Annotated in this window: 53 protein-coding genes, 10 tRNA genes and 1 rRNA gene (2 of these 64 running past the window's edge); 44 read left to right on the forward strand and 20 right to left on the reverse strand. The window is 46.5% G+C overall.

The features are described from left to right. The 12 genes from AB432_RS01650 to rocF form a co-directional block, all read left to right on the forward strand. Positions 1 to 2136: ribosomal RNA gene (locus AB432_RS01650) — 23S ribosomal RNA — on the forward strand; it begins 793 nt to the left of the window's first position. Between the two features lie 52 nt (positions 2137 to 2188). Next, positions 2189 to 2264 (forward strand) — tRNA-Asn (locus AB432_RS01655). A gap of 6 nt (positions 2265 to 2270) precedes the next feature. Next, a tRNA-Thr gene (locus AB432_RS01660) sits at positions 2271 to 2346 on the forward strand. A gap of 19 nt (positions 2347 to 2365) precedes the next feature. After that, positions 2366 to 2439 (forward strand) — tRNA-Glu (locus AB432_RS01665). An 86-nt stretch (positions 2440 to 2525) separates the two neighbouring features. Beyond that, positions 2526 to 2601 (forward strand) — tRNA-Val (locus tag AB432_RS01670). A gap of 9 nt (positions 2602 to 2610) precedes the next feature. Further along, positions 2611 to 2695: transfer RNA gene (locus AB432_RS01675), tRNA-Tyr, on the forward strand. Positions 2696 to 2716: 21 nt separating this feature from the next. Beyond that, a tRNA-Gln gene (locus AB432_RS01680) sits at positions 2717 to 2791 on the forward strand. Positions 2792 to 2797: 6 nt separating this feature from the next. After that, positions 2798 to 2873, forward strand: a tRNA-Lys gene (locus tag AB432_RS01685). Positions 2874 to 2894: 21 nt separating this feature from the next. Further along, positions 2895 to 2971, forward strand: a tRNA-Arg gene (locus AB432_RS01690). A 5-nt stretch (positions 2972 to 2976) separates the two neighbouring features. Next, a tRNA-Pro gene (locus tag AB432_RS01695) sits at positions 2977 to 3053 on the forward strand. Between the two features lie 9 nt (positions 3054 to 3062). Next, positions 3063 to 3136: transfer RNA gene (locus AB432_RS01700), tRNA-Gly, on the forward strand. Between the two features lie 170 nt (positions 3137 to 3306). Then, entirely contained in the window at positions 3307 to 4203 is an 897-nt protein-coding gene (gene rocF / locus AB432_RS01705) for an arginase (protein ID WP_012684013.1), read from the forward strand. 93 nt (positions 4204 to 4296) lie between these two features. Here rocF and AB432_RS01710 read toward each other — a convergent pair whose 3' ends face one another. After that, on the reverse strand, positions 4297 to 4455 hold the full coding sequence (locus tag AB432_RS01710; protein ID WP_007725277.1) for an aspartyl-phosphate phosphatase Spo0E family protein: 159 nt from the start codon (positions 4453 to 4455) through the stop codon (positions 4297 to 4299). Between the two features lie 170 nt (positions 4456 to 4625). On the opposite strand from AB432_RS01710, the gene sigW reads away from it, so the two are divergent. From sigW to AB432_RS01755, 9 genes are all read left to right on the forward strand, one after another. Next, positions 4626 to 5189: an RNA polymerase sigma factor SigW gene (gene sigW, locus AB432_RS01715; RefSeq protein ID WP_016742677.1), complete on the forward strand. Its 564-nt coding sequence runs from the start codon at positions 4626 to 4628 to the stop codon at positions 5187 to 5189. A 17-nt stretch (positions 5190 to 5206) separates the two neighbouring features. Continuing rightward, positions 5207 to 5830, forward strand: coding sequence for a zf-HC2 domain-containing protein (locus AB432_RS01720; protein ID WP_007725281.1), 624 nt, complete (start codon positions 5207 to 5209; stop codon positions 5828 to 5830). A 105-nt stretch (positions 5831 to 5935) separates the two neighbouring features. After that, positions 5936 to 6760 carry a diadenylate cyclase CdaA gene (cdaA, locus tag AB432_RS01725; RefSeq protein ID WP_007725283.1) on the forward strand — a complete coding sequence of 275 codons (825 nt, stop codon included), beginning with the start codon at positions 5936 to 5938 and terminating at the stop codon, positions 6758 to 6760. Next, positions 6753 to 8000, forward strand: coding sequence for a CdaR family protein (locus tag AB432_RS01730; protein ID WP_048036023.1), 1248 nt, complete (start codon positions 6753 to 6755; stop codon positions 7998 to 8000). Before cdaA ends, AB432_RS01730 begins: the two co-directional genes overlap by 8 nt. A 43-nt stretch (positions 8001 to 8043) precedes the next feature. Beyond that, positions 8044 to 9390, forward strand: a complete 1347-nt coding sequence (gene glmM, locus AB432_RS01735; protein WP_048036024.1) for a phosphoglucosamine mutase — start codon at positions 8044 to 8046, stop codon at positions 9388 to 9390. Between the two features lie 481 nt (positions 9391 to 9871). Then, positions 9872 to 11704 (forward strand): glutamine--fructose-6-phosphate transaminase (isomerizing), encoded by a 1833-nt coding sequence (glmS, locus tag AB432_RS01740; protein WP_048036025.1) that lies wholly within the window; start codon positions 9872 to 9874, stop codon positions 11702 to 11704. A 263-nt stretch (positions 11705 to 11967) separates the two neighbouring features. Further along, positions 11968 to 12762, forward strand: coding sequence for a PDDEXK family nuclease (locus AB432_RS01745; RefSeq protein ID WP_048036026.1), 795 nt, complete (start codon positions 11968 to 11970; stop codon positions 12760 to 12762). Between the two features lie 162 nt (positions 12763 to 12924). Next, positions 12925 to 13149, forward strand: a complete 225-nt coding sequence (locus tag AB432_RS01750; RefSeq protein WP_201265928.1) for a hypothetical protein — start codon at positions 12925 to 12927, stop codon at positions 13147 to 13149. Then, positions 13140 to 13817 (forward strand): hypothetical protein, encoded by a 678-nt coding sequence (locus tag AB432_RS01755; RefSeq protein WP_048036027.1) that lies wholly within the window; start codon positions 13140 to 13142, stop codon positions 13815 to 13817. Before AB432_RS01750 ends, AB432_RS01755 begins: the two co-directional genes overlap by 10 nt. A 169-nt stretch (positions 13818 to 13986) precedes the next feature. Here AB432_RS01755 and AB432_RS01760 read toward each other — a convergent pair whose 3' ends face one another. After that, a complete protein-coding gene (locus AB432_RS01760) occupies positions 13987 to 15159 on the reverse strand; it encodes an MFS transporter (RefSeq protein WP_048036028.1) in 1173 nt (390 codons plus the stop codon). 167 nt (positions 15160 to 15326) lie between these two features. Here AB432_RS01760 and AB432_RS01765 point away from each other — a divergent pair, with 167 nt between their 5' ends. The 3 genes from AB432_RS01765 (at position 15327) to AB432_RS01775 (ending at position 19110) form a co-directional block, all read left to right on the forward strand. Further along, a complete protein-coding gene (locus AB432_RS01765) occupies positions 15327 to 15917 on the forward strand; it encodes a TetR/AcrR family transcriptional regulator (RefSeq protein WP_048036029.1) in 591 nt (196 codons plus the stop codon). 1018 nt (positions 15918 to 16935) lie between these two features. Then, positions 16936 to 17616, forward strand: coding sequence for a hypothetical protein (locus AB432_RS01770; RefSeq protein ID WP_053079665.1), 681 nt, complete (start codon positions 16936 to 16938; stop codon positions 17614 to 17616). A 213-nt stretch (positions 17617 to 17829) separates the two neighbouring features. Beyond that, positions 17830 to 19110: an MFS transporter gene (locus tag AB432_RS01775; protein ID WP_048036031.1), complete on the forward strand. Its 1281-nt coding sequence runs from the start codon at positions 17830 to 17832 to the stop codon at positions 19108 to 19110. Between the two features lie 303 nt (positions 19111 to 19413). On the opposite strand, the gene glpQ is transcribed toward AB432_RS01775, so the two are convergent. The 5 genes from glpQ to glpT form a co-directional block, all read right to left on the reverse strand. After that, positions 19414 to 20520 carry a glycerophosphodiester phosphodiesterase gene (glpQ, locus tag AB432_RS01780; protein ID WP_048036032.1) on the reverse strand — a complete coding sequence of 369 codons (1107 nt, stop codon included), beginning with the start codon at positions 20518 to 20520 and terminating at the stop codon, positions 19414 to 19416. A gap of 287 nt (positions 20521 to 20807) precedes the next feature. Further along, entirely contained in the window at positions 20808 to 21104 is a 297-nt protein-coding gene (locus AB432_RS01785) for a putative quinol monooxygenase (RefSeq protein WP_048036033.1), read from the reverse strand. A gap of 30 nt (positions 21105 to 21134) precedes the next feature. After that, a complete protein-coding gene (locus AB432_RS01790; RefSeq protein ID WP_082196065.1) occupies positions 21135 to 21776 on the reverse strand; it encodes a nitroreductase family protein in 642 nt (213 codons plus the stop codon). A 27-nt stretch (positions 21777 to 21803) separates the two neighbouring features. Continuing rightward, positions 21804 to 22223, reverse strand: coding sequence for a MarR family winged helix-turn-helix transcriptional regulator (locus AB432_RS01795; RefSeq protein ID WP_048036034.1), 420 nt, complete (start codon positions 22221 to 22223; stop codon positions 21804 to 21806). A 500-nt stretch (positions 22224 to 22723) separates the two neighbouring features. Continuing rightward, complete coding sequence (gene glpT / locus AB432_RS01800; RefSeq protein WP_048036035.1) at positions 22724 to 24088, reverse strand: glycerol-3-phosphate transporter; 1365 nt, start codon at positions 24086 to 24088, stop codon at positions 22724 to 22726. Positions 24089 to 24500: 412 nt separating this feature from the next. Between glpT and AB432_RS01805 the strand changes: the two genes are divergently transcribed. Continuing rightward, positions 24501 to 26021, forward strand: coding sequence for a chitinase (locus tag AB432_RS01805; protein ID WP_048036036.1), 1521 nt, complete (start codon positions 24501 to 24503; stop codon positions 26019 to 26021). A 174-nt stretch (positions 26022 to 26195) separates the two neighbouring features. On the opposite strand, the gene AB432_RS01810 is transcribed toward AB432_RS01805, so the two are convergent. After that, complete coding sequence (locus AB432_RS01810; RefSeq protein WP_048036037.1) at positions 26196 to 26537, reverse strand: winged helix-turn-helix transcriptional regulator; 342 nt, start codon at positions 26535 to 26537, stop codon at positions 26196 to 26198. A gap of 105 nt (positions 26538 to 26642) precedes the next feature. On the opposite strand from AB432_RS01810, the gene AB432_RS01815 reads away from it, so the two are divergent. From AB432_RS01815 to AB432_RS01825, 3 genes are all read left to right on the forward strand, one after another. Further along, complete coding sequence (locus AB432_RS01815; RefSeq protein WP_048036038.1) at positions 26643 to 27035, forward strand: RidA family protein; 393 nt, start codon at positions 26643 to 26645, stop codon at positions 27033 to 27035. A 78-nt stretch (positions 27036 to 27113) separates the two neighbouring features. After that, positions 27114 to 27416, forward strand: coding sequence for an ArsR/SmtB family transcription factor (locus AB432_RS01820; RefSeq protein ID WP_048036094.1), 303 nt, complete (start codon positions 27114 to 27116; stop codon positions 27414 to 27416). A 95-nt stretch (positions 27417 to 27511) separates the two neighbouring features. After that, positions 27512 to 28717, forward strand: coding sequence for an MFS transporter (locus AB432_RS01825; RefSeq protein WP_201265908.1), 1206 nt, complete (start codon positions 27512 to 27514; stop codon positions 28715 to 28717). 126 nt (positions 28718 to 28843) lie between these two features. Here the strand turns inward: AB432_RS01825 and AB432_RS01830 are convergent, their stop codons facing one another. Both AB432_RS01830 and AB432_RS01835 read right to left on the reverse strand, forming a co-directional pair. Beyond that, a complete protein-coding gene (locus tag AB432_RS01830; protein WP_048036039.1) occupies positions 28844 to 29905 on the reverse strand; it encodes an SDR family oxidoreductase in 1062 nt (353 codons plus the stop codon). Positions 29906 to 30161: 256 nt separating this feature from the next. Then, positions 30162 to 30950, reverse strand: coding sequence for a hypothetical protein (locus AB432_RS01835; RefSeq protein ID WP_048036040.1), 789 nt, complete (start codon positions 30948 to 30950; stop codon positions 30162 to 30164). Between the two features lie 304 nt (positions 30951 to 31254). Between AB432_RS01835 and AB432_RS01840 the strand changes: the two genes are divergently transcribed. Then, positions 31255 to 33225, forward strand: coding sequence for a methyl-accepting chemotaxis protein (locus tag AB432_RS01840; RefSeq protein ID WP_048036041.1), 1971 nt, complete (start codon positions 31255 to 31257; stop codon positions 33223 to 33225). A gap of 73 nt (positions 33226 to 33298) precedes the next feature. On the opposite strand, the gene AB432_RS01845 is transcribed toward AB432_RS01840, so the two are convergent. Further along, positions 33299 to 33880, reverse strand: coding sequence for a TetR/AcrR family transcriptional regulator (locus AB432_RS01845; protein WP_048036042.1), 582 nt, complete (start codon positions 33878 to 33880; stop codon positions 33299 to 33301). A gap of 247 nt (positions 33881 to 34127) precedes the next feature. Between AB432_RS01845 and AB432_RS01850 the strand changes: the two genes are divergently transcribed. From AB432_RS01850 to AB432_RS01870, 5 genes are all read left to right on the forward strand, one after another. Further along, positions 34128 to 35345 carry an MFS transporter gene (locus AB432_RS01850; protein ID WP_048036043.1) on the forward strand — a complete coding sequence of 406 codons (1218 nt, stop codon included), beginning with the start codon at positions 34128 to 34130 and terminating at the stop codon, positions 35343 to 35345. Between the two features lie 53 nt (positions 35346 to 35398). After that, positions 35399 to 36469, forward strand: a complete 1071-nt coding sequence (locus AB432_RS01855) for an LLM class flavin-dependent oxidoreductase (RefSeq protein ID WP_048036044.1) — start codon at positions 35399 to 35401, stop codon at positions 36467 to 36469. A gap of 13 nt (positions 36470 to 36482) precedes the next feature. Beyond that, positions 36483 to 37424 (forward strand): alpha/beta hydrolase, encoded by a 942-nt coding sequence (locus tag AB432_RS01860; RefSeq protein WP_048036045.1) that lies wholly within the window; start codon positions 36483 to 36485, stop codon positions 37422 to 37424. 322 nt (positions 37425 to 37746) lie between these two features. Beyond that, positions 37747 to 39126, forward strand: coding sequence for an amino acid permease (locus tag AB432_RS01865; RefSeq protein ID WP_048036046.1), 1380 nt, complete (start codon positions 37747 to 37749; stop codon positions 39124 to 39126). A 187-nt stretch (positions 39127 to 39313) separates the two neighbouring features. Further along, positions 39314 to 39838: a DUF420 domain-containing protein gene (locus AB432_RS01870; protein ID WP_048036047.1), complete on the forward strand. Its 525-nt coding sequence runs from the start codon at positions 39314 to 39316 to the stop codon at positions 39836 to 39838. Between the two features lie 56 nt (positions 39839 to 39894). Here AB432_RS01870 and AB432_RS01875 read toward each other — a convergent pair whose 3' ends face one another. From AB432_RS01875 to mphJ, 3 genes are all read right to left on the reverse strand, one after another. After that, entirely contained in the window at positions 39895 to 40404 is a 510-nt protein-coding gene (locus AB432_RS01875; protein WP_048036048.1) for a PepSY-associated TM helix domain-containing protein, read from the reverse strand. A 117-nt stretch (positions 40405 to 40521) separates the two neighbouring features. Further along, positions 40522 to 40839, reverse strand: coding sequence for a hypothetical protein (locus AB432_RS01880; RefSeq protein WP_048036049.1), 318 nt, complete (start codon positions 40837 to 40839; stop codon positions 40522 to 40524). 141 nt (positions 40840 to 40980) lie between these two features. Beyond that, positions 40981 to 41907 (reverse strand): macrolide 2'-phosphotransferase MphJ, encoded by a 927-nt coding sequence (mphJ, locus tag AB432_RS01885; RefSeq protein ID WP_048036050.1) that lies wholly within the window; start codon positions 41905 to 41907, stop codon positions 40981 to 40983. 225 nt (positions 41908 to 42132) lie between these two features. Here mphJ and AB432_RS01890 point away from each other — a divergent pair, with 225 nt between their 5' ends. Both AB432_RS01890 and AB432_RS01895 read left to right on the forward strand, forming a co-directional pair. Then, positions 42133 to 42894: an exodeoxyribonuclease III gene (locus AB432_RS01890; protein WP_048036096.1), complete on the forward strand. Its 762-nt coding sequence runs from the start codon at positions 42133 to 42135 to the stop codon at positions 42892 to 42894. Between the two features lie 198 nt (positions 42895 to 43092). Next, positions 43093 to 44412, forward strand: coding sequence for a hemolysin family protein (locus AB432_RS01895; protein WP_082196066.1), 1320 nt, complete (start codon positions 43093 to 43095; stop codon positions 44410 to 44412). 68 nt (positions 44413 to 44480) lie between these two features. Here AB432_RS01895 and AB432_RS01900 read toward each other — a convergent pair whose 3' ends face one another. Both AB432_RS01900 and AB432_RS01905 read right to left on the reverse strand, forming a co-directional pair. Beyond that, positions 44481 to 45032, reverse strand: a complete 552-nt coding sequence (locus tag AB432_RS01900) for a dihydrofolate reductase family protein (RefSeq protein WP_048036052.1) — start codon at positions 45030 to 45032, stop codon at positions 44481 to 44483. A gap of 181 nt (positions 45033 to 45213) precedes the next feature. Next, a complete protein-coding gene (locus AB432_RS01905) occupies positions 45214 to 46224 on the reverse strand; it encodes an alpha/beta fold hydrolase (protein WP_048036053.1) in 1011 nt (336 codons plus the stop codon). Between the two features lie 92 nt (positions 46225 to 46316). On the opposite strand from AB432_RS01905, the gene AB432_RS01910 reads away from it, so the two are divergent. The 3 genes from AB432_RS01910 to AB432_RS01920 all read left to right on the forward strand — a co-directional run bounded on the left by AB432_RS01910 (position 46317) and on the right by AB432_RS01920 (position 48434). Beyond that, positions 46317 to 47120: a MerR family transcriptional regulator gene (locus AB432_RS01910; RefSeq protein WP_048036097.1), complete on the forward strand. Its 804-nt coding sequence runs from the start codon at positions 46317 to 46319 to the stop codon at positions 47118 to 47120. 128 nt (positions 47121 to 47248) lie between these two features. Then, on the forward strand, positions 47249 to 48028 hold the full coding sequence (locus AB432_RS01915; protein ID WP_048036054.1) for a cyclase family protein: 780 nt from the start codon (positions 47249 to 47251) through the stop codon (positions 48026 to 48028). Between the two features lie 10 nt (positions 48029 to 48038). Then, positions 48039 to 48434, forward strand: coding sequence for a hypothetical protein (locus tag AB432_RS01920; RefSeq protein ID WP_235617591.1), 396 nt, complete (start codon positions 48039 to 48041; stop codon positions 48432 to 48434). Here AB432_RS01920 and AB432_RS01925 read toward each other — a convergent pair. From AB432_RS01925 to AB432_RS01935, 3 genes are all read right to left on the reverse strand, one after another. Beyond that, entirely contained in the window at positions 48431 to 48730 is a 300-nt protein-coding gene (locus AB432_RS01925; RefSeq protein WP_048036055.1) for an Ada metal-binding domain-containing protein, read from the reverse strand. The genes AB432_RS01920 and AB432_RS01925 overlap by 4 nt on opposite strands. Before the next feature lie 84 nt (positions 48731 to 48814). Next, positions 48815 to 49933 carry a deoxyribonuclease IV gene (locus tag AB432_RS01930; protein WP_048036056.1) on the reverse strand — a complete coding sequence of 373 codons (1119 nt, stop codon included), beginning with the start codon at positions 49931 to 49933 and terminating at the stop codon, positions 48815 to 48817. A gap of 19 nt (positions 49934 to 49952) precedes the next feature. Continuing rightward, a complete protein-coding gene (locus AB432_RS01935) occupies positions 49953 to 50885 on the reverse strand; it encodes a DNA-3-methyladenine glycosylase family protein (protein WP_048036057.1) in 933 nt (310 codons plus the stop codon). A 169-nt stretch (positions 50886 to 51054) separates the two neighbouring features. Between AB432_RS01935 and AB432_RS01940 the strand changes: the two genes are divergently transcribed. The 3 genes from AB432_RS01940 (at position 51055) to AB432_RS01950 (ending at position 53631) form a co-directional block, all read left to right on the forward strand. Continuing rightward, entirely contained in the window at positions 51055 to 51624 is a 570-nt protein-coding gene (locus tag AB432_RS01940; RefSeq protein WP_048036058.1) for a bifunctional transcriptional activator/DNA repair enzyme AdaA, read from the forward strand. Positions 51625 to 51982: 358 nt separating this feature from the next. After that, positions 51983 to 53089 (forward strand): threonine aldolase family protein, encoded by a 1107-nt coding sequence (locus AB432_RS01945; protein ID WP_048036059.1) that lies wholly within the window; start codon positions 51983 to 51985, stop codon positions 53087 to 53089. A gap of 59 nt (positions 53090 to 53148) precedes the next feature. Beyond that, on the forward strand, positions 53149 to 53631 hold the full coding sequence (locus AB432_RS01950; RefSeq protein WP_048036060.1) for a GNAT family N-acetyltransferase: 483 nt from the start codon (positions 53149 to 53151) through the stop codon (positions 53629 to 53631). A gap of 80 nt (positions 53632 to 53711) precedes the next feature. Here AB432_RS01950 and AB432_RS01955 read toward each other — a convergent pair whose 3' ends face one another. Next, on the reverse strand, positions 53712 to 54794 hold the full coding sequence (locus AB432_RS01955) for a helix-turn-helix transcriptional regulator (protein WP_048036061.1): 1083 nt from the start codon (positions 54792 to 54794) through the stop codon (positions 53712 to 53714). 134 nt (positions 54795 to 54928) lie between these two features. Between AB432_RS01955 and AB432_RS01960 the strand changes: the two genes are divergently transcribed. Then, the gene (locus AB432_RS01960) at positions 54929 to 56326 is read left to right on the forward strand and encodes an MFS transporter (protein WP_048036062.1); all 1398 of its coding nucleotides are present in this window, start codon (positions 54929 to 54931) and stop codon (positions 56324 to 56326) included. Further along, positions 56323 to 56794, forward strand: the 5' portion of a protein-coding gene (locus AB432_RS01965; protein WP_048036063.1) for a saccharopine dehydrogenase family protein. 617 nt of this gene lie beyond the right edge of the window; only the first 472 of its 1089 coding nucleotides appear in the window; the start codon lies at positions 56323 to 56325; its stop codon lies off the right edge, out of view. Before AB432_RS01960 ends, AB432_RS01965 begins: the two co-directional genes overlap by 4 nt.

Consider the following 56794-nt stretch of genomic DNA (forward strand, 5'->3'; position numbering starts at 1 on the left):
AAAAGTGCGGGGATGAGGTGTGGCTAGCGGTGAAATTCCAATCGAACTCGGAGATAGCTGGTTCTCCCCGAAATAGCTTTAGGGCTAGCCTCGGAATTTAGAGTCTTGGAGGTAGAGCACTGATTGGGCTAGGGGCCCTCATCGGGTTACCGAACTCAGTCAAACTCCGAATGCCAATGACTTATGTCCGGGAGTCAGACGGTGAGTGCTAAGATCCATCGTCAAAAGGGAAACAGCCCAGACCATCAGCTAAGGTCCCCAAGTATACGTTAAGTGGGAAACGATGTGGAGTTGCCCAGACAACCAGGATGTTGGCTTAGAAGCAGCCACCATTTAAAGAGTGCGTAATAGCTCACTGGTCGAGTGACTCTGCGCGGAAAATGTAACGGGGCTAAACGTATCACCGAAGCTATGGCAGTCCTTACGGACTGGGTAGGGGAGCGTTCCAAGCAGCAGTGAAGCCGTACTGGAAAGAGCGGTGGAGCGCTTGGAAGTGAGAATGCCGGTGTAAGTAGCGAAAAGACAAGTGAGAATCTTGTCCACCGAAAGCCTAAGGTTTCCTGGGGAAGGCTCGTCCTCCCAGGGTTAGTCGGGACCTAAGCTGAGGCCGAAAGGCGTAGGCGATGGACAACAGGTTGATATTCCTGTACCACCTCTGTTCCGCTTGAGCAATGGCGTGACGCAGGAGGATAGGGTGAGCGGCCTACTGGATGGCCGTCCAAGCAGTAAGTGTGGTGTGTAGGCAAATCCGCACACCGTTAAGCATGAGCTGTGATGGCGAGGGAAATTTAAGTACCGAAGTCCCTGATTTCACACTGCCAAGAAAAGCGTCTAGCGAGGAACAAGGTGCCCGTACCGCAAACCGACACAGGTAGGCGAGGAGAGAATCCTAAGGTGCGCGGGATAACTCTTGCTAAGGAACTCGGCAAAATGGCCCCGTAACTTCGGGAGAAGGGGCGCCTCGGTAGGGTTAATAGCCCGAGGGGGCCGCAGTGAAAAGGCCCAAGCGACTGTTTAGCAAAAACACAGGTCTCTGCGAAGCCGCAAGGCGAAGTATAGGGGCTGACGCCTGCCCGGTGCTGGAAGGTTAAGGGGATGAGTTAGCGCAAGCGAAGCTTTGAACCGAAGCCCCAGTAAACGGCGGCCGTAACTATAACGGTCCTAAGGTAGCGAAATTCCTTGTCGGGTAAGTTCCGACCCGCACGAAAGGCGTAACGACTTGGGCGCTGTCTCGGCAAGAGACCCGGTGAAATCATAATACCTGTGAAGATGCAGGTTACCCGCGACAAGACGGAAAGACCCCATGGAGCTTTACTGTAGCCTGGTATTGGAACTTTGTGCATCATGTACAGGATAGGTGGGAAGCTGAGAAGCAGGGGCGCCAGCCTCTGTGGAGCTGTCGGTGGGATACCACCCTTGATGTACGGAGTTTCTAACTCGTCGCCCTTATCGGGCGAGAGGACCATGCCAGGTGGGCAGTTTGACTGGGGCGGTCGCCTCCTAAAAGGTAACGGAGGCGCCCAAAGGTTCCCTCAGAATGGTCGGAAATCATTCGTAGAGTGTAAAGGCAGAAGGGAGCTTGACTGCGAGACCTACAAGTCGAGCAGGGACGAAAGTCGGGCTTAGTGATCCGGTGGTTCCGCATGGAAGGGCCATCGCTCAACGGATAAAAGCTACCCTGGGGATAACAGGCTTATCTCCCCCAAGAGTCCACATCGACGGGGAGGTTTGGCACCTCGATGTCGGCTCATCGCATCCTGGGGCTGAAGTAGGTCCCAAGGGTTGGGCTGTTCGCCCATTAAAGCGGTACGCGAGCTGGGTTCAGAACGTCGTGAGACAGTTCGGTCCCTATCTGTCGCGGGCGTAGGAAGTTTGAGGAGAGCTGTCCTTAGTACGAGAGGACCGGGATGGACGCACCGCTGGTGCACCAGTTGTCACGCCAGTGGCACAGCTGGGTAGCTATGTGCGGACGGGATAAGCGCTGAAAGCATCTAAGCGTGAAGCCCCCTCCAAGATGAGACTTCCCACAGCGCAAGCTGGTAAGACCCCTCATAGACGATGAGGTTGATAGGTTCGGTGTGGAAGCGCGGTAACGCGTGGAGCTGACGAATACTAATCGGTCGAGGACTTATCCACACACTCTTAGCAATCATGCGTATTCAGTTTTGAAGGAACAACCCTTCAACGTTCCTCGGTAGCTCAGTTGGTAGAGCAATCGGCTGTTAACCGATCGGTCGGCGGTTCGAGTCCGTCCCGAGGAGCCATATTATGCTCCTGTAGCTCAGTCGGTAGAGCGTTTCCATGGTAAGGAAGAGGTCGCAGGTTCGATTCCTGTCGGGAGCACCAGAAGTATTCTTATGATCTTGGCCCGTTGGTGAAGCGGTTTAACACAGCAGCCTTTCACGCTGTCATACAGGGGTTCGAATCCCCTACGGGTCACTTAAAAACACCTTAACAGTGGTTAAGGTACCTGCAGAGTTATCAGAGTATGCTCCTAAGCATACTCGTCACTTTGTCAGGGATTTGGAGGCTTAGCTCAGCTGGGAGAGCATCTGCCTTACAAGCAGAGGGTCGGCGGTTCGATCCCGTCAGCCTCCACCATAAAAAAATGGGGAGATAGTGAAGTGGCTAAACACGGCAGACTGTAAATCTGCTCCCTCCGGGTTCGGCGGTTCGAATCCGTCTCTCCCCACCATTTTTTTATTTTGCGGGTTGTTGGGGTATAGCCAAGCGGTAAGGCAACGGACTTTGACTCCGTCATTCCTAGGTTCAAATCCTAGTACCCCAGCCATTTTGCGAGCCATTAGCTCAGTTGGTAGAGCATCTGACTTTTAATCAGAGGGTCGAAGGTTCGAGTCCTTCATGGCTCACCAGTTTTTTAAAAATCAAAATATGTGCCCTTAGCTCAGCTGGATAGAGCGTTTGACTACGAATCAAAAGGTCGGGAGTTCGAATCTCTCAGGGCACGCCACTTATCGGGAAGTAGCTCAGCTTGGTAGAGTACTTGGCTTGGGACCAAGGGGTCGCAGGTTCGAATCCTGTCTTCCCGACCATTTTTATATGCGGGTGTAGTTCAATGGTAGAACTCCAGCCTTCCAAGCTGGTCGCGTGGGTTCGATTCCCATCACCCGCTCCATATGCTTTTTAGAAACGAGAAACCGACATGGTTGCTCGTTTTTTTGTGTTTTTGATAAAGCATGTCCGACAGGTTATTTATGCAAAATCATGTCGAGTTGAGTCATTTTACTTTCCGGGGCTACAATATAGGAGTAGAGAATGATGAACGAAGGAAAGGGTGGCACTTTTATGAACAAAAACATGAGCATTGTTGGTGTACCGATGGATCTAGGTGCAGACCGCCGTGGAGTTGATATGGGACCTAGCGCTATCCGTTATGCAGGTGTTGTAGCCCGCCTGGAAAAGATGGGTTTCAACATTGAAGACCGAGGAGATATTTTTGTAACGCGTCCTCATCACTTCACCGAGACGGAAAACCATAAATACCTGGATGAAGTCGTGGAAGCCAATGAGAAGCTTGCCAATGTTGTAAGCGATATCATGACTGCTGGTCGATTCCCGCTTGTATTGGGTGGCGATCACAGCATTGCCCTGGGAACCATAGCAGGTGTGGCTAAGCACGTAAAAAACCTGGGTGTGATCTGGTTTGATGCTCACGGTGATTTGAATACGGGTGCCACTTCTCCATCGGGAAATATTCACGGTATGCCTTTGGCAGCGAGCTTGGGGTATGGACATGAGCGTCTGACGAACATTGGGGGATATACACCAAAGGTGAAGGCAGAAAACGTGGTCATCATCGGTGCGCGTGATCTGGACCAAGGTGAGCGTGAATTGATCAAGCGTATTGGCATGAAGGTTTTCACCATGCATGAAATTGATAAATTGGGTATGGCTCGTGTGATGGATGAAGCAATTGCGCATGTGTCCAAAAATACAGATGGCGTGCATTTGAGCCTCGACTTGGATGGACTTGATCCACACGATGCTCCAGGAGTAGGGACGCCCGTAATAGGTGGTATCTCCTATCGCGAAGGGCATGTCTCATTGGAAATGCTGGCAGATGCAGATATTCTTTGCTCTGCTGAATTCGTAGAGGTCAACCCGATTCTTGACCGAGAAAACATGACAGCTCGCGTTGCAGTCGCTTTGATGAGTTCTGTTTTTGGTGATAAATTACTGTAAACTAAATAAAGAAGATCATGAAAAAAGAGAGGCTTTTGGCCCTCTTTTTTTGTTTTACCGCATCTTTACATTGATGGGGGAAAGCTGTACATTCTAAGGATGGAGTCGAAGTTTATTTAATAGCTGGTCCAGTTGTACGCTTAGCGTAACTAATTCTGGAGTAATGCAGGCTTGTTTTTTGTACTGATCGTTCAGTTCTTTTCGCAGCATTTCAATCTCGAGGAGAACGTCTTTTTTTGACAATCGTTGCACTCTCCTTTCCACCCGTGAGATAAATGAGCTATCATTACTTATATATAGAGGAAAGCCATACGCTTATTCCTCTATTTCCCAACAAATTATCCGCACAAACACAAGATTAAAAATGAAACCATATGCAGTATCATCCGTATATAGGATTACGGTATTGTGGGGAGGATCGCATGGATTTTGTAGAGAAACGGTTGACTCAGCGGGCAAAACGTGGAGACCGTGAAGCTTTTGCGGAGTTAATCGAGATTTATAAAGACAAGATATTTCAGCTCGCATATCGTATGGTGGGAAACCGTCAGGATGCAGAGGACATCGCGCAAGAAACATTTTTGCGTGTCTATGCCAATTTGCATTCATACGATGACAGCTATAAGTTCTCCACGTGGATCTACAGGATCGCGACCAATCTATGTATCGACCGTGGCCGGAAAAAACGACCTGACTTTTCATTGGATGAAGAAACCGAACCAGGGCAAGGCCTGGACTGGTATTCACGCCTGTCTTCTAACGAGCGAACACCGGAGGACAAAGTCGTAACGCAGGAGCTGCAGGAGACGGTGCAAGATGCTTTGTCTCACTTACAGCCCAAATATCGCTCGATTATGATCTTGCGTTATATCGAGGATTTGTCGTTGCAGGAGATCAGCGATATCGTAAAGCTTCCCATAACGACAATCAAGACGCGTATTCACCGAGGAAGGGAAGCATTACGCAGCAAGTTGCGATTGATGTGAGAAAGGAGAAAATCACGATGGAATGCCGGGATATGATCTGCCTCATTCACGAATATCTAGATGGGGACACTGATGAATTAGCCAATCTGCAATTGCAAACACATATAAAGTCTTGTGTGAGTTGTCGTCAGCATATGCATGAGTTGCAGAGAGCCATCGCTTTTGTTCAAAGCGCTTCACATATTCATGTCTCTTCTGATTTTACAGCTCGTGTACTTGCGCAATTGCCTGCGCCGACGAAAGCGAATCTGTTATCAGGATGGCTTCGTAATCACCCGTTTTTGACAGCTGCAGCGGTATTTCTCTTTTTGATGACCGGCAGTGTATTCAACAGTTGGTTTGATCGGGATGACACTCTACAGGTATCCTCTGCTAATTTGGATAAATTAAAAATAGATCGTGAACGCAATGTCGTAGTTGTGCCAGCAGGAACCAATATTGATGGAGACTTGGTTGTCCGCAACGGAAACGTAGATGTTCGAGGTCATGTAACAGGAAATGTTGTGGCTATTGAAGGAAAAGTGTTCGTGGCATCTACCGCCCAAGTCGTGGGAAATACCGAATCAATCGAAGCGATCGTAGATTGGATTTGGTATGAGGTGAAAAATATTGGAAATGACTTGCTTCCGATCTTGCCATAAGAGAAAATAGAGAGTACAGCTATCAGAGCACGGCAGTGGAGCCGTGCTTTTTCCGCAGAAGATAGACTGACTTCATTAGATGGAGCGAGATATGGGGGCTTCGTTATGATATCGATATCCATGGATTATGGGGATTTGCTACGGTATGCAACGGATATTTTACTCGTTACATACGTGTTCTATAAAATCATTATGCTTATTCGCGGGACGCGCGCCGTACAATTGCTGAAGGGGATTATGGTCATCGTCATCACATGGTTCCTCAGTAAATATTTTCAACTGACGGCACTGCACGCGCTGATGAATCAAGCTTTTACATTCGGGGTTTTGGCGGTCGTCATCATCTTCCAGCCGGAGTTGCGTCGAGCACTGGAGCAGCTTGGTCGAGGCAAGCTTTTTTCCCGTTCAAGCAGTACGCAGGATGACGAGGCGGTTAGCCGCTTGGTTCAAGAAGTGGGCAAATCGGTTACGTACATGGCCAAGCGTCGTATTGGTGCATTGATCGTCATTGAGAGAGAGACGGGACTAAATGACTACGTGGAAACGGGTATTGGCATTAACGGGCGAGTCAGCTCGGAGCTGTTGATCAATATTTTTATCCCGAATACACCGTTGCATGACGGTGCAGTCATTATGAGAAAAGACATGATTATGGCTGCTGCCTGTTATCTTCCACTGTCTGAAAACAATTCCATCTCGAAGGAGTTGGGTACGCGCCATCGAGCGGCAATAGGGTTAAGTGAGGTTTCCGATGGCATTGCGATCATCGTATCCGAAGAGACTGGTCAGGTGTCCTTTGCCGCGCATGGAGCAATGAATCGGAATCTGACGGAGGCGCAACTGGCAGAGATGCTGACAGAACAGCTTCAGCCTCTGTCCAAAGGCAAATCCATGGGAAGTCGTTGGCAATGGAGGCGAAAACATGGATAAATGGTTAAACAGTCACTGGTTTGCACGTGCTGTTGCGTTGCTTTTGGCTATCATGACGTGGATGATTGTCAATCTGGAAGCCGAACAAACGACGACCCCTGAGGCAAGTCAGCCAACTTTTATTGATAGTGTCAATTTGCATGTGAAATACGATACTGATCGTTATCAGGTGGTTAAGCAGCAACGAACGGTAAAGGTCGCCTTGGAAAGCAATAATCCTTTTTATCGACACAATTTCTTCCCGGAGGAATCGTGGGAAGTGTATGTCGATGCGACGAACCTGGGCAAAGGAACACATCGTGTACCTGTCCAGTACAAGGGATTCCCGGATGAAGTCAAGGTAGGGATCATCCCGAATATCGTGGAAATCACCTTGGAAGAGAAGAAGACCGTTGAGCGTGAAGTTTCCGTGGAGAAATTGGGACAGGTCGCTCCAGGTTATACGGCAGGAGAGCCTATTGTAAAGCCGTTTAGAGCACTTGTAAGGGTACCTGAAAGCCAAGTGAATAAGGTAGCAGCAGTTAAGGCTTCGGTTGACCTGGAAGGGGCTACTTCCGCAATCAAAACAACGGTTCCGCTCAAAGTCGTGGACAAGTCTGGAAACGTGATTCAAGGGGCGGATGTGGTGCCACTTACGGTAGAAGTCAACATCCCCGTAACGAGTCCGTTTGCCAAAGTGCCAATCAAATTAAACTTGACGAATGAATTGCCGAATGGATATAGTTTGGCTAGTATGGGTATGAATGTGGAAGAGGTCACGGTCTATGGACCGAAGGAAGTCATTGATGGCATCAAATCCAACACATACCCAGGGCCGGAAATCGATCTCGGCAACATTACATCAGATCGCGATATAGAGCTAAAGATACCGTTAATGGATAATATTGTGAAGGTAGAGCCGGAGTATTTGACCGTATCGCTGAAAGTCGTTCAATCAACGACCAAGCGTTTGGACAAGATTCCGATTCGCATTAGCGGGCTATCAGAAAGCATGGAAGCAAAGGTACTATCCACCGATGGCCAGGAGATGTCTACAATCGACTTCGACGTGATCGGCGCACCAGAAGTGCTGAATCAGTTGAGTCATGAAGACTTGCAGGTCGTAGCAGATGTCAGCAATATGCCGGCGGGTGTATACGAAGTACCATTGAATTACATCTTCAATCAGTCGGAGTATATCAAGACTTCTGCGAGTGCACCGAAAAAGGTCACAATTCAAATCACGAACAAGCAAAGGTAGACATAAGCTGTTGTGTGCACAAGGAAGGAAATGAGGGACAATCATGGGGAAGTATTTCGGAACAGACGGTGTACGCGGTGTAGCAAATACACAACTGACACCCGAACTGGCATTTAAAATCGGACGCGTTGGCGGTTACGTTCTTACCAGACACAAGCAGGAAGGGAAACCAAAAGTGGTGATTGGGCGCGATACGCGCATTTCCGGACAAATGCTGGAAAACGCACTTTTGGCTGGGCTGTTATCGGTTGGAGCAGAAGTGGTCAGATTGGGTGTTATCTCCACCTCGGGGGTAGCGTATCTCACACGTGCACTTGGTGCAGATGCGGGTGTTATGATCTCCGCCTCTCACAATCCGTTTCCGGATAACGGAATCAAGTTCTTCGGTAGCAACGGTTTTAAACTGTCCGACGAAGTGGAAGCTGAAGTAGAACAGTATTTGGACGCGACAGAGGATACTATGCCTCGACCAACAGGCGAACAAATCGGGACGGTTCTGGAATTCCTGGAGGGTGGTCAAAAGTACCTCTCTCATTTAAAGAGTACCGTATCTGAGCGATTTGACGGTCTGAAGGTAGTCCTGGACTGTGCAAATGGTGCTGTCTCATCATTGGCAGCTCGTCTGTTTGCGGATGTGGACGCTGAAGTGATCACGATTGGTGCGAATCCGAATGGAATCAACATCAATGACCAATGCGGTTCAACGCATCCTGAACGTCTAGTAGAAGAAGTTTTGAAGCATAAAGCTGACTTGGGTCTATCCTTTGATGGGGACGCGGATCGCTGTATTGCAGTAGATGATAATGGTGAAATCATCGACGGCGACTATATTATGGCGATCTGTGCACGAGCACTTAAGGCAAAAGGAAAGCTCAACAACAATACAGTTGTTACGACCGTAATGGCCAACATGGGCTTCTTCAAAGGGATGGAGGAGTGCTCCATCAATACGACGAAGACTGCTGTAGGGGATCGCTATGTAGTTGAAGAGATGCTGCGCGGAGGTTATAATCTCGGTGGCGAACAGTCCGGTCATATTGTCTTCCTGGACTACAATACGACAGGAGACGGTCTGTTAACGGGTCTGCAGCTCTTGAACATCATCAAGGAGTCTGGCAAGCCGTTGTCCGAGCTCAAACAAGTGATGGTCAAATATCCGCAGCTTTTGATCAATGTCCGTGTAGAGGACAAGTCAAAGCTGAATGGCAATGAAGCTATTGCGCAGGCCATCCGTGACGTGGAAGAAGATTTGGCTGGCAATGGTCGCGTTCTGGTTCGTCCGTCCGGAACAGAGCCAATCGTACGTGTCATGGCAGAAGGCCCAGATGCGTCACAGTTGGAAGGGCTCGTGAATCGGATCGTTGACGTGGTCAAACAAGAACTGGTGTAAAATTAGTGTAAAAAGTTGCAGGGAGCGGTTTCGATGCCGCTCCCTTTTGCATACAACTAAAATACGACGACGAGATGTTGTCGCTCTTCATAATCTGTGGTACAGTGTTCATGTGCGCTAGCACCAAGAAAGAAAAAAATGGGAGGGGTTGTGCAAAAAAGAACAAGCATCGTAAATCAAATGCAGACGATTGAAAAGCGCCAGCACTGAGGCTGCCCGACATGGAGCCCAGTGGACGAGGTGGAGGTTTATCGAAGGATTCGGCGGATACCTCCCGGCAGCAGTATCACTGCCGCAGAGCGCAGGGACAAAACATCAGGGTGATCTGGTGGACAAAACCTTGTGTGTGATACGTTATTTGCCATTGCCGAAATAGATGAAACAGTATGACCATATAAAAACATGGAATGGCGGGGGACTCACCCCCGTACCATTGTTCGGGTGGAAGTCCCTCGCCAAATTGGAAGGGGACCATACACTTATGTGCGGAATCGTTGGATATATTGGAAATAAACAAGCGCAAGATATCGTAATCGGAGGACTTCGCAAGCTGGAGTATCGCGGCTATGATTCAGCAGGGGTTGCTGTCGTGAACGAAAACGGCTTGGAGTACTCAAAAGCTCAGGGACGTCTGGCTGTTCTGGAAGGTCGTTTGGAGTCGAAGCCATTGACTGGTTCTATGGGAATCGGGCATACACGTTGGGCAACACACGGAAAACCGTCTGACGAGAACTCCCACCCACATACAGACGAGAAATCGGCTTTTGCAGTCGTTCACAACGGGATCATCGAAAACTTCCTGCCATTGAAAGAAGAGCTGCTGGCAAAAGGCTACACGTTCACTTCTGAGACAGATACCGAAGTTATTGCTCACTTGCTCGCGGACATGTACGATGGCGATATCGTTTCTACAGCTCGTCGTGCTGTTCAACGCATGCGTGGTGCCTATGCATTGGGAATCATGACGCAGCACGAGCCAGAGAAGCTGGTAGCGATTCGATTGGCTAGCCCGCTGGTAGTTGGTGTGGGTCAAGGCGAGAGCTTTATCGGTTCGGATATCCCGGCTATTTTGGAGCATACACGTGACGTGTACATTTTGAACGAAGGCGAAATGGCTGTGTTGACTCGCGATGGTGTGGAACTGATGAACGCAGAGACCGGCGAGAAAATCGAGCGGGAACTGTTCCATGTCGAGTGGGATTTGGTACAAGCAGAAAAAGGCGGATATGATTCCTTCATGCTCAAGGAAATGCACGAGCAGCCTCAAGCTGTTCGCGATACCATGGGTGCCCGCATTGACGAGGACAATAAGCGAGTGATTTTGCCTGAGCTGAAAATGAGCGATGTGGAATTGGCGGCATACGATCGCATCTACATCGTGGCATGCGGTACTTCCATGCACGCAGGTCTCGTCGGTAAGGATGTTATCGAAAAGTGGACTCGCGTACCTGTAGAGGTAGCAGTCGCTTCCGAGTTCCGTTACCGTGATCCGATCTACACAGACAAGACACTGATGATCGTCATCAGCCAATCTGGTGAGACAGCAGATACGCTGGCTGCGCTGCGTGAGGCGAAGAAGAGCAACGTGAAGGTATTGGCTATCACCAACGTGGTAGGCAGCTCTGTAGCTCGTGAAGCTGACGAAGTGATCTTTACGTGGGCTGGTCCGGAAGTAGCGGTAGCATCTACGAAAGCATACACCTCCCAAGTCGTTGCCCTGTACTTGTTCAGCCTGTATCTGGCTCAAGTAAAAGGCACCATGGCGGCTGCTGAGGTTGCTGAAGTCGTTGAACACCTGAGCGAGATCCCTGGCAAAATCGCTTCCATGCTGAATAACGATGATCAAATTCGTCGCTTTGCGGAGGGCACAAAAGAGGTAAGCAGCCTGTTCTTCATCGGCCGCAGCCTCGACTATGCGGTTTCGCTGGAAGGCTCTCTGAAGCTGAAGGAAATCTCCTACATTCACTCTGAAGCGTATCCAGCTGGTGAGCTGAAGCACGGTACACTTGCGCTGATTGAAGATAATGTTCCAGTTGTAGCTTTGGCTACGCAACCAGACATCTACGAAAAAACGGTAAGCAACATCGTGGAAGTAAAAGCTCGCGGCGCTCATGTACTGGGCTTTGCGACTGAAGGCAACCACGACCTGGCGAAGAGTGTGGATGAGGTCATTTACATGCCAGCCACTCTGCCAATGCTCACACCGATTCTGACCGTCATTCCATTGCAATTACTTGCTTACTACGCTTCTGTCGCTCGCGGCCTTGACGTGGATAAACCACGGAACTTGGCGAAGAGTGTGACGGTTGAGTAGAGTTGAAGGGAATAAGAACATCCTGTTGTGGGTAGTAATATAGTTTGTCACCTTTGGGAAGATACTTTGTCACCCGTTGTAACATATGCTGGCCCAGCCTTGCTGCAGTATCACCTTACTGTAGCAAGGCTTTTTTTGTGTTTAAAAATGAAAGAAATTAGTTATTTTTGTATTAATCGGATAATTTAGGTGTGAGATCATGTGAGAAATCGTATGGAACAAGTCTCGACACTTTTCGGGGCGAATAAACAGGGGGGAGCGTTTTGGATTGGTCAAATCGTAATTGGAGTAAAGAGGACAAGCTCTACGCACCAAAACGTAAAGTTGATAACAAAGGGAGCCACAACAAACCCCATGTAATCGGGTCTATAGCAAGCTACAAAATGAGTAGGGATGTAGCGTACCATTCATTAGCCGAATGCTTATTTTATTACTTTCTAGAACTCGATCAGGCCTCCGTTCGATATTATGACCAACCGATAAACGTCCATAAAGCAATGGTTTCATGTTCCAGATGTACTCGTATTTCGTCAAGGCTCAGTTCTCACTTGTATCAAATTAAGAATTCACCCGATATGGAGACAGAGATTTTTAAATTATGTAATAGTCGATGTGAAAAATTAGCATTCTCTCAAAATTGGAAGTATAGCGTGATTTATCCGAAGACATTACCTGAAGTCGTAGTACGCAATCTTAAATTCTTAAATCCTTACCTTAAGAAAAGAAAAAGTTATTCGCAATGGGTGGATCAAGTTATTAATAATCTATCTTATTTAGAAACTTCATCTGTCTTAGATATAGCTCGAAGCTTCACGGCTAGTGTGGATTTTCGATATATACTTCCAGTTGTATATCACTTAATTGCAACAGGTGTGTTCAATGTCAACTTACAAAAGACAATTACGTTAGGGAATTTTTCTGGTCAGTTACGACAGTTTCTGGGGGAGAGTGATAGCTTTGAAACTGTTCAATTTACGGGACCAGAATATGAAGAAGAAGGTTTAATTGATCAGAAAGTAGACCATGACGATTCTCTTAAGCCCCAAAATTGGATTTGAGTCATACCCTCTTATCTTGTTAAGCTGATATCAGAAGAACAGAGGGGGATTTTTTATGCAACGGAAACGCTATTCAATCGAGTTCAAACAACAACTGGTGCAATAGCACAAGAAGCAGGAAATGCAAGCCAGGTAGCCAGACGGCATGGGATAGACGTCAAAATGCTAAATCGTTGGATTCGTGATTCCAAACACGTAGATTGGCAAAACACTTCTGCCGAAGCCAAAGCTGTAACGAGCTATACACCAAGCCCAGGAGAGTTTCGTGAACTTGAAACCGAGAATGATAAATTGAAGAAATTACTTGGAGAAAAGGATTGGGAAATCGCGATCCTTCGTGATTTTGTAAAAAAGGTGAACCCAGCTTATCAGACAAAATGGAAATAGCCGACAAGTGGATACAGCTGGGGTACACAGCCAAAATGGTGCTACGTATTGTCGGCATTTTTGAAGCAACCTACTACTACCGTAAAAACAAAGCCTCCCAAAAACCACGGAGGGCGGCCTATACCCGGTTATTCCTTGTCCATGGACGGACAACCTTAACGATATGGTTTATTTTATTTACTTTTGTTTTTTCTCTCCCGAATGATGGGTTTGCATGTTCTTGTGACTTTCCTGATACTGCGCAAGATAGTGTTAAGTTATCAGATTATGCGTTTGTTGGTAAGGTTATTAGTATTCAGCAAGAGCGAACGACAGATGCTTTTCATACAAACATCCAGTTTAAAGTGCAAGATGCTTTAAAAAATGTTGATACAGAGGTTCTGACCCTAAAAGATGATCTTGGTTCCTGTGGCATTCAATTTAAAGAGGGATCAACTTATATTGTTTATGCTAACTATGGAACCGACAATGAACAAACTAAGGAATATCTAAAAGCCAGTTATTGTTTGGGAACGACTAACATATATACAGCGATCGATGATCTTTACGAATTAAAAGCGTGGGAATCATTATCAAAATTAATATCTACGATCATCTTGATAGTCTTTGTAATTCTATTGATAATTGTTGGTGTTAAACAGAGGAATGAAAAAAGAAAACTGGTGTAGATCGAAACGTGTTACTGCACTAACGGGGATCGATAATTGAACAACAACAGCGGCAGTCTAAGACTTTATTTATCAAGTCTTGTTCTGTCGCTGCATTATTTATTGGACCCAGTCTAAAACTTTATTTTCACAGAACACCTTTATCAAATATTCCATGGTTAGCATATTCTTAATCCGCTGATTGAACCACCGAATGCCGTGATGCCATATTAGACAATACAAACACGGTAATGATGGCGATGAGTACGCCGAGTACCCCGAACCAGGTAATGGATGCCAAAGAAATATGGTTAACGATCAGCCCGCCGATTCCTGCGCCGACAGCCATGGCAAGCTGCATCATGGAACTGTTCAAGCTCAGCATGACGCCCGAGGATTCAGGAACAAGCGAAACCAGGTTAAATTGCTGCGCGGGAGCGGATGACCAAGCGGAAAAAGACCAGAGGATCAAAATGGCGAATACAGCAATAACCGACTGTCCGACTAAGGATAGCAAAATTAACGAAATGACGTGAAGCACCATCCCTGATACGAGCGTGTATTTGATGCCCCGTTTATCCGCGCTGTAGCCGCCGACTTTCGAGCCAATCAAACTGGCAATGCCGAACACGAACAGAGCGGCGCTAATCAATGAATCATTTAAATGAGTCACCTCTAGCAGAAAAGGGGAGATGTAGGTATAGGCGAGGGAATATCCTCCCAACCAGAAAAAAGTAATTGCTAAAGCAACCAAAACCTGAGGTTTTTTTAACAAAGCAAATTGATTGATCAAAGGAACAGGCTTGTCTCCCTGCATACGTGGAAGAACAGCAGCAATGACAAGCATAGCGATGACCCCGACAATTGCGATGGCCAGAAATACCGCTTTCCAGCCAAAAGCCGAGGCTACCATTCTGCCGAGCGGGACGCCGATGATGAGCGATGCGGTAATGCCCATGGTGACGTTGGCGATGGCGCTGGCCTGCTTACCTGGCGGAGCGATTTTTGCGGCGATGCTGAGCGCGTTAACTGTGACCACCCCGGCACCTAATGCAGTAACGATTCTCGCGGCAATGAAGAAACCGAAGCCGGACAATATAAATGTGAGCAGATTTGCGGCAATAAAGAGGCCAAGCGAATAAAGTAGGAGCTTGCGCCGGTCTATTTTGGCCGTCAGCGCCATCAAAATAGGCGTGCCGACCGCATAGGCCAGGGAATAAACCGTAATGAGCTGGCCTGCTGCCGCAACGCTTGTTCCCAACGTCTCTGCGATTCGGTCTAATATCCCGGAAATGATGTAATTGGATGTTCCAACTAAAAAGCTGATCAAGGCTAGAACGTAAACTTTCCATGTGCTCTTCATAATTCACTCTCCTGTTTTGTTTCAATACAACATTAGTTGCTTGAACAACATGTGTTGTATTTGTATGCTATAATAGCAACCGAATGGTACGCAATCATCAATAACCATAAACCGTTGTATAGACGACACCATTTCTATAATGTCGTTTTACTGGGGAGATCTTAACCATGACAATTAAAAAGAATGAAGCTGATCCTCGTGTGATACGTACACGGCGACTCCTTCAAGACGCTTTTGCTTCATTAATTCAAGAAAAAGACTTTGAATCGATAACCGTTAGGGATATTGCAGAGAGGGCTACTGTTAACAGGGCGACTTTTTATGCGCACTTTGTAGACAAATTTGAAATTCTTGAGGCCAGACTAATGGAATCATTTATGACAATCATAAATCGTAGAATAAGCGGTCACGAAGAATTAAATGAAGAAACAATTCAGAGTATTTTTCTGGGGGTATGCGAATTTCACGAGGGTTTAAGCACTATGTGCAAAAGAAGAAATACATCGCTTGTACCTGTATTCGAAATTCAAGTAAAGGAAAAAATTCAAGCGATACTTCTTTCCTTTATAGACAAAGACAAGAGGCTAGCGACTCCAAACGCGCAATTCTTAATAAATACTGCTTCTATCATGTTAAGTTGGGGGATTTATGGGGCGGCTTACGTTTGGAACAATGAGGGGCGTCTAATAAGTGCGGAATCATTCGTTAAACAGACTATGCCCTTAGTGATGAACGGAGCCAAAGAACTATTGGAATAGGACCTGTCGTTATTGCTCTGCCCTTCCCGTTCAGATGAAACGATTAACTTGAATCACCGGTTGTTGTGTAACATAATGAATCATTCCGCTATCTTTGTATGCTGTACGATGGCCTGGCCCAAATCTCATGATCATCCTTCCCGGTATCGTTAGTGAAATACCCAGAGAGCAGGATGCTACCGCAGCTGCTCCTTGTTTTATTGAAATAACGGGCAAGATATTTTAAGAAATATGGTATCCGATACTGTAAACGAACCCGATTAGGAGGATCGTAATGAGATTTTTTGAACAACGTCTAGAAAATAGTATTCTTTCTTCTAAAGAACTGTTAACCAGTAATGATCTCGAGGAAGTCATGCATTTTTATAAGAGACGCCGTATTTGATGAATTGATTTGGGAGAAATTCATGCAATGGGGTAAATCATACTCTGTTCAAGATAAGTGCTAACTAAGAACTAACGGGTACGATAGCTTACCAAAACAACAGAGGCTTCTGGAGGTGATCCGGAAGCCTCGTTAAGCTAATGGGCAGGATGACGTAGGGTTGCCGAGGACGATGGGGATGAAGAGAGGGAGGGTATACCTGACAGGTTCCTTTATGCTCGTAACGGCTCACTGTCCGTCCTATTTGAGATGAAGCGTGGTGGAGGGAAGTTGTACCGTCCACAATTGGAGGCTCATAAGAGGAGATTTCTGGGGGTTTATTCGGGGGGGGGGTAAGAGAGGAGCTTGTCACTTGGAAATCTGTTGTAGGTTTGTTTACCAAGCAGAGAAAGAAGTATGATGATGTACATCGGAACGCTTTGTTGCTGGACTCTTTTTTATAGTTCTGCAAGATACATATGGTGGGTGAGAATACAAGTGAGGTTCCTTATGACAGGCATCTTGCACTTTTTAGCGGAAGGGCCTTTGAGGTAGTAAGTACCTTAAACAAATATGCATTGTCTCTAATGAATGGGGTAACCCCGTATGTTTCTTTTGCTCTCGAGTATAAGTATCCTGCAAACGTACGGAGAAATGGATGAGTATAGTGATCTGGATTTAATAATCGTCTACAATTATGCTTTTCGAAATGAGATCATGGAACAACGCTTCCGAATTGCCGAAAGACTCGGTAATTTACTTTCTGCATTCACAGGCGAGCATGTCGGGGAACCGAGATTGCTTATTTGTTTATATGGCCCAGCCCCTCTTCATGTCGACCTTAAATTTGTACAACTGGAAGAGCTCGAATCCCGAGTCGAGAACCCACTGATTCTTTGGGAGAGAGGTTCTGGTATTGCAACGATACTCAGTAAAACAAGTCCATCTCTCCCTTTCCCTCAGCCTCAATGGATCGAAGATCGCTTCTGGGTATGGGTGCATTACTGCGCTACAAAATTAGGGAGAGGTGAATTATTCGAATTAATCGATACGCTAACTTTTATGCGCAATGTAGTGTTAGGGCCGTTGGTACTCATTCGCAACGGTCATTCCCCGAGAGGGGTTCGAAAGCTCGAGAAATACGCTCTCAAGGAACTGGAGGAATTAAAATGTACGATTCCCATCCACAGCTTTGAAAGTTGCTACCACGCGCTAAAAAATACGATCAAGATGTACCAACGTCTACGCCAAGGTTCGGAAATTGTACCTAGGAAGGAAGCAGAACGCGTCTCAATCGAGTTTCTTGACGGTATATATTCAGGACAATCCCAATAGCAACTTGTTAAACAAAAGGGAACGATAGTTCAATAACAATGTGGAAAGGCAGTCGAAATTAATAGGCTGCCTTTTCGACGCTAACGGTAGGGTATGTATGGCATTATAAACGAAAAAAGCAGACATAGGTCTTCACAATGAAAGCGCAAGATCTTGAAACGTCATTTCCCCTATACTTAAAATGCAAATTTGAACGGCAATGGGGGAACGAACATGAGTAACAAGGTGGAAGGATTGTTAACTAACACAGATTTTCGCAGGCTCTGGATTGGGCAAACTGCATCACAGTTTGGGACTCAGGTTGCATTATTAGGAATGCCATTAGTGGCAGCTCTCTATTTAGGGGCCAGTCCCATGCAAATGGGGTTGCTTGGTTTTGTCGAGTATGCGCCATTTATCCTTTTCGGTTTGCTTGCTGGTGTATGGATAGACAGATTTCCCCGGCGACCAATTCTTGTCGCCGCTAACTTTTTCAGGGGTGCATTACTGCTCATTGTGCCGCTGACAGCCTTAACTGGATTCCTGAATATGACAGTTCTATATTTGGTAGCCTTCATAGTGGGGATCTGTACTGTCTTTTTTGATGTTGCCTATACATCCTTTTTGCCTTCCATTGTGAGCAAGGAGCAGCTTGTTGATGGGAATAGCAAACTAGAGACAAGTAAATCTACCGCACAAATTGCTGGGCCGGGTTTATCAGGTGGACTGGAACAGTTAATCACCGCTCCTTTTGCAATCTTGTTCACGGCGGTATCCTTTTTTGTATCCGCTGTATACATAGCCCGGATTCGCAAGTTGGAGACAGTCGTGACAGATGCGAAAAAACAAAAAAATATGTGGCTGGAAATTAAAGAAGGGCTGCATACAGTTTACACAAAACCATTGCTGTGGGGAGTGGTGCGCTGCTCAACAGTCTTTAACCTTTCCTGGAATGTTATTTTTAGTGTTTATGTTCTATATGCATCGCAAGAACTCAAAATCAGTGCGAGCATTCTTGGCATCATTTATGGAACGCTAGGAGTAGGGTACCTATTTGGCTCTCTGCTTGCCCAAAGGGCTGTACGTCGTTTTGGAGTAGGTCCAACAATTGTAGGTTCCGCTACGATCGCAGCAAGTGGCGGTTTGCTTGCTCCATTAGCAGTAGGATCAGAATTAAGTATGGCGTTGATTATGATGCTCGGACAGCTTCTTTTCGGAATGGGTGTCTCCATGTTTAGCATTAGTACCATCAGTTTACGTCAAGTAATTGTACCCGATGCCCTGCAAGGTCGCGTGAATGCTACGTTTCGATTTATCTCGTGGGGTTCTTTACCGCTTGGTTCGTTAATGGGAGGGATGATCGGGGGGGCAATGGGTTTACGGTTCGCTTTATTTGCGGGTGGCATTGGATTGTTAGCTTCGGCTTGTACATTATTGTTCACCCCATTTTTACAACTACGTGTGAAATCATTTCATGAATTAACATTGGAAAAAGATGTGTTTATAAAGAGCTAAGGAGTGCCTTAAGAAGCATTAAACTAACAGGTTCGATAGCATAATATAGCAGCGGTGAGTCTAAGACTTTATTTTCTGGTCTTAGGTCACCGCTGATTCATTTATTGGGTTCAGTCCCCTTCGGCGTGCAGCTCTTTTGGTTTATATAGATCCGTTTAGCTTGACCTTCTCCCGAGTGGTCCATAGTATCTCTGTTATGTCCCAAAAAGAATCCCACAATTATTAAAGCCGGTAATCCTTAGCGTACAAGATACCGGCGTTTTAGTGTTAAAGAGGTGTTTTTAAGTTACTTTGCGGTCTGTGTCAGCTACCCTTGTACTGGGACGTTTTGCTTTGGGACTCCGCTCTTCGTAAAAAATCAACGGCACGGTCAGGGAAGTCCGTAAACACCCCGTCAACTCCTGCTGTGAAGTAGAACTGATCGAGCAGTTCCTCAAAGTTTGCTGCATAGGCAGGGATTTGTCCTTTATCCGCTCGGAAGGTGTATGGATGCACTTCCAGGTCAGCTTCATGAGCCTCTTTGACAAGATTGGTAATGATGAGGTGGTCTTTCGTCGACTCTTCTTTGATGATCATCGGCTTCCATGGCCCTACGCCGTCTGCGTATTTCGCAATTTCTTTCATCGCCCCTTTTTCAAACATCCAATCGTAGTTGTAGGGAACGCCCTTACCGTTTTCATAGATCATGGTTTCGTTCCAGCCGGTTTCTGCCATGAGCTGTACAAGCTTCACGTTCATATTCAAATGTGGATAGAGCTCCGTGCGAATCCGTTTTGCTTCATTGGGGTCGAAAGTCTGTATGTACGCTTTGTCATTCTTGGACACATAGCCGTACTTTTTCAACACCTGTAACACTGCGAGGCTGATGTCCTTTCCTTCGTGTCTGTGGAACCAGGGAGCTTTGATCTCCGTATAGATCCCTACGTTACGACCCGTGCTTTTGTTCATACCCTGGATCAGTTCAATCTCTTCTTCCAAGGTGTGAACACTGAAGCTGGATTTCCAGAGAGGGAAGCGATCCGGATAGTCTTGTACCTGCTTGCCGTTTTCTACTGTGAAGACCTCTGTCGTTTTCAGTTTCTTGATCTCGTCAAGAGTGAAATCAATAACGTAGTACCTGCCATCTTTTCGTTTTCGATCAGGGTAGACCTCCGCTACATTGGTTACGCTGTCCAGATAATGGTCGTGCATGATGACTAGTTTGCTGTCCTTTGTCATGACCACGTCTTGTTCGATGTAGTCGACTCCCATCGCGTAAGCCATCGCTTTTGCGGGCAGCGTATGTTCCGGCAAGTATCCGCTCGCTCCGCGGTGGGCGATGACAATCTTATCCGCTTCGGCAAAGGATACGCTTCCAAAGCTCGTTGTAATAGCGAGAGCGGCTGCCAAGGATGTAACCAGTTTTTTCATGTTCTTCCTCCTCCATTTGGATGAAAAAAAGATCCACAAATTTCACTGGTAGGTTATACCGTACCAAATGAAATATTGTGAATCTCCTGATCTCCATCACAAAAATATTATATTGGTTACTAATGTAAGGGATAAAGAAAGCGCTGTCAATAAATTGTTAGCGGCAGCCCTTTTAAAGCAGTTCATGATCCTATTTGCTTGCTATTACCCATTTCATGTATTGCTGGACAAAAAAACAGCAAGGCTGATCGCAGGACCAACCTTGCTGTTTTTCCGTACATCACGAATTACAACTTCACAGGCTCTCCTGCGAATACTTCCAATTCCATAGCTGCTGCAAAAAAGGAGGGAGCTAGCTTCACAAAAGCTTGAAAATGAGCGCTTGCATTGTGCGCCGCTACTGCGTCAGCGTCCTTCCACTTTTCTACCATGGTGTAGTGATATTCTTGCTCTGTGCTTTTCAGAAGGGTGTATCCCACATTTCCTTCTTCAGCTTGGCTTGCAGCAACCAGGGCTTTGGCCGCTTGAAGGAAGGCTTCTTCCTGTGCGGGTATCACTTGCAGATGGGCATGTATAATAAGCATGGTTTTCTACCTCTCTTCAACGAATTTGAATTATTTCCAGGTTGTCACTGTCTCAACAGGGAGACGGTAAGATGGGTATCCTTCCTTGGCTGCTTTCCCGATACTGATCAGCATGATCGGTTGATAGCGATCCTTGTCCAAATCAAGCGCTTCTGCTATTTGATCTTTTTCATAGCCGCCGATTGGGTTCGTGTCATAGCCGAATGAACGGGCAACCAGCATCAATTGCATGGATACGAGCCCGGCATCGATAAAATTGACATCCCGCAGGTCAGAGGCTGGTATATTGGCGTAGTAAGGCTTTACGGCTTTCAACTGCATTTCCTTCACTTCCTGCGGCATGTATCCGAGCTCGACAGCTTTTCCAAATATCTCATCCATATATTCTGCATTTTTCATGTCGACGAATACGGCAATAACGGCGGAAGAGGTGAGTACCTGCGTTTTGTTGAAGCGTGCCAGCTCTGCAAGTTTTTCTTTCCCTTCTTGACTTTCGATAACCACAAAGCGCCAAGGCTGCATGTTGACTGAAGATGGAGCGCGTGTAGCTCCCGCTAGAATCTCAATCATTTCCTCGCGGCTGATTTTTATTTCAGGATCATAAAGTTTGACAGAACGACGACCAAACGTGATTTCACGAAAATCATTTGTTCTTTGTACTGTGTTTATCATGTAAAAACAAACTCCTTTCTTGAACAATCAAATGTTGTTTTGCATCCGTTTGAGAAAATCAGTTAAGACCTGCGTTTCATCCTTGCTAAAGCCTTCCAGAATCTGCTGGATAAAATTTCGTTTCTCGCTTTTGTACCCTTCAATCCGATGATGTCCTTCTTCAGATAGACGAACGAAGGTTTCGCGGTTATCATTTGGATTTTTGTGTCGGGTCACCATACCATCCGCTTCAAGTTGCTTCAGGTGGCGTGTAATGGCAGCACTGTCGATATTGATGTGCTTTTGTAGCTGGGACTGATTGATTTCGTTGCATTCGCAAAGGATTTGCAAGATCGCAAGGCGAGTAGAGCTGATTCCGGTACAGCGTTCGAACTTGGGACTTATTTTATTGGTTAATCCGATGAGCAGATTCAGTATGTGCTCCTCTTCAAATTCCTTGCGTGTCATGAAAAATGCCTCCCGGGGGCAAGATGAGTAGGAACTCAGTCATATATCCACAAGCAATGACAACATCCAGTCAGTTGAGCATGATGACTTGATATTAATTGACGTATCAATAATTGATACGTCAATTAATATAACACCTTATTTCAACGTTTGCAACATATGATCCCTGCAAAAGTCGCTGGGCTAACGGATGTGATAGCAATTTCATCATGTTCTCTCTCAAAAAAGACGGGACGGATTGGTCTTGGGGAGTAAATGAAGTGGGCAAATTGGTGATGGAACACAAATGAGGTATGGCAAAAGACCCGAGACAAGTGAATGAATCAAAATAAAGGGAAATGATCTGTAGAATTATACCTAAGGAGAGATGTAGAGCTTGGGGCTAATACTTACGTAATTTTGTCTGATCTCTGAGCTGGATACTAGGAAAGAACTGGTTATTCATGCCATAAAAAAGAAGGATAAAAATCACAACGATTTTCATCCTTCTTTTTGCTATTTTAATGATTTTTAACGACTTCCTGCCCCCGCACATTCCATGTAAGGGCAAAAACAAGAGCAGCCAATGCGCACGAAGCTGTCAGCAACATAAATCCTGCATCCCAGCCGGAGGCATCAACGATAACCCCCATCAATGCATTCGCTGTGACGGTACCGCCCAGGTAACCAAACAGACCCGTCAGCCCTGCAGCGGTTCCAGCAGCCTTTTTTGGTACAAAATCAAGGGCTTGCAAACCAATCAGCATGACTGGACCGTAAATCAGGAAACCGATAGCGATCAGGCAAATCATATCGACTACGGAATTTCCAGGTGGGTTGAACCAGTAGACCAGAACAGCAATCAATACGCCGAGCATAAAGACAAACCCTGCGGGTCCACGGCGGCCCTTGAACAATTTATCGGACAGCCAGCCGCACAGGAGCGTTCCCGGGATACCTGCCCATTCGTACAAGAAGTAGGCAACGCTCGACTTGCTCATATCAAAGCCTTTTTCCTCACTCAAATAGGTCGGAGCCCAGTCCAAAACGCCGTAACGGACGAAGTAGACGAAGATGTTTGCAATTGCGATTGCCCAAACCCATTTGTTGTTCAATACATATTTGAAAAGGATTTCTTTTGTGGAGAACTCTGTTTCAAACGTTTTCTTCGCCTTGTTTGGATAGTCATTGCGATATTCTTCGATAGGCGGCAGGCCGACTGACTGCGGAGTATCGCGAATTAAGAAATACGTAATGAATGCAAAGACAATGGCAACCAGAGCAGGCAGGATAAACACGCCTTCATACCCGGAAGCGGTATTACCCGAAAGCCCGGTGAACATCGCTGCACCTGCCACAGCGAGGGGGGCCATCAATCCTCCACCAACGTTATGGGCTACATTCCAAATGGCTGTTTTGTTTCCTCTTTCACTTACACTAAACCAGTGTACAAGGACACGCCCGGATGGAGGCCAGCCCATTCCCTGAAACCAACCGTTCAGGAACAGCATCACAAACATGATCGTGACGGATGAGGTGAAGTAAGGAACAACGCCCATCAATAAACTAATAAGTGCAGAAAGAATCAAACCGGCAGGCAAGAACATTCGCGGGTTGCTTCGGTCTGAAAAAATGGCCATTACAAACTTGCTGATCCCGTAGGAAATCGAAATGGCGGATAATGCAAAACCGAGCTCTGATTTTGTATATCCTTCTTCAATCAAATAAGGCATGGCGAGCGAAAAGTTTTTGCGGATGAGATAGTACGCCGCATAACCGATGAAGATTCCGAGAAACACCTGAAGCCTGAGCTTTTTATACTCAGAATCAATTTGTTCGTCAGGCAATCTGTCAATAGGCGATGCAGGCTTAAACAGTTTGAGCATCTTAATCCTCCCCCTAAGTTATTTCTAACTAGGATGGCGATATACGTAAAAAAACCCATACCTTAATGGCGCTTTCAAAAATGAAAGTGCCAAAAAGTATGAGTCTCCGAATCTCCATCATAGTTAACTTGTCGTAAATGTATTCTATTATTCTGTGAAAACGTTGTCAATGCCGAGCCACTGGATCACGCTTGAAAATTCTGGAGCGTAAGAAAATTTTCCGCAAAAACGCGGTCGCACCTCTGCGAAAAGCCTCGATAGAGGTTTTTTTATGTGTATATAAATCAAAAAAATACATCTTTTACAAATATAAGGATATCTTTATATTAGCTCATCTGTATGAGGGGGGTTAAGCAAAGATGTAAAGGACACTCTTTTTTATTGCAAGTAAAAATGAAGGAGGATTTGTTTGATGTATTTGATAAGAAAAACAGGATTTTTGGTAGTACTGTCGCTTATCTTAATCTTTTCTATATTCCCGCAGTCTTCTCACGCCATGACACCGTGGACTCCTAACACCGCATACAACTTAGGCGACATAGTTACGTATCAAGGGCAAGATTACAAATGTACATTTGCTCATACATCGCTTGTCGGATGGGAACCGCCTAACGTACCGACACTGTGGCAACTGCAAGGTCCGTCTGCTCCCGATACCATTCCACCTACGTCCCCCACAAATCTTAGTGAAGTAGGGATATCAAGTAGTTCGGTCAGCTTATCTTGGACAGCTTCTACGGATAACATAGCTGTTCAGGAGTATCTCGTCTACAACGGAGATACACTCGCTGGTATAGCGAATACAACATCCTATACCGTGACAGGGCTTCTAGCAAATACGACCTATTCATTCAAGATACAGGCAAAAGATGCCGCAGGTAATGTATCCCCACCCAGCGCTTCGCTAACGGTAACCACTTTATCCAAATCCCCAACTGAACCGGTGTCCAAACGAGTTTTGATCGGCTACTGGCATAATTTTGACAATGGTTCTACGGTACTCAAGCTAAGAGATGTCTCAGATAAATACGATGTAATCAATGTTGCATTCGCAGAACCAGTCGGTGGCGATCATGCGACAATGGGATTCGTGCCGTTCAATGCATCCATTGAGGAATTTAAGTCGGATATCGCCTTTTTGAAATCAAAGGGGAAGAAGGTCCTTATCTCGATTGGCGGAGCGAATGGGACAGTCGAGCTAACGACGGAAGCTGCCAAACAAAATTTTATTACCTCGATGACCTCGATCATTCAAACGTATGGTTTTGATGGTATGGATATTGATCTGGAAGGAAGCTCCCTGTCGCTCAATGCGGGGGACACTGATTTTAGAAATCCGACAACACCAAAAATTATAAACTTAATCTCAGCGACTCAGACGATCACGAATACATTTGGCCCATCTTTCATTTTGACAATGGCACCAGAAACGGCTTATGTCCAAGGAGGTTACGCTTCCTATGGTGGGCCGTGGGGCGCTTATCTACCTGTGATTCATGCTCTTCGCGATCGAATGAATTATATCCACGTGCAACACTATAATTCTGGTGCGCTAGAAGCATTAGATGGTCGTACGTATCAGCAAGGAACGGCTGATTTCCAAGTAGCGATGGCAGAAATGCTATTGAAAGGATTCCCTATCGGTCGTAACCCTAACAACATGTTTCCAGCTTTGAGAGAGAACCAAGTCGCTATCGGGCTACCTTCTGCTCCAAGTGCTGCCGGGGGAGGCTATACGTCTCCAGCCGATATCCAAAAAGCCCTTCAATACTTGGTAAAAGGCACGTCATTTGGAGGAGCTTACAAGCTCCAAAATCCAGCAGGTTATCCGCAGTTCCATGGAGTTATGACCTGGTCTATCAACTGGGATGCTAAAAATAACTATTCGTTTGCCAATCATGTTCGCACTTCGCTTGATGCACTGAAACAGTAAGGACGAAATCTTGTGAAAAAACCCACCCGCTCTCATGGGTGGGTGTCATTGTTATTCATACAAAAGTCTGATGTAGCGGTTGGGATGACCCAACCTGGAGGAATCGGAGTCGGTTGATTTATTTTGAAGTAACGTTTCCTGAGAAGATGTTGTGAGTTCAGCAGTCTGGTCCATTTAGCGGTTTTGGTTCTTTACTCCCCACTCACATAACTCTTCCAAAACAGGTAATAGTGTTTCCGCTTTATGTGTGAGACTGTACTCGACTTTAGGAGGAACTTGAGGGTATTCTTTCCGCGTCACCATACCATCTGCTTCCAATTCTTTCAGTTGGGAACTCAATGTTTTATAAGTAATAGCTCCAATCTGTCTTTTCAGATCATTAAAGCGAACCGGCTGGTTTTCTGCCAGGAGGTAAAGAATAACCATTTTCCATTTGCCACCTATGACGGACAATGTATAACCAAAAGGTGTATCTTGAATATTCTTAACTTTTCCCTTATATTCAGCCATGCTCATTTTTTACACTATCCTTTCTGGTAGTAGCTATCAATAAAGTGCGTACTGTTTTTTTATTGGATCTCATTTTATTCTAACCTTACTTTGAGAAAAGGAGAGAATAAAATGAATCATGGTAAAACCTACAATCACGGTGTTGCTTGGGAAGAAGGTTTCGGCGTCACACAAGGTTATAGCGTCAATGGTACCATCTACATTTCGGGGCAATTTTCCCACGATATGCAGGGTGTGTTCGTTGGCGAGGGCGATATCGAGACACAGACCCGGCAGACGCTGGAGAATCTCGATCGCGTGCTGGCCGGATTTGGTGTCACAAGGTCGAACATCGCTGAGATGGAGGTCTTTCTGACAAATCCGCAAGAGCATTTCGAGCAGTGCGTCAGTATGTACAAAGAGTATGTCGGTGACCATCGTCCGGCTGCTACCCTCATCGGCGTGTCGGGTCTTGCGTTTCCTCACCAACTGATTGAAATCCGCGCTGTCGCACACACCAACTAACTCGGCTGCCGCTCTACAGCATGCGGTGTTATGGCATGAACTCTTGACACATCGACAATTCTCGATATAATAATGCGTATGGATCCAATTGAAATTTTTAAAGCGCTGTCCAACGAGTCTAGACTCCAAATTCTGCATTGGTTAAAAGAGCCTGAAAAACATTTTACACCCCATGAAGGAGTTGATATGAGAAAGATCGGGGTATGCGTCAGTCAAATAACTGAGAAGTTGAATATGACCCAATCAACCGCGTCCCAATATTTGTCCATTCTCCAACGCGCTGGGCTGATCAAGACGGAGCGTATTGGAAAATATACGTACTATACCAGGGACGAAGAAAAAATACGTGAAATAGGCGCTTTTTTTAGCAATCAAATATGATCGAATAAAACTGAATGCTTCATGCAGTATTCAGTTTTATTTCAAGCTTCATATCGACATATCTTAATATGTTTAAATTTTGAGGGGTGCTATTCATGTCGAATACATGGAAGGTTTACTTTTTGTCATTGGTCAGTTTTCTAGTGGGTACTTCAGAGTATGTGATCTCAGGCATCCTGGATAAGATCTCGGATACTATGGGCATCTCCATTACAGCGGCAGGACAGCTGGTTACTATATTTTCATTTGTTTATGCCATTGTAACTCCTGTGATGATGGCCATAACGGCAAAAATGGATAGGCGGAGGCTTCTTGTTAGTGCACTAGGAATTTTCGTAGTTGCCAATATACTGTCGTTCGCTCTTCCGGGGTTTGAATTCTTTATTATAGCCCGTGTGATCATGGCTGTAGGTGCTGGAATGGTGGTTGTGACTGCACTAGATATCGCGGCCAAGATCTCTCCTGAAGGCAAGCAGGCAAGTTCGATCGCAACTGTCATTATGGGATTTACAGCATCTTTAATTATCGGTGTTCCCCTTGGACGAGTAGCGGCAGCCGCATTTGAATGGCAATCTGTATTCGGGTTTATTGCACTGGCAGGACTTTTGGCAATGTTTGTCCTGTCCCGCACGATCCCACGAGTAAAAGGAGATGAACCCGTACCTCTTTCGAAACAATTATCATTGTTGAAAAATCCGAAAGTCGGGCTTGGTTTATCGGTTACGTTCTTTTGGCTAGGTGGATATTCCATTGCCTATACTTATATATCTCCTTATCTTCTCGAAGCCGCTGATATAAGTGAAAATTTGTTGAGTAGCGCTTTATTGGCATTCGGTTTAGCTAGTCTGATCGGTTCCAAATTCGGTGGTTACAGTACGGACAAATGGGGAGTATTTTCTACATTACTTGGTGGAATGGTTCTGCACGTTGCAGCTCTCATTTTGCTCTCGATTACCGTATCTATCTCACCTGAACCGTTTACGGTGATCGCGATATTGGTATTATGGTCCTTCGCTGCTTGGTCTTCCGGGCCAACGCAACAGTATAATTTGGTTCGGATTGAACCGAATAATTCAGGGGTAATGCTTGGTCTGAACCAATCTATGATGCAACTGGCGATGGCGGCAGGGGCTGGAATTGGAGGCATCGCTGTTGATCAAGTATCCTTATCGTCAATCACTTGGTTAGGTATGTTTGGCGTGGTGATTGCTATCGTTGCTGCACTGATTTTACAGGCGATGTTAAGAGAAAAAGTTAGACATAAACCAGGCGCATACGAAACACGGTCCAGCAACCGCTGATTGCCAGTCCCAAAAGACACAGGCTCGAAGGAACGGTTCCGTCAGTGACGCGATCTTAACAACAGGCCATCCTTTAAGGGCGGCCTGTTGTTTTGAGGAACCCAATCATCCGGGTTTTCATCTGCACTAACTAAGAACAGCCTGCTTCTGAAATCCACTCATAATCGCAATCAACATCTCTTTATCCATCTGCAATTCGCTTTGACCCACTTTTTGCAGCAGTTTCTTGGTGTTTTCATTCGGGAAAGAAATACTCCGCTTCCAATACGAATGGAACAAGCTCATAGAAGCATTAAAGGCTTTCTCTTCTTCAGATAACAGCTCGGTTGTTTCGAATGGAACAGGAACTAAATTAGGAAAATCCAAGACTTCTTTGATACAATCCACCACTAGCTGTTGGGTCGGTGGAACAGGATTGGTAGCGTGATAGATTTCCATATGCTCACCATGGGTAAGTGCAGCGAGCAAGACAGAAGAGACATAATCAACGGGGACGAGGTTCGAGTTCACGTCGACATCCACCAAAATTCGGTACTTTTGATTTTCCCAGCCTTCTGCTCGGGACGCTCTTCTTTTCAGAACGCGAAGACCTTTTAGTAATCCATACAAACCAAAATTGGTATCGGCTTCGCCTGTTTTGGAATCACCGATAATGATCGAAGGTCTGACAATGATGGTCTCCATTTTGTCGCTGTAGGAGAAGACGAGGTGCTCTGCCAAGCATTTTGTCTCTTCGTAGTTGTTCACGAAGGAGCGTTCCGGGTTGTACAGCGCTTCTTGTCCTTCTGTTTCAGTGCCGATAGTATAAGCCGTACTCACATAGATAAAGCGGGGGGAGCGAATGGCTTCTGCGAATTGTAATGTATTTTTTGTTCCCTCTACATTTACCTCGTACGTCTGCGGTTTCTGAGCGGGATCGAAGGAAAGGTATGCGGCAATATGGTACATTGCCTCTATTTTTTGGTTGAGCTGTCCCAGATCATTTTCAGAGACGCCCAAGTCTTTTTTCGAAACATCACCTAGCAAAATATGTACCTGTGCCCGGTGCTTTTCGGCAAAGCTATGTAACAAATCGTTTGCCTTTTTTTCATTTCGAGCGAGTAAGTAAAGGGTATGACCCTCGTTTAATAGATCATGGGATAGTTTTTTTCCGAGAAAACCTGTTGCTCCGGTTACAAGGATATTCATATGGTTAACCAGCTCCGTATGTTTGGTAGGTAGGGAGTTGCTGATATATCAATAATTCATTATATGATGAAAAATGTAGCTGTGACGAGTGTGGATGAAACGGTATCGTGAACAACTGGGTAGTTTCAAACAACTGTTTAACAGCCACATGAATAGCCATTTGCCCTAGATTTCCCGGTATTTTTCCTCTGAAAACCAATCGAAAAAACCTCCAGAGCTACTAATGTGTAGCGGAAGGAGGTTTTTCGCTTACAAGTTACGCAATCCAATCGATGGTAGATCCAGATACATGTTGGTTTTCCATTCGCTGTTGCAGGTAAGGATTTTTCTTTTGCTCATCTAATTGCTTGTCGTTAGAAGAACGCTCTACCTGATTAGCCTCTTGAGAATTCTCAAGCTTTTTGTCGATCTCGGCCGTCATCTTCAGCAGCTTGCCGTTTAAGCCCTCGGCTTTCCGCTTCAGTTCTTCTGACCTCGTAAAATCTCCGTCCTTTGATGCAGGTTCCCACGCCTTAGCCTCTAATTCCAAGGTAATCTGAGCGCGTTTAACACTATGTACATTCTTGAGATCGTGGGTTGCCGTTAAAACAGCGTGGAGGGTAGGTGAGGAATGTGGTGAGTCATCTTGTTGGGGGGCGGAATCAGAAGTTTTCTGTTCCTTGCTCTCTTCATCTGTGCCTCTCGCCTTGCGTTGTTCTTCCAACAGAATTTGCTTCATCTGCGTATCGATTTCCTCGATCTGTTTGTCCATCTCATCCAGTCGTTCTTTCATGACTTTCGGGTCTGTCAGTTTTTCAACCGCATCCGCATAATAGTTGTTCCGTCTCTCCAGCATAGCTTGCTTTTGTTCCATGAGGCTTTGCAGCATCTTATTCTTATTGAGGGCGTTGTTCCCATTGCTTAGCTGTAGGCCTTGCTGGCTAATCGTTACATGATCCTGCTTTTTGTTACTGTCGTGCCCCAGTGCTTTCGTCTGTGGGTGATTTCCTGCGCTTCTATACTGGACAGACGAGCTTACGGCGTATCTAGGTGTAACAGACAACATGAATGAGGTTACCTCCTTTCATGAATCGAGTCGTTGGCCAAAACGGCAGCCAATCCGGAATGCGGATTACTGATGTTTGGCTATTATTTGTATCGGATAGTAATTTACCAAATATTACTTATTTAATGCCGTGAAGTTTCAAATAGGTACTAACAGGGAAAATATACTTTGCAGAAATGTCCATATGGAAAAGGTGGACATAGGGATGAATCTGGCCTGATAGGAACGCGCCTTCTGACAACCGGTGAGGCGTTGTTTGCGTTGCAACTCGTTATTTTACTTCACTAGAGAGGAGTCATCACAGATGATTAAGAAAATGATTACTGGTTATAAAGCATCGCTATCTAAGCAGATCCTGTTATTACTCGTCTTGCTTATTGTTGTTCCTTCTGTCGTTCTGAGCCTGACCTTGACACAACTGGCACGCAACCAGTTAGAGCGCGAATTGTTGTCTCAAATCGAATCGGTTACTACGATGATTACACAAGTACTGAATAATTCGTACCAGGATTATTCTGTTACGATCGATAGCTTTGCGGATGTTCAAGTTCCGCCGGGGCAAAGTGCGGATACGTATATTTATGATCGCATCCGCAATATAGAGAAAGACATCGACAATGTTTTGGCTGCATTCATGTACTACGACAATCGATACTACAACTCGGCGAAAAAGGAAATTGATCCGACTACCCGTGAATGGTACAAGCAGGCGATGCAGCATAAAGGGCAGGTCGTTGTGACGCCACCTTATATCGACGCGATAAGCGGAAGCTACGTGATTACGTTTGCCAAGACGCTCCCGGACGGTAAAGGAGTAGCGGGAATCGACGTTTCTATTGATCACTTAAACGAGCTGGTAAAAACGTACAAGATCGGAGAAAAGGGATATGTGAGCTTGTTCGATCAAAACAACATAACACTGTCGCATCCGCGATTCCCGCAAGGTAAGCCGCTTGAAGACGAGCGCTTCCAAGTGATGCGTGATCAAGCGGAGGGTTCTTTCGAAATGGATGATAACGAGCTTCGTGAGTATTATCATTTCAACAAGCAAAATTCGCTCGGCTTGAACGTCGTTTCCGTAATTGATTGGAGTGAAATCAATCAAAAAACGGGGCCACTGATGCGTACTTCGTTCTTGTTCATCGTTCTTTTGCTTGCCCTCATTGCCCTGTTCGTTTGGATATTTATGAAACGCACGGTGCGACCAATTCTGCAATTAAAGCAACTGACCGACTCGATCGCACAGGGGGATTTGACAGTCCGGTCTATTGAAAGTGGAAGAACGGATGAGATAGGGCAGCTGCAATCCAACTTTAATACGATGTCGCAATCGTTGTCGGATGTCCTGCGTCAAATTACCGATCATTCCGAGCAAATCTCTGCTTCCTCCCAGCACCTGTCTGCGAATTCGGAGGAGAACGTGCAAACGATTGAACAAGTAGCTGCCTCTATGCAAGAAATAGCGTCCATGTCTTCCGATATGAATCAGAGTATAGATATGGTGAAGCAATCGGCGACGCAAGCGCAACAGGAGCTGGATGATGCCATCCGCATTCTGCGTGAGAGCACGGAAATGTCGCAGCTCATTACAGGTCTGGCAAGCACTGGAGAGGAGTCCCTCGGAGCGGCGAGACAACAGGTGAATATGATTGTGGAGCATTCCACTCGTTCAAAAGATGAGATGGAGGAATTAAAACGGGTTGCTGGAGAAATTAGCGGGGTGACGAATTTCATCCAGGATATCGCCTCTCAGACGAATTTGCTTGCGCTGAATGCTGCTGTTGAAGCAGCGCGTGCCGGGCAAGAAGGCCGCGGGTTCGCTGTCGTCGCTGATGAGGTTCGCAAGCTGGCTGATCAGACAGGCTCTGCTGCTGAAAAGATCGACAGTCTGATCAGCGACGTTCAGAATCGCGTCCTTCACATGGTTAGACGCACGGAGGAAGGCGTGGATTCTGCTACAGCGGGAAGTGATTTGACACAATCGGTTGAGCAGCGTTTTACGGAGATGTATGAGGCCATTAACCGCATTGACGCGCACCTCGCGCAAGTAGCTCGCGTCAGCCAAGGACTGATGCAATCAAATACATCGATGCTTGTTGCCTTTGGTGAATCGAGCGCCATGAGCCAAGCCACTGCCCAAGAGGTCGACCAAGTCGCAGCAGCCAGTGAAGAACAGAATGCTTCGATGGAGGAAGTGGCGGCTTCGGCAGCGCATCTTGCTAACATTGCGGAAGAGTTGCAGTCTTTGGTACAGCGTTTTAAATTGGAGCGCTAACAGTAGTTGTAGTGATAAAGAGAAAGAAGACCAACAGACGTTGGTCTTTTTTTGTCCTAGTTAATTGCGATAGTTACCTAAGTAACGTAAGTGTAACTTCTATCGAATTATCAACAAATGATCGATTTGGACGAGATTTCATGATTACGGTCAGTCCAATTAACGATACGATAAGCGCTTGTGCGGTAGCTTTCGCGTCGATACTCGAATCCAGTTCACCTGTTTGGATACCTCGCTCGATCGTTTCTTGAAAGATAACAGAGAGGTACATTTGGTGTTCCCTTGTCAAAATCTCAAATTTTTCATCATGAGGGGCAAGTTCGACCATGGTATTAATGCAAAAGCATCCTCGGCTGAGACCTTCCGTATATTCCTCGTCGGCTACCTCTTTAAAAAAATGGCGAAATGCCTCTTTTACGGATGGCTGGTTTTGAAGCTTCGTTCGTATTTCGGAAGCACGAGACATCGTGTATCTGCGTAGTGCGGCTTCGAACAATTCTTTTTTGTCACCAAAGGTTGAGTAAATACTGGGGCGCTGGATACCCATACGGGAAGTTAAATCACTTAATGAGGTAGCTTCATACCCCTTCTCCCAAAAGAGCTGCATAGCTGCTTCTAGTACTTTTTCTTCGTCAAATTCGCGTGTTCTTGCCATAAAGAGTTCCTTTCATTACTCATGTATTTGAATCTATGTAACGACCAATATTTTTTGTACTGAATGGTATTTTATATTTTATTGTTTTTCATCTGCTTTGTCAATTTCAGGGCGGTTTATCCTAGTGTAAAAAGAATGGTGTTGACAGAAAAAGAAATGATGGGATATATTTACTGGGCAAAATAACGTACTGATCGGTATGTTATTTTGCCCGAAACGTAAACTAAAGGAGGTAAGGTGAAAGCAGATGGAGGAAGTTATTGAAAAAGTAACGGCCAAAGCCGATAGAAAGGCGGATTCAGTGCAAGGCTCTCCCATGCCTCGCTATGTAACACTATTGTTTGCGGTTGCTTGCGGGATGTCCGTTGCGAATATCTACTTCGCGCAGCCACTACTTGATCGTTTGTCGAGTGAGTTCGGAATTGACTATTCCATCATTGGGCTTCTGATCACCCTTACACAAATCTTTTATGCAGTAGGACTGTTATTGCTTGTGCCACTGGGCGATTTATTGAACCAGCGCCGCTTGATTATCGGTCAGATGTTTTTATCTGTGGTAGCGCTGGTTATCGTAGGGACTGCCTCCACCGGCAAGGTATTATTCGCAGGGATAGCTGCAATAGGATTGCTTGCCGTTGTGACGCAGACGATTGTTGCATTCGCGGCGACAATGGTTGCCCCCGCTAAGCGAGGACGAGTGGTTGGAGTAGTTACAAGTGGAATCGTGATTGGCATACTTCTAGCGCGAACCATTGCAGGAGTTTTAACAGATCTTGCGGGGTGGCGTTCTGTATATCTGGTCTCTGCTGCATTTCTATTGATAATGGTTTGCATATTATTTCGGGTATTGCCAAATAGAGAGCGGGAGGTAAAACCGCTATCCTATCTCCAGTTGCTTAGGTCGGTACTGATGTTGTTCGCACAAGAACGGCTATTACGTATTCGCTCTGTTCTGGCTATGCTGATTTTTGCTGCTTTTAGTATTTTGTGGACGCCATTGGTACTGCCTCTGAGTGCACCTCCATTATCTTTGTCGCATACGGAAATCGGGGCGTTTGGCCTCGCAGGAGTTGCCGGAGCGTTAGCTGCAGCAAGGGCAGGGAAGCTTGCAGATCGCGGTTACGGACAGAGAACGACGGGCATTGCTTTGAGCCTATTGCTACTTTCGTGGCTGTTAATCAGCTATATAGAACAGTCGTTAGTTGCCTTGGTGATCGGTATCGTTTTGCTTGATTTGGCGGTACAGGCCGTGCATGTTACGAATCAAAGTATGATCTTCACCTTGGGTGCAGAGGCGCGGAGTCGGCTCACCGCAGGGTATATGGTTTTCTATTCGATTGGCTCTTCTGCTGGCTCCATTGCCTCGACCTATACATATGCGCATTTTGGTTGGGAGGGAGTATGCTTGCTCGGAGCCGCAGTCAGTGCTTTGGCTCTGGTGTATTGGGCAGTGACCAGACGCTAGTTTGCAAAGGGATGTACTAATAGTTCGAAGTGAAGATAAAGGAGAGAGGGTCTGTGGAGATCGGGATTACTTCGTTTGTGGAAACGACACCGGATGTTCAGACAGGTGAAGTGATGAGCCACGCACAGCGATTGCGTGAAGTTGTCGAGGAAATTGTCCTCGCTGATCAGGTTGGGCTTGATGTATTTGGCATAGGTGAACATCATCGCAAGGATTATGCTGCTTCTTCTCCAGCAATGGTGCTGTCTGCGGCTGCGCCATTGACAAAAAGGATTCGGCTGACCAGTGCAGTGACAGTGCTTTCTTCGGCTGATCCAGTGCGTGTTTTTCAAGATTTTGCTACACTCGACGGCATTTCAAATGGACGGGCAGAGATTATGGCGGGACGGGGTTCCTTTATCGAGTCTTTTCCCCTGTTCGGCTATGACTTGAATGACTATGATGAGCTGTTTGAAGAACATTTGGAACTGCTCCTGAAAATACAGGCGTCCGAAAAAGTAACCTGGAGGGGCGGTCATCGTCCAGCTATTCAGAACTTGGGCGTGTATCCACGGCCCGTTCAGAAACCTTTACCCATATGGATTGGCAGCGGAGGTAATCAGGAATCTGTTGTTCGTGCAGGTCTGCTGGGATTGCCGCTGATGCTGGCGATCATTGGTGGAAGTCCGCGGCAGTTTGCGCCACTTGTACAGCTTTACAAGAAGGTGGCCATGCACGCTGGTCATGACGTATCGCGATTAACAGTTGGGTCACATTCACTCGGATTTGTTGCAGAAGATACGGAACGGGCGGCAGATACATTCTTCCCTTCTACCCAAGCAGGAATGAATAAAATCGGAAGGGAGCGGGGCTGGGCGCATTATAACCGTGCTAGCTTCGATGCCGCACGCAGCTTCGAAGGAGCATTGTATGTGGGTGATCCGGAGACGGTTGCTCAAAAGATTATCTACCTTCGCAAACATGTAGGCATGACGCGCTTTATGATGTATGTGCCGATATCCACGATGCCGCATGAACTGGTAATGAGAGCGATTGAGCTCTTAGGAACAGAGGTAGCCCCTCGGGTGCGAGAAGAAATAACCAAGTGGGAAGCAGAGACGCAGCAAGAATCAGCATTTGCTTAATGGAGGGATTCACGTGGATTTTCATCGTCGAGTACTGCCGGAATTAAGGCACACATTAGCACAATTCCCTGGTTTTCAACTCAAAGAAAATTTGGAGTCGAGCAGGGACATGCTGAAAAATCCGCCTATTGTGAAGTCAGATCACGTATGTACAACAAGTCGAATGATTCCGGGCGCAGCAGGAGAGATGCTAGCTAAAATATACGAGCCCGTCCAGCGAACAGGTAGTAAACTTCCTGCTATGCTGTGGATTCACGGAGGAGGCTATGTGATGGGGCATCCCGATATGGATGACGCTCTGTGCGAACGTTTTGTACAAGCGGCTAATTGTGTCGTCGTATCGGTTGATTATCGTCTGGCTCCCGAGCATCCTTATCCAGCTGCCATCCATGACTGTTACGCCGGTTTAACGTGGATGACAGACGAAGCTGAGTCACTCGGCATCGATTTGGAGAGGGTTGCGATTGCTGGTGCAAGCGGGGGAGGGGGGCTGACCGCAGCACTTGCTTTAATGGCTCGCGACAAAGGCGGACCAGCCCTTATCTTCCAGATGCCGTTGTATCCGATGATCGATAACCGTAATCGTACAGCGTCGAGTTATGAAATTGAGGCGGAAAATGCAACCTGGAACCGGACAAACAATTTGGCTGCTTGGAGCATGTACCTAGGCAAAGATGCCGAGGACAGTCAGGTATCCGCATATGCGGTGCCGTCGAGAGCAGAAAGCTTGGCGGGGCTGCCGCCGACTTATACGTGCGTAGGACAGCTCGATCTGTTCCGAGATGAGACGATCGAATATGTGACGCGCCTTGCGCAAGCGGGTATAGACGTAGAATTTCATCTGTATCCCGGCTGCTACCACTGCTTTGAAGTATTTGTTCCCGAAGCAGAAGTGAGCCAGCGCGCCAGCCAAAGCTATATAGATGCGATGGCAAGAGCGCTTAATCCTAAATAATCGAGGAGACAAAAAGCACAACAACCGATCGAGAGAGATCTCGGCGATTGTTGTGCTTTCAATCATGTAACCCAGTTTAGAAGAAAATGTTTTTTCAGTAATATATTTTTGGTTATATTTTTCTCGAATATATCGATTTACAAATTGTTTATAAAGTGAATATAATAATTAACGTTAGGAAAATATATTTTACAAATAAACAAACAATTCGGAAGTGAAGCACAACGCAAGGCAGAGGAATAATTTTACTAACCATTAGGAATGCTTTCTATGATCGCTTTCCTAAAATACCGCCAACAGCAGAGAGGAAGAGGAAGCTTACGTGGGAAACAAGGAACTGAAGAGAGGTCTGGAAGCCCGTCATATTCAGATGATTGCTTTGGGCGGTACGATTGGTGTTGGGCTATTTATGGGGTCGGCCAGCACGATTAAGTGGACAGGCCCATCCGTCATGCTAGCTTATGCAATTGTAGGAATTTTTATTTTTTTCATCATGCGTGCAATGGGTGAAATGTTGTATATGGAACCGAGTACGGGTTCATTCGCGACCTTTGGACATAAGTATATCCATCCGTTAGCAGGTTATATGACGGCTTGGAGTAACTGGTTCCAGTGGGTCGTTGTCGGGATGGCAGAGATCATTGCCGTCGGGACTTACATGCAGTATTGGTTCCCGGATTTACCGCCTTGGATTCCAGGCATTATTGCGATGGTTATTCTCGGTGCAGCAAACCTGGTTTCGGTAAAATCATTTGGTGAATTTGAGTTTTGGTTTGCCATGATCAAGATTGTAACGATCGTTTTGATGATTATTGCAGGATTTGGATTGATCTTCTTTGGTATTGGAAATGGTGGAAACGCAATCGGATTATCGAATCTGTGGGAGAATGGCGGATTCTTTACAGGCGGTTGGACAGGCTTTTTCTTTGCTCTTTCCTTGGTGATCGGGGCGTATCAAGGTGTCGAGCTCATCGGAATTACAGCAGGGGAAGCAAAAGACCCGAAAAAAACATTAAGAAGTGCGATCCAAAGTATCATTTGGCGCATTTTGATTTTCTATATTGGTGCGATTTTTGTTATTGTAACCGTTTACCCTTGGGATCAATTGCAGGCAATCGGCAGTCCGTTCGTTGCTACTTTTGCGAAAATTGGTATTACCGCAGCGGCAGGTCTCATTAACTTTGTCGTGATCACTGCTGCCATGTCTGGCTGTAATAGCGGGATTTATAGTGCAGGGCGTATGCTGTATACCTTAGGTGTAAATGGCCAAGCCCCGAAAGTTTTTACGAAGCTGTCTTCGAATGGTGTACCGTTGTTAGGTACGATTGGTGTTCTGCTCGGTCTAGGTATTGGCGTTATCTTAAGCTATATCGCTCCAGAAAATCTCTTCGTGTATGTGTACAGTGCGAGTGTACTACCTGGTATGGTTCCGTGGTTTGTCATTTTGATCAGTCAAATCAGATTCCGTAAAGCAAAGGGAGCTGAAATGGACAACCATCCATTTAAAATGCCTTTTGCCCCAGTGACCAACTATTTGACCATTGCTTTTCTCATCACGGTACTCATCGGTATGTGGATCAATGATGAGACACGCGTCTCCCTGATTGCCGGGATTGTCTTCTTGGCGATTGTGGTCATCAGTTTCTTTGCACTAGGAATAAACAAGGCAGTACCGCTGGACGAGCAAGCAAACAAGAAATAGCGAAAGGGACCAACAGTAGTTGGTCTTTTTTTTGTTCATCAAATCGCCTTTGTACGGCATACCTACTTCGTTTATCATTAGGATGACTGGACTGGTTAACCGTCTTCGGCTGCCAATGTCCGGGCTCGTCAATGGGTAGACTAAAGCGGGATACTCATTCATGATCTGAGAAAAAAGGAGCATAAGAATGAAACAACGCAACTATACACCGATTATCGTTATTCTCACCATAGCGATTAACACGCTTATCGCCATCTTGTACTTCATGCCGAAGAACAATGATTTCAGCCATCTCGACCTGACGTTTCTGCCGTTTTTTAATGCGGTCATGAACAGCTTCACCTTTGTATTTTTGATTGCCGCGCTTGTTTCCATCGTGAAGTACAAAAACATTAAGATGCATCGAGGATATATTTTTGCAGCCTTCTCCACAACAGCGCTTTTCTTGGTTTCGTATGTGATCTACCACGGAATGGCACCTAGCACTTCTTTCGGGGGAGAGGGGATTCTGCGTCCGATTTATTACTTCATCTTGATTACACATATTTTGTTGTCGGCGATTATCGTTCCATTTGCGCTGATTACGACTGCACGTGGACTCAACATGAAGGTGGAAAAACATAAAAAAATCGCACGCTGGACGATGCCGATGTGGTTGTATGTCAGTGCGACGGGTGTCATTGTTTACATCATGATTTCTCCGTATTATTAATCAAAAAAAGAGCATTAGCTGCTATAGCTAACGCTCTTTTTTTATGGACGAAGCCTTTATATTTTCGATTCACGTTTCTTAAACCAGCGTTTGGGCAGGAAATAAATAAGCCCAGAAACAACAAGAAAAGCCGTTAAGATGGAGATAATCTCTAACACAGTCACATAGTTAAGATCTTCCCATTCGCCCACATGTAATCCGTAGAAGAAATCTAAAATGGGATCTTGTTTCAAGGCAGTGATGTGCCCTTCAGAAGAAACAGTCAGCCGCAGTATCGGATCTCTGTTGACGTACACTTTGAAAGAGTCACCTGATTTTGCAATCGATCTGATTTCATCCCAAGAATATTCCCCCGTTTCTACTAACTTCTCTCCCACATAGGCAATGGTTAGCTTTTCTGATTGGGCAGGTACCTCGATCATTGTGGTTTTCAAGTCAGTGGCTTTTTCCTGATACCAAGGGACATTTAACAGGAGAAAACCAGTAATGGCCCACATCAGCAAGAAAAGGCTAACGATGAGTCCGATGTAGCGGTGGAAGTTACGGTTCCACTTCTTAGATAGCATGCAGGGTTACTCCTCTCGATGACGTTCTAGATGATTATATAAACTTCGTTGATAAAAGGAGATGGCTCAGATTAGCTTTTTTCCTTGAACAATTCGTGAAAACGGGGCGTAGTGCATCTACCAATCCCATTGGCTTTGTTTGATTCCGAGATTTACGGCGAGTATGGAAGCAATCGGTTGCTTGATGGGGGCAAGTGAATTTGCCGTGCAACTGGACTCTGGCTGATAATTCAATTCTTGTGCTTTTTGAATATCGGCTTCGGCTAGATTGTTGGTTTTGTTTGCTTGCTCATAACAGGGAGGTGAAATATACGTCTTGTTCGTATGCTCCAATATGATTCGTGTATCGGGTGAGGGGCCTGCCTCAACAGGAATGGAAAGCACGCCTGCTACTACGATTACAGCACCAATACCAATAAGAAGTCCTCGCTTCATCCTATTCACTCCATCTATTTAGTAAAGGATTGTCCAAATAAGCCGATTTATTGTAACACCTTATCTCCAAGTCAGTAATGGCTCAATGTAGCTATTTACATAAAAACCACCGCCTCCAATCTGGGACGGTGGTTGGTTTATCTATGAAGAGATCTCTTTGCCGTTTTCGTCGACACCCAGAGCTTGTCGTGCCATGATCTTGAATTCTTCCAGCCCTGATTTCAACGCGAAGGTGGCAAGAATGACGGGATACACGGATGTCATTTCTACGATATGCTCATGCATACGCGGCCATACATTGCCTCCTGCTTTTTCGTAGCGTTTGATGAAGTCAGCCAAACCAGAATCGCCAAACAACATGTAAAAGACCGTAAAGTCCGTCGCCGGATCAGCTACCTCGGCCTCCGTCCAATCGAGGAGCCCCGTTACCTTGCCGTTTTCAGCAACCAGGATATGCCCCGGATGGAGGTCACCATGCACAAGAGCAGAGTGAGCAGGCCAGAATGTATCATCCGCAAGCCATTCTTGCCAACGATCCCATAGCGCCCTAGAAACGCCAAAGACGCGTTTGACTTCATTCATCTTTTCTCGAAGGCTTGCTCGTGCCTCGTTAGGCTGTTTGACGCGGATACCAGCATCTCGAGCAAGATCATGATGAATACCATGTAATTCCACCAATGCTTCCGCCCATGTTTGGATGCACAATTCAGGTAGAGATTCAGGATTCAAATACCACTCATAATTTTTTGTTTCCATATTGATCGTCGCCATCGGTGTGCCACCCAGGATCGGATAAGCGATGAATTCAGAGGTGTGAACCTGCCAATCCGGTACTTCGACACGTAGATGTTTGGCAACGAGGTCTAACACCTTTTTCTCATAACGAGCTGTCTCCACGACATCGGTCCGTCGCGGTTGGCGTAATACCCATGGAACACCGTCTATCGTACTTGCAAAAATCGCAAGGAAGTCTAAGCCGGATTCATTCACCTTCACGGTAGTTGGGTCTACAAGGATTCCGTTGTTTTTCGCGAGTGCAAGCATGTGCTCTACATTGGTTTTTGACATAACAAAAACACCTCATTTATGAATAGTTAAAATCAATCAAACACAAATAAACTCATCCCATTCCTTTTTTGAAAATGGTTGAGCCTACATGGGAACTTGTCGATTTTAACGAAGTCTCATGAATGCGATGCCCATTGCGATGTCCATCATCGTAACCTCCTATAATTGAAAACAAAGATAGTGTACCATGGAATCTAACGAATAGCGACGAGGAGATTAGCGATGATGAAATTGATTTCTTGGAATGTAAATGGACTTCGCGCATGCGTGAACAAAGGGTTTTATGAGTACTTCAAAGAAGTGAATGCCGATATTTTTTGCTTGCAGGAAACGAAGCTGCAAGAAGGTCAAATCGAGATGGAGATCGGCGAGGAGTACCATCAATATTGGAACTACGCAGAGAAAAAAGGCTATTCCGGGACGGCTGTTTTTACAAAAATGGAACCACTATCTGTGCGTTACGGCTTGGAAGAAGACCATGAGCCTGAGGGACGAATCATTACGCTGGAGTTTCAGGATTTCTACCTGGTCACCGTATACACCCCGAATGCGAAGCGTGATCTGTCGAGATTGGATTATCGGCTGGAATGGGAGGAGCGGTTTCGGAGCTACTTGTTGCAGCTAGATGCGAAGAAGCCCGTGGTGGTTTGTGGGGATCTGAATGTCGCCCATCAAGAGATAGATTTGAAAAATGCGAAGTCGAATCGCAATAATTCCGGCTTTACTCCTGAAGAGCGTGAGAAGATGACGAGATTGCTGGCAGCCGGGTTTGTGGATACCTATCGATATTTTTATCCGGATCAGACAGATGCTTATACATGGTGGTCTTTTATGCCGAAAGTAAGAGAACGAAATATCGGATGGCGTATTGATTATTTTCTCGCGTCTGAGAGACTGGCTCCATCGTTGGTCGGGGCGGGAATTGACTCACAGGTGATGGGAAGCGATCATTGTCCGGTCGTGTTGGAGCTGGGGACCATCGAATAAACAGTGGGAGCCAGGGAAGGATATGAGTGAGTATGCTATGCCTGTAGTCAGCAATTGTGAGGGTGAGAGACCTGAAATAGCAAAACTGCCTATAATCAAACAATTAAGACGAAATTGGATATAAGCGAACGTTGATGTGGAGGAGCGGAGTTTCGTACAATGAAAACGTATGACTTCTAATGAAGAGGGGATAGGATATTGCTAACCATGAATTTGTTACTAATTGCTTTTCTGATTGTTGCTACTGCTTTTTTTGTGGCAACGGAATTCGCAATTGTAAAGCTTCGCCCAAGCCGTGTAGACCAACTGGTCATGGAAGGGAGAAAGAATGCTCTTGCTGTTCAGAAAGTAGTTAGTAACCTGGATGGATATTTGTCAGCGTGTCAGTTGGGGATTACGTTGACAGCCATTGGCTTGGGGGTATTGGGGAAACCGACGATTGAAAGTATCATTAGCCCTTTTCTTACGCCGTATTTACCCGAACAAGTCGTTGCAGTTCTGTCGTTTGTGATTGCATACTCGCTCGTTACGTTTCTACATGTGGTTGTCGGGGAGCTGGCACCGAAAACAGTGGCGATCCAAAAGGCAGAAGCGGTTAGCTTACTGTGTGCGAAACCTATTATTTGGTTCTATAAATTGATGTACCCTGCAATCTGGGTGCTGAATGGCTCTGCTGCTCTCCTCGTGCGTTCATTCGGTATGAAACCGACCAAGGAGCACGAAGAAAGTCACTCAGAAGAAGAGCTGCGAATCATTCTGACGGAAAGCTATGAGAGCGGCAAAATTAATCAGTCTGAGTATGGATATGTAAGCAATATCTTTGCTTTTGATGAGATGCTTGCACGCGAGATTATGGTTCCGCGAACAGATATGAGCTGCTTGCACAAGGAATATACCCTTGAGGAAAACCTTCGAATCATGAAAGAAGAGCAATACACCCGTTTCCCGGTTATTTCGCAAAACAAAGATCATATTATCGGGATGATTAACACGAAAGAGTTTTTTCTGAATTATGCCGATGATCCGAATTTGGACATTTCTAAGCTCATCCGACCGTTTTTGACGGTTTCAGAAGCTACTCCTGTAAAAGACCTTTTGAAAAAAATGCAGAAACAAAGAACGCATATCGCTATCCTGATCGACGAGTATGGCGGTACCTCCGGAATGGTTACGATCGAAGATATTTTGGAGGAAATTGTAGGAGAGATTCGTGATGAGTTCGATGCGGAGGAAAAAGCCGAAATCGAAATCGTGGAAGAGAATAGCCATGTGATTGTAGACGGAAAGGTACTGCTCTCCGAGGTTAACGATTTGCTTAACGCCAATATTAATGAAGAAGAGCTCGATACCATCGGGGGCTGGCTATACAGTCAAAATCCGACACTCAAAGAAGGTATCCAATGGCAATACGTTGATCTTGTCTTTACGATCAGAAAGAAAGACAAGCATCGCATAAGGAAAATTGAAATTCAAAAAGCAGCAGAAGTTCCAACTCGTGAGCTGCAGGATGTAACGTAATCAAAAGATGGGGAATTCCCCATCTTTTTTTATATGACAGAAGGTAAGGAAGCTCTTAGTAGGCAGGATTATATATAAACAATGTTGTAAGTAGGCTTCGTTACGCCGTTCGCGTACTGCTTCATGTCCACTAACTCGAGTTTGAGACGTGGCTTCACACTTCCAAATAACGGGATACCTTCACCGACCATCACCGGATTCACTTTCAGCACTAATTGATCAATCAGTTGATGTGCCAGTAACGCTCCTGCCAATTCACCGCCCCCACATAGCCATAGCTTGCCGTTTTCTTGCTGTTTGAGATTTTTAATAAATTCGATGGCATCGCCTTTGACCAGCTCGACTTCCGCATTGGATTCAAACTGCATGGAGTTTGAGAAAATATAATGCTTGATTCCCTTATAGCCTGGTTCGCCCGGCTTGGCACCGAATTTGAACCCAAACTCGTAGGTTTTGGCGCCCATCAACACGGCATCATATTCCTGAATTTCAGATAAAAAGTCCGGTACATGTTCTCCCTCAAATAAAAAGAGAGTGTTTTCAATATTTCCATCCATGATTCCTTGATCGGCAATGAAATTGTCTAACGATACAGCAACATGATAGATTAATGAGGCCATTTGGAAATCCCTCCTCTTTTCTCCATTCCATTTTATGTGAAACGCTATAGGGCTTGCACGCATTTTTATTCTGATCATGAATACAACGGTTACGTCGGAGGATATAGCTGAATCCGTCGAGTCACTCCTTGCAAAAAATAAGGAAGGGGCACCCTGATAGGTGTCCCTCTACTTCGTATTTTCAGGTTGTCCCCAACAGTTCTTTTAAGGTGGCATCAATAAACGCGGTATCGGCAGGGTTTAGTCCAAACCCAGCCAAGTGTCCCCAGATTGATTCAATCGGTTTAAAGGTAGCGTTAGGGATGTGCTTGGTCTCATATTCACTGTCTTCTGGCGTGAAATACAAATCAGTCCGTACAGGCATCACAACCGTTCGTGCCTGGATGCTTCGTAACGCCGCCTCAAAGTCTCCCTTGTATTTATCATTTTGGCTAATGTCGGCATGCTGCCACGTCCACATCATCGCCAGCAAATCATTGGCATCCGAATGAACAAAGCTCTCTTCCCAAAATCCCGAGATAAATTCGGAAAGTGTCTCATAGCCCAAAGCTTTATAGCATTCCTCGCGATAAAATGGCTGTGAAAACCCCCAACTCGCATAAACGCGTCCCAAGGTACGCAAGCCAACCTCGGGAGATGCTGTATACAGCCCGTTATTCCAAGCTACATCGGCCTGCAATGCTGCTCGAATCCCTTCGATCAAGACGATGTTATGCGGCCATGTTTTTGCGGTTCCGGCAAAAGGAGCCAATCGTTCAACCATATCTGGGTAGCTCGCTGCCCAATGAAAAGCCTGGATGGCCCCCATCGACCAGCCGGTTGCCAGCGCAATTTTTTTGATGCCAAACCTCTCCGTAATGAGTCGATGCTGAAGTACGACATTATCGTAGATCGTAACGTGTGGAAAATGGGCCTGATCATACGGGCTGGCTGTATTGCTCGGGGAGGACGATAGCCCGTTGCCGAGCATGTTGGGAATGATGATAAAATATTGTTTCGGATTCAAAGCCTTATCCTCCCCGATGAGCCATTCGTTTTGGTAATGCTGGTCTCCAAACGATGTAGGAAATATAATGACGTTATCCTTGGCTGCATTGAGCGTGCCATACGTTTTGTAAGCAATAAATGCATGTGGCAGTGTCACTCCTGACTGCAAGCGAACATCTCCCAAGTGAAAAATGTCGTAATCCATCTCGCATTGCTCCTTTGTAAGCATGATTTTTTTCCACTATAAACGTTCCCGTACAGGGGAAAGTCAAGGGAATGATAGATTGGGGTTTTTCCATGTTTAAGATCAGTGAGTTTTCCCGATTGAGCAGAGTGTCCTTAAAGACGCTTCGCTTTTATGACCAAATTGGCATTTTGAAGCCAGCGGCTATCGACAAAGAAACTGGCTATCGGTTTTATGCAGCAGAGCAATTGGTTACGCTCAATCGAATCCTTATGTACAAGGATTTGGGGTTTACGTTGCAGCAAATTCAGCAATTGCTTCATGAAGAGATGTCCATGGACCAACTACAAGGCATATTCAGGCAAAAAGAAAGGGAAATGGAACAACTACTTGAGGTGGAGCAAGCACGATTGAATCGAATCAAGGATCGTCTGCTGTCGATCGAGCAAAAGGGGTACGTAGAACAAGAAGTTGTCTTTAAACGAGTCGAAGCCCAAAAAGTTGTCTCGTTCCGTGCGGAAGGTACGGTGGAAGAGATTCCGCTGCTTTTCGATCGGCTTGCTCATTATGCAGGCAAGCAGCAGAGAGGGGTGCTTTCTCCCATCGTTTTGTGGAAGGAATCGGAGAGAGATGAGACGGCATTCGAAATGGAGATCGGCTATGTGCTCAAACAGGACATTCCCTTACCATCCGACATGCTGGAAATACGTATGCTGCCAGAGGAGCCGATGATGGCCACCCTGGTTCAACGCGTAGAACCATTCGTTCCTTCGACAGCCTGTATTGACTTGGCAAAATGGATAGAGGGCAATCAATACCGGATCAAAAAAGATCAGCCAGGCAGAGAAAATTATCTACAATCCTCGCATGGGGGCGATACGTATGTAGAAGTACAAATTCCCATAGAATCGCCATGAAGAAGGCCAGTACCTGTATAACGACGAGGTACTGGCCTTTTGCTACGTATGTTCATTTGACGCTGGTAGAGGCAGGTAGTACATTGAAAATACAGAAAATTCAAAGGTAGAAAGAAGGGAATCCTACGATGAATAGAAAAGCGCGTCGGTTCATTGATCTGAGTGTGCCTCTTGATCGTCTGGCAAAAGAACCGTTTCCGCCTGAGATTCAATACAATAGCCATGAAGAAGGGGCTGTCCAGGCTGCCCAGTATTTCGGATTGCAACCAACGGATTTTCCCGAACAGAAGGCTTGGGCGAGTGAAACGGTGACACTCACGACACATACAGGAACACATGTAGATGCGCCATGGCATTACTGGCCTACTTCAGAGGGAGAGCCAGCGAAAACGATTGATCAGTTGCCATTGGAGTGGTTCTACGGAGATGGTGTCCTGCTTGATTTTAGTGAAAAGCCGTCTGGCTATGAAATCACGGCGAATGATGTAAAACAGAAGCTCGCCCAAATCCAATACGAACTGAAACCGTTCGATATTGTCCTGATCAGGACGGATGCGGATAAAAGATACTATGCAGAGCACTATTTTCAATCACATGCAGGAGTATCCGCCGAAGCAACACATTGGTTGATCGATCAAGGAATCAAGGTCATGGGAACCGATGGGTGGGGGTGGGATATTCCGTTTTCCGTTCAAGCCGCTGATTATAAACAAAATCCGCGCGATGGCGTTTTATGGGCAGCTCACTATGTGGGAAAAGAGAAAGAGTATTGCCAAATTGAAAAGCTGGCAAATTTGGAGCAATTGCCGAGGCCCTACGGGTTTACCGTTTCTGTGTTTCCTGTAAAAGTGAAAGGAGCGAGCGCGGGATGGGCGCGTCCTGTTGCGATTATCGAAGAAGAGGAGTAGTTGCATAGGCATGAACAAGCGAGCGAAAGTTTTGTTCCTCCTACTTTTCTTGGGCTTTTGTTTCATCATGATCGCGAATGTTTCTTTAATCGGGTATCCTGCATTGCCATTCGATTCCAAGTCAAAAAGAGAAGTGACGGAGCTGTTGGGCGAAAACACGGGAGCCATCGTCAAATTGACGACGGAGGAAAACGTCGATTGGTATGGGTATGGGCCGCAAGCGAATGAGGCTTCAGCGGCAGAAGCAATGAAACGAGCAGTGACAGAAAAAGGCTGGACCTTTATCCAGCAAGAAGGGGCCGGATACTTTTTTGAACGGGGGAAAGAGAAGCTGATCATCACGTCACAAATGTGGACGGGCAACTATGTACTCTTTCGAATCCCCGCAGGTGTTCTAAAACCTTAAAGGGGAAGGACTTTCCACAGCAAATATTTCTCCCGCAAACAAACAGCACAAGGCCGATATCCCGCAGCAATAGCAGTAGCTTCATCTGCAAAAAATACGCGATGACGGACATAACCGCCTCGCGTAATAGCTCTGATGGCAGAGGGGCAATCCAGTCGGCCGTATATTTTGCGTGGCCGGTAGCCCCCCAATGTACCCGGAGTATCACTTTGATAAAAGGAGCGATCAGCTCCGAGCAGGGTGTATGTTTTGGCAGAGTCAGCATCTTGGGGTGCTGGCTTTTTCGGCGTAGGCATATGGCTCCCTCCTTTATTGGTAGTGTGTCGTGTTCACTCCAAAAGGAGGAAGCCACAGTCAGCCTACATAAAGTGTTTCTTACCTTACGAGTATTTCGGAATCGCGAAGTAGGCGGTCAAGCGGTGGTTGATCTGCTCTTCGTTGAGTTCTGGGAACAATCTCGCTTCCTTCACCATATCGTACAGGCGCTCCATTGGCTCGCGGCCATCGGCTTTCTTTGCCTTCGCGTCGTTTTTGAGCAGCTCCCAAATCCCAACCACATACTCGCGTCTGGTGATATCTTGTTTGCGGAAAAAGAAATCGAGGCGCTCCACATGATCCATGAATTCGTCGCCGAAGCGCTTGTCCACTTCCCCGCGCAAGAGGGCGATTTCTGCTTCGTACATCGGACGCTCGTTGCCTTTTTCCTTGCTGATCCAAGGTGTCTCCAGTACAAGTGGCAGGTGGCGGATTTTCTCGTGGTTCACGATGTAATTCATCGCATCAAAACCGATGAGTCCCGCACCGATTGGCGCATGGCGGTCTTTGCCTGCTCCGCGGAAGTTTTTGCTGTCATTCAAGTGAACGACGGCGAGACGATCCAAGCCGATTGTCCGATCAAACTGTTCCAGGACGCCATCGAAGTCGTTGACGATATCATAACCAGCGTCGTGAATGTGACACGTATCCATGCAGACGGTCAGCCTGCTGTTGTCTTCTACTTTCTCGATGATGGCCGCGATTTCCTCAAAGCTGCGACCGATTTCCGTTCCTTTACCAGCCATAGTTTCCAGTGCGATGTTCACGTTGGTGTCTTTGACACCTGTCAGCACTTCATTCAAGCCTTCTGCGATCCGGGCAATGCCGTACTCTGCATCCTTGTCCGTGTATGCGCCAGGGTGCAGCACGATATTCTTGACGCCAATGTAGTCGGTCCGGCGAATCTCTTCTTGCAGAAAACGGACAGCGAGCTCATAGGTATCGTCCTTGTAAGAGCCCAAGTTAATAATGTATGGGGCATGTACCACAATTTCATCCACGCCTTGCTTCGCCATTACTTCTTTGCCTTCCGTAATGTACTGGTCCTCGATCGGCTTGCGGCGGGTGTTTTGCGGTGCACCGGTGTAGATCATAAAGGTACTCGAGCCATAAGTGGCTGCTTCTTCGGCGGCATTTAGCAGTCCTTTACCAGAGAATGATACGTGCGAACCTATTTTTAGCATAGGATAGAACCTCCTTTGATTAATAAAGAAAACGCCATAAATAAAAAGTAGCGTACGACTCCCAATTCGTCCAAGCCTTTGACAACTCTCGTATTTCTGCTTTGGTCGGCTTTTTTTCTTTGCCTAGTAAAAATTTGATCGCATTGTGCAGGCCGACATCATCGATGGGAAAAGCAGAGGGCATTCGCAGACAACGCATGAGCACATAGTTGGCCGTCCACGGTCCAATCCCGCGGATGCTGGTCAATCGTTTCTCCGCGGTTTGATAATCTCCTCCGTCCCATAATAGCTCTTTCGATAGTTTCCCTTCAACGATGAGTTGTGCGACGTCAATCAAATACTCGCATTTCTTGGTCGTCATGCGCAATTCATCCAGATCAGCGACGGTCAATCCGGCGATTTTCTCCGCTGTGGGAAAAAGCCAATACGTCTCTTCTTCGAACTCTACCCGTTTTCCAAATGTCTCTACCAACCGCCGCTTGAGGGTGTACGCATAGGTCAGGTTAATTTGCTGTCCAATGATTCCCCAACTGAGCGCTTCAAACAGGTCGGGAATGCCCATGGTCCGCAGCCCGTAAAACTTTTCAACGGCCTGCTTTAGAAGAGCATCCCCTGCGGCAAGCTCATAAAACGGAACCAGGTCTCGATCGAGATCGAACCAATCCCGGACATAGCGAGTTACCTCTATCCTTACTTTTTCAGTGGGCAAAGAAGGGCTGAGAAAACGCACAGTCAATCCTTGTTCGTTATCTGCGTGAATTTCGACCACTTGTGGATCTTGTTCCATCGGGATGGCTTTGTAGAGGCGCCTGTCTTGAATGTGAAACATGCATTCGTTGGATGCTCTGGACAAGTATTGAAGATTTTGCGAAAAACTGAATTCCGTAGGTACGGACAAGATTATTTCTTCTCTATTATCGACCCAAGCCGAGTGGGATAGACTGCTTGTCATGTGAAAACCTCCTGTCTGACTTCCTCCTAGTTTTATAATAAGAAAAACGATATTGTCATTTCGTTATCTTGCTATTTTAATCTTCTAGCAGTACGGATCACGTAGCGCGGGGGTATACTGTCGGTAAGAGCAAGCGATTCGAAAACGGCTATGGCAAAGGAGATGACATATGTTGGAGGAACGGGTAACTGATGAGCGATGGCAGGCCATTATTCATAACGATGCGTCTTACGATGATCAATTTTTTTATGCGGTAAAAACGACGAAAATCTTTTGTAGACCTTCGTGCAAGTCGAAGCCGCCGAAGAGGGAGAACGTGCGGGTTTTCCAACATGCAAGCCAAGCCCTACGGGAAGAATTTCGTCCATGTAAACGTTGCAAGCCCACGGGAGAGAGGTTGCCTGATCGTGAGTGGGTGGCACAAATTACACAATATATTGATTCTCATTATAACGAAAAGCTGACGTTGGAGCATTTGGCTGATATGTGCCATGGCAGTCCGTTTCATTTGCAGCGGACGTTTAAGCGACTCATGGATATGACGCCCGTGGAGTACATCCAGAAAAAGCGGATGGAAAGGGCGCGGGAGCTGCTGGCTCATTCGAACAACCAGATCGCGGATGTTGCCCAATTGGTAGGAATGCCGAATACGCCGTATTTTATCACGTTGTTTAAAAAAATGACGGGCAAGACGCCGAGTGAATATCGTCATCTGTACGTCAAACAACAAACGACATAAGCTGCTTGTGAAATGTGATATCTTTAGAAGTAAGAAGCATCTGCATCCGAGAATAACCACCACTTCCATGAGAGTTTTTTGAAAACGGGACGGAGGGGTTAAGGGATAAGCAAGGGAGCATATTCTTTAGACAGACTCGGACGCATGCATGACAGGCTGAGTGGCTATGTCGAGCTCGGAGAACTGCCAGGACTGGTCTCACTGGTTAATCGGAAAGGTGAGGTGCATGTCGAGGCGATTGGTACGCAAGCACGCAACGTCTGATGGATTCACCACAACCACCTGGTGCTTTCCTTGATTTCTGGACTACTGCCTATCAAGCGATTGAAGATGAGAAAGAAAAAGGAGCCCTGCCAAGATGAACGATACGAAAACCTTGCGAGAAGTATTTAAAAAGACGACTTATCAAATCACTGGGCACAGCAAGAGAGACATCCATCAATTGCAGCAGGTCCTGTCCAGGGTGGATGGGCATGTAGAGGGTGATATGTACGGAACAGGCGAGCTCATCGAGAATTTTCAGCGCAAGATGGCCGAATATTTGGGCAAGGAGTCTGCCGTGTTCTTTCCCAGCGGTACGATGGCCCAACAAATCGCGTTACGCCTCTGGTGCGATGAGAAGGGAATCAAAAAGGTCGCCTATCATCCGCTCTGCCACTTGGAGATTCACGAGGAAGATGGGCTGAAGGAGCTGCATCAGATCGAGGCTGTCTTGCTGGCGGATAAAGATAGAGTGATTGAACTGGACGATGTTCTTGGCATGGACGACGATATCGCGTGCCTGTTGCTGGAATTGCCGCAGCGTGAGATCGGCGGACAACTGCCCGCGTATGAGGATCTGGAGGCGATCTCCCGTTATTGTCGGAAAAAAGGAATTCGTCTGCATCTGGATGGTGCCCGGCTTTTGGAAATCTTGCCGTATTACCAGAAGACAGCCGATGAGGTATGCGCGTTGTTCGATAGTGTGTACGTTTCCTTTTACAAAGGGATAGGCGGAATTGCCGGAGCGATCCTGGCTGGGGATGAAGACTTCACGAAGCAATCGAAGGTATGGAAAAGACGACATGGCGGGGACCTGATTAGTTTGTACCCGTATATTGTCACGGCAGAATACCATTTTGAGCAGAGAAAACATAAATTCAGTCAATATTACGAGGATGCAAAAGAGCTGGCAGCACTCTATAACCAATGCCAGGGGATATCCACGAGACCGGTCGTGCCTGTATCCAACATGTTTCATGTGCACGCAGATTTGTCGAAAGAAGAGCTCGAGCGTATCATGGTCTCACTTAGTGAAGAAACAGGGATTGGCTTCACGCATTATGTAAGACAAGACGACGAATCTTCTAGCTCCTACGAGGTAAGTATTGGCGATCGGTATGCGATGATCCCGAAGGAAGAGCTAGGGTTGGCATTCGAAAAGCTGTATCAAAAAATAGGGGAGCAGAAATCAAAAGCCGAGTAAATGAATCAAATACATACCGGGCTGCGCGAATTTTTCCGAAAGAAGAGAAAGGAATCGATATGTTCACTATCAGACCGTACGAACAAAGCGACTACCCTTCGATCATGGCTTACGATTTGCCGCAAGAACAAGCGATCTACACGTCTTTACCAGTCGATGTGATCGAAGCATCTCAAAACAATCCTGGTTATAAGCCGTATGTAGTTTTCGACCAAGGCCATCTGATCGGCTGTTTTGCCTTATTCACACCATCCACAGGCAATCCCTACACACCAAATGACCAGGCGCTTATTTTCAAATCATTGTCTATCGATTCCCGCCATCAAAAGAAGGGCTATGCTTTGCGAGTATTCCATGGCTTGGCTGACATCGCGAGAGAGCATTACCCGGGGCGAGATGAAATCGTGTTGACGGTGCATCATACGAATACGCCGGCGATCCAACTGTATAAAAAGGCGGGACTCGTCGATCAGGGATGGAGATTTGCGGGTGAGTATGGCGAGGAGCTGATTTTTCATCTCGATTTGACAGCTTCAACATGAATGGTTGCGAGTAGTAGCTTTTTAAAAGCCCCTTTCTGGCAGCGTGTGCTGTAAGAAGGGGGCTTTTGGTTAGGTTTTCACTAGTTCGCCTGTACGCCAAATCGGGTAAACAATTGCCAGATCAGCTCTCGTCTGCTGGACACCCCGGTTTTTGCGAAGATGGACTTCAAATGATCCTGAACCGTATAGGCGGAGATGTGCAGTGTGCGCGCGAGCTCCTTCGTGGAAGCGCCGCGGACAATCTGGTCGAGTATTTGCTTCTCACGTACTGACAATCCGTATGCTTCGGCGATGAGTGGCAGCATGTCAGCAGGTTTTGCGGGACCGAACAAGACAGCCAAGTGGACCGTGCTGCTTTGGCTATTCATGGGGCTTGCCTGAATCGTCATGTAAGGGCCATTTGGCATGCGAATGCAGACTTTTGCCATGGATGACGTGCGACCTTCTGCTAGCTGAGAGAGCGCCCGCGAACAAACTGCTCGCACTGGTCGGGGCAAGGTATCGCGATCAATGGACTCCCATTGGCGCAGCAGGGTCAGCCATTTTTCCGCTGTGGAATTGGCAGCGAGCAAGATAAACTGATCCGACAGCATTAATATCCCCATCTCTTCTTCTATCCACGTATTCTCCTCAGCGGGTAAGGACAGACTCGTCTTTCGCAACTGATAAGCAATCAGCGGAGCCAAAGCCAAAATACATTCACGTTCTGGCTCAGAAAAAATGGGACACCCCTGCGAACGAAACAACGTTAAATAACCCCAGCATGCACCATCGTACTTGAGGGCAGCACGCATTTCATCATGAAAACCGGCGGGGAGCAGAACATTGCGATAGCGGTCACTGCGTTCAAGCTGTCCCTCGGTCGCTTGACTCAACGTAGCGACAGGCTCAGCCGCTTTGCATAGATCATCATACCGATTAAAGTCCTCGCGCAAGTATTCATGCTCAAAAATCCCATGATGAATCGCTTCCACCCCGTTTTCTGTAATGGCTCCGGTGGACAAAAGTGTTTGCGGATCAACGGCGGTACAGCAGGCCCCGTCAAAAGGGACGACCTCTCGCAATAGCTGCAAGAGCGCTGTCCGATAGTCTTGTGAGGAGTGAGAAAAGCGTTCAGCCAGTGCCATCACTTTCCGTTTGCTCGCTTCCCGATTTGTGCTCATTTGCATTCTCCTGTACGTCTATTGACATTAGAAAATCCCAGCTTTGTGGGATGGTGCTCTCCTCGTTCCTCTCTATAATTGAGAATAATTCTTAGTCTAAATTTACAAGATACGCGAGGAGTTGGAAAGACCATATGAGCCAGCGGCAGCGCTTTTTCATGATGATCGCGATTTGTCTGGGTGCATTCTTGTCTCATTTTACGGCGGGGATTGTCAATGTCTCGCTCCCTCAGTTCACATACATTTTCCAGACGAAGCTGGCGATTGCACAATGGATTACAACGGGTTATTTGCTAGTCATTGCGTCTCTTCTTCCTTTTATGGGCAAGCTGGGAGATCGATATGGGCATCGCGTGCTGCACAATTACGGCTTCCTGCTGTTCACGGTAAGCTCTGTCTTGGTGGCATTCTCGACGACGATCACGATGCTGTTGGCGCTACGAATCGTGCAAGCCATCGGAGCGGCTATGTTCCAGGCCACCAATATCGCGCTCATTGCGATTTTGCTCCCAAAAGAAATGCGGGGGAGGGCACTGGGGATCATAAGTACGGCTGTTGCGCTTGGCGGCATGACGGGGCCGATTGCAGGTGGGATGATCGCGTCGTGGCTGAGCTGGGAGTGGTTGTTCCTGATTCATGTTCCTGTCGCTATCTTGGCTACGGGGCTGGCTTTTCGTTACATTCCTTCTCATGAGCAGACGAAGAAGGCCAGTTCACTTGATTTCGTTGGGGCAGGTCTGTTCATGCTGCTGGTCAGCTCAGTCATTATCGCAATCTCCAATGGAAACGGGTGGGGCTGGGATTCAGGAGGGATGCTCATCCTTTTTGGAGGTGTACTCGTCTTGGCATGGGCGTTTTTCTGGTGGGAGCGGCGACAGTCAGTACCGTTTTTGCCCGTAGCGGTCTTTCGCCAATCGGCTGTGTCCAGTGGACTGTTCATTAGCTTCACTTCGTTTGTGCTCGCTAATCTCGTACTGGTTGTCCTGCCGTTCTACTTGCTTGATCAAGCGCATGTTTCTCCTTTGACAGCAGGGTATATGATGACTGCTTATCCACTGCTGCTGGCGCTGACGGGTCCTTTTAGTGGCTGGGCTTCCGACCGCTATCGGACACGACCACTCATTTTTGCCGGTCTCGGTTCGATGGAGGCAGGGATGACCGTCTTGGCGATCTGGCTAGAGGCATTATCTACGGTGGAAATCATCGCGATACTGGCTGCGGTAGGGGCAGGTATGGGGCTGATTGCTTCGCCCAACAACAGCTACATCATGCGCCACGTTCCGATGGAGCATGCGGGTGCGATCGGAGGCATGATCGCCTTGACGCGCAATGCAGGGATGGTGGTCGGCGCAGCGTCGGGACTGGGCATGATGAACGGCGAATCGAATCAAGCTGTGCAGCCGATGATTGATGCGTATCGTGCGGTTTTTGAAGCAGGTGGACTGATCTGCCTGAGCGGATTGTTGGTCTGGTGGTATGCGGGACGTCTGGAGCGGCAGAAAAAGAGAGGAGCAGAGGTGGAGAAGGCATGAGCAAGGATCGAATTGTGGTAATCGGAGGGTACGGTCATGTAGGGGCAACCATATGCAACAATTTGGGTGAAGCATATCCGGGACGGGTGTATGCTGCTGGACGTAGCTTGGAGAAGGCTGAAGCATTTTGCCGAGAAGCAAATGGGAAGGTGCTGCCGCTACAACTTGATATTCACAAGCCGTTGGACCAAAGTATGCTGGAAAAAGTCAAGCTGGTGGTCATGTGTCTGGATCAGACGGATATGGCTTTTGTGGATGGTTGTGTGCGAAACGGAACGCATTATCTCGATATTTCGGCAAATGGCCATTTTTTGACGCAAATCGAACAATGGGGGAGCCAAACTGAAACGAAGAGCATGGGAACAGCCGTGCTCAGTGTAGGACTGGCGCCAGGTCTGACCAACCTGCTCGCAGGGGAAGCTCATCGCTTGCTGGATCAGGTGAGTGAGCTGGACATCTTCATTATGC

Source organism: Brevibacillus brevis (assembly GCF_001039275.2).
GTDB classification, from domain to species: Bacteria; Bacillota; Bacilli; order Brevibacillales; family Brevibacillaceae; genus Brevibacillus; species Brevibacillus brevis_C.

What these genes read in the sequence shown, in the direction of transcription:
- rocF (WP_012684013.1), top strand. Translation starts at nt 3,307, where the DNA reads ATGAACAAAAACATGAGCATTGTTGGTGTACCGATGGATCTAGGTGCA.
- sigW (WP_016742677.1), top strand. Translation starts at nt 4,626, where the DNA reads ATGGATTTTGTAGAGAAACGGTTGACTCAGCGGGCAAAACGTGGAGAC.
- AB432_RS01720 (WP_007725281.1), top strand. Translation starts at nt 5,207, where the DNA reads ATGGAATGCCGGGATATGATCTGCCTCATTCACGAATATCTAGATGGG.
- cdaA (WP_007725283.1), top strand. Translation starts at nt 5,936, where the DNA reads ATGATATCGATATCCATGGATTATGGGGATTTGCTACGGTATGCAACG.
- AB432_RS01730 (WP_048036023.1), top strand. Translation starts at nt 6,753, where the DNA reads ATGGATAAATGGTTAAACAGTCACTGGTTTGCACGTGCTGTTGCGTTG.
- glmM (WP_048036024.1), top strand. Translation starts at nt 8,044, where the DNA reads ATGGGGAAGTATTTCGGAACAGACGGTGTACGCGGTGTAGCAAATACA.
- glmS (WP_048036025.1), top strand. Translation starts at nt 9,872, where the DNA reads ATGTGCGGAATCGTTGGATATATTGGAAATAAACAAGCGCAAGATATC.
- AB432_RS01750 (WP_201265928.1), top strand. Translation starts at nt 12,925, where the DNA reads ATGCTAAATCGTTGGATTCGTGATTCCAAACACGTAGATTGGCAAAAC.
- AB432_RS01755 (WP_048036027.1), top strand. Translation starts at nt 13,140, where the DNA reads ATGGAAATAGCCGACAAGTGGATACAGCTGGGGTACACAGCCAAAATG.
- AB432_RS01760 (WP_048036028.1), bottom strand. Translation starts at nt 15,159, where the DNA reads ATGAAGAGCACATGGAAAGTTTACGTTCTAGCCTTGATCAGCTTTTTA.
- AB432_RS01765 (WP_048036029.1), top strand. Translation starts at nt 15,327, where the DNA reads ATGACAATTAAAAAGAATGAAGCTGATCCTCGTGTGATACGTACACGG.
- AB432_RS01770 (WP_053079665.1), top strand. Translation starts at nt 16,936, where the DNA reads ATGGATGAGTATAGTGATCTGGATTTAATAATCGTCTACAATTATGCT.
- AB432_RS01775 (WP_048036031.1), top strand. Translation starts at nt 17,830, where the DNA reads ATGAGTAACAAGGTGGAAGGATTGTTAACTAACACAGATTTTCGCAGG.
- glpQ (WP_048036032.1), bottom strand. Translation starts at nt 20,520, where the DNA reads ATGAAAAAACTGGTTACATCCTTGGCAGCCGCTCTCGCTATTACAACG.
- AB432_RS01785 (WP_048036033.1), bottom strand. Translation starts at nt 21,104, where the DNA reads ATGCTTATTATACATGCCCATCTGCAAGTGATACCCGCACAGGAAGAA.
- AB432_RS01790 (WP_082196065.1), bottom strand. Translation starts at nt 21,776, where the DNA reads ATGATAAACACAGTACAAAGAACAAATGATTTTCGTGAAATCACGTTT.
- AB432_RS01795 (WP_048036034.1), bottom strand. Translation starts at nt 22,223, where the DNA reads ATGACACGCAAGGAATTTGAAGAGGAGCACATACTGAATCTGCTCATC.
- glpT (WP_048036035.1), bottom strand. Translation starts at nt 24,088, where the DNA reads ATGCTCAAACTGTTTAAGCCTGCATCGCCTATTGACAGATTGCCTGAC.
- AB432_RS01805 (WP_048036036.1), top strand. Translation starts at nt 24,501, where the DNA reads ATGTATTTGATAAGAAAAACAGGATTTTTGGTAGTACTGTCGCTTATC.
- AB432_RS01810 (WP_048036037.1), bottom strand. Translation starts at nt 26,537, where the DNA reads ATGAGCATGGCTGAATATAAGGGAAAAGTTAAGAATATTCAAGATACA.
- AB432_RS01815 (WP_048036038.1), top strand. Translation starts at nt 26,643, where the DNA reads ATGAATCATGGTAAAACCTACAATCACGGTGTTGCTTGGGAAGAAGGT.
- AB432_RS01820 (WP_048036094.1), top strand. Translation starts at nt 27,114, where the DNA reads ATGGATCCAATTGAAATTTTTAAAGCGCTGTCCAACGAGTCTAGACTC.
- AB432_RS01825 (WP_201265908.1), top strand. Translation starts at nt 27,512, where the DNA reads ATGTCGAATACATGGAAGGTTTACTTTTTGTCATTGGTCAGTTTTCTA.
- AB432_RS01830 (WP_048036039.1), bottom strand. Translation starts at nt 29,905, where the DNA reads ATGAATATCCTTGTAACCGGAGCAACAGGTTTTCTCGGAAAAAAACTA.
- AB432_RS01835 (WP_048036040.1), bottom strand. Translation starts at nt 30,950, where the DNA reads ATGTTGTCTGTTACACCTAGATACGCCGTAAGCTCGTCTGTCCAGTAT.
- AB432_RS01840 (WP_048036041.1), top strand. Translation starts at nt 31,255, where the DNA reads ATGATTAAGAAAATGATTACTGGTTATAAAGCATCGCTATCTAAGCAG.
- AB432_RS01845 (WP_048036042.1), bottom strand. Translation starts at nt 33,880, where the DNA reads ATGGCAAGAACACGCGAATTTGACGAAGAAAAAGTACTAGAAGCAGCT.
- AB432_RS01850 (WP_048036043.1), top strand. Translation starts at nt 34,128, where the DNA reads ATGGAGGAAGTTATTGAAAAAGTAACGGCCAAAGCCGATAGAAAGGCG.
- AB432_RS01870 (WP_048036047.1), top strand. Translation starts at nt 39,314, where the DNA reads ATGAAACAACGCAACTATACACCGATTATCGTTATTCTCACCATAGCG.
- AB432_RS01875 (WP_048036048.1), bottom strand. Translation starts at nt 40,404, where the DNA reads ATGCTATCTAAGAAGTGGAACCGTAACTTCCACCGCTACATCGGACTC.
- AB432_RS01880 (WP_048036049.1), bottom strand. Translation starts at nt 40,839, where the DNA reads ATGAAGCGAGGACTTCTTATTGGTATTGGTGCTGTAATCGTAGTAGCA.
- mphJ (WP_048036050.1), bottom strand. Translation starts at nt 41,907, where the DNA reads ATGTCAAAAACCAATGTAGAGCACATGCTTGCACTCGCGAAAAACAAC.
- AB432_RS01890 (WP_048036096.1), top strand. Translation starts at nt 42,133, where the DNA reads ATGAAATTGATTTCTTGGAATGTAAATGGACTTCGCGCATGCGTGAAC.
- AB432_RS01900 (WP_048036052.1), bottom strand. Translation starts at nt 45,032, where the DNA reads ATGGCCTCATTAATCTATCATGTTGCTGTATCGTTAGACAATTTCATT.
- AB432_RS01905 (WP_048036053.1), bottom strand. Translation starts at nt 46,224, where the DNA reads ATGGATTACGACATTTTTCACTTGGGAGATGTTCGCTTGCAGTCAGGA.
- AB432_RS01910 (WP_048036097.1), top strand. Translation starts at nt 46,317, where the DNA reads ATGTTTAAGATCAGTGAGTTTTCCCGATTGAGCAGAGTGTCCTTAAAG.
- AB432_RS01915 (WP_048036054.1), top strand. Translation starts at nt 47,249, where the DNA reads ATGAATAGAAAAGCGCGTCGGTTCATTGATCTGAGTGTGCCTCTTGAT.
- AB432_RS01920 (WP_235617591.1), top strand. Translation starts at nt 48,039, where the DNA reads ATGAACAAGCGAGCGAAAGTTTTGTTCCTCCTACTTTTCTTGGGCTTT.
- AB432_RS01925 (WP_048036055.1), bottom strand. Translation starts at nt 48,730, where the DNA reads ATGCCTACGCCGAAAAAGCCAGCACCCCAAGATGCTGACTCTGCCAAA.
- AB432_RS01930 (WP_048036056.1), bottom strand. Translation starts at nt 49,933, where the DNA reads ATGCTAAAAATAGGTTCGCACGTATCATTCTCTGGTAAAGGACTGCTA.
- AB432_RS01935 (WP_048036057.1), bottom strand. Translation starts at nt 50,885, where the DNA reads ATGACAAGCAGTCTATCCCACTCGGCTTGGGTCGATAATAGAGAAGAA.
- AB432_RS01940 (WP_048036058.1), top strand. Translation starts at nt 51,055, where the DNA reads ATGTTGGAGGAACGGGTAACTGATGAGCGATGGCAGGCCATTATTCAT.
- AB432_RS01945 (WP_048036059.1), top strand. Translation starts at nt 51,983, where the DNA reads ATGAACGATACGAAAACCTTGCGAGAAGTATTTAAAAAGACGACTTAT.
- AB432_RS01950 (WP_048036060.1), top strand. Translation starts at nt 53,149, where the DNA reads ATGTTCACTATCAGACCGTACGAACAAAGCGACTACCCTTCGATCATG.
- AB432_RS01955 (WP_048036061.1), bottom strand. Translation starts at nt 54,794, where the DNA reads ATGAGCACAAATCGGGAAGCGAGCAAACGGAAAGTGATGGCACTGGCT.
- AB432_RS01960 (WP_048036062.1), top strand. Translation starts at nt 54,929, where the DNA reads ATGAGCCAGCGGCAGCGCTTTTTCATGATGATCGCGATTTGTCTGGGT.